The 57,671-nt window shown below is 67.0% G+C and carries 36 protein-coding genes and 3 pseudogenes (2 of these 39 running past the window's edge); 22 read left to right on the top strand and 17 right to left on the bottom strand.

The genetic code is table 11. The features are described 5' to 3' along the window. Both MSM1_RS22765 and MSM1_RS16130 read right to left on the bottom strand, forming a co-directional pair. A pseudogene (locus tag MSM1_RS22765) lies at positions 1–19,738 on the bottom strand (non-ribosomal peptide synthase/polyketide synthase) (it extends 12,069 nt beyond the left edge of the window). A gap of 669 nt (positions 19,739–20,407) precedes the next feature. Then, on the bottom strand, positions 20,408–22,408 hold the full coding sequence (locus MSM1_RS16130) for a SidA/IucD/PvdA family monooxygenase (protein ID WP_213444294.1): 2,001 nt from the start codon (positions 22,406–22,408) through the stop codon (positions 20,408–20,410). A 1,342-nt stretch (positions 22,409–23,750) separates the two neighbouring features. Between MSM1_RS16130 and MSM1_RS16125 the strand changes: the two genes are divergently transcribed. Further along, a complete protein-coding gene (locus MSM1_RS16125) occupies positions 23,751–24,665 on the top strand; it encodes a class I SAM-dependent methyltransferase (protein WP_213444547.1) in 915 nt (304 codons plus the stop codon). Between the two features lie 259 nt (positions 24,666–24,924). On the opposite strand, the gene MSM1_RS16120 is transcribed toward MSM1_RS16125, so the two are convergent. The 3 genes from MSM1_RS16120 to MSM1_RS16110 form a co-directional block, all read right to left on the bottom strand. After that, positions 24,925–25,773, bottom strand: coding sequence for a family 16 glycosylhydrolase (locus tag MSM1_RS16120; RefSeq protein ID WP_213444546.1), 849 nt, complete (start codon positions 25,771–25,773; stop codon positions 24,925–24,927). A 124-nt stretch (positions 25,774–25,897) separates the two neighbouring features. Next, positions 25,898–26,638 carry a glucose 1-dehydrogenase gene (locus tag MSM1_RS16115; RefSeq protein ID WP_213444292.1) on the bottom strand — a complete coding sequence of 247 codons (741 nt, stop codon included), beginning with the start codon at positions 26,636–26,638 and terminating at the stop codon, positions 25,898–25,900. A gap of 133 nt (positions 26,639–26,771) precedes the next feature. Further along, entirely contained in the window at positions 26,772–27,206 is a 435-nt protein-coding gene (locus MSM1_RS16110; RefSeq protein WP_213444290.1) for a hypothetical protein, read from the bottom strand. 524 nt (positions 27,207–27,730) lie between these two features. On the opposite strand from MSM1_RS16110, the gene MSM1_RS16105 reads away from it, so the two are divergent. The 5 genes from MSM1_RS16105 (at position 27,731) to MSM1_RS16085 (ending at position 31,849) form a co-directional block, all read left to right on the top strand. Further along, positions 27,731–28,744: an alcohol dehydrogenase catalytic domain-containing protein gene (locus tag MSM1_RS16105; RefSeq protein ID WP_213444288.1), complete on the top strand. Its 1,014-nt coding sequence runs from the start codon at positions 27,731–27,733 to the stop codon at positions 28,742–28,744. 59 nt (positions 28,745–28,803) lie between these two features. Then, entirely contained in the window at positions 28,804–29,355 is a 552-nt protein-coding gene (locus tag MSM1_RS16100) for a YceI family protein (RefSeq protein WP_213444286.1), read from the top strand. Between the two features lie 18 nt (positions 29,356–29,373). Beyond that, on the top strand, positions 29,374–30,273 hold the full coding sequence (locus tag MSM1_RS16095; RefSeq protein ID WP_213444284.1) for an LLM class F420-dependent oxidoreductase: 900 nt from the start codon (positions 29,374–29,376) through the stop codon (positions 30,271–30,273). Positions 30,274–30,371: 98 nt separating this feature from the next. Continuing rightward, positions 30,372–31,358 (top strand): diacylglycerol acyltransferase/mycolyltransferase Ag85B, encoded by a 987-nt coding sequence (gene ag85B, locus MSM1_RS16090; RefSeq protein WP_213444281.1) that lies wholly within the window; start codon positions 30,372–30,374, stop codon positions 31,356–31,358. Between the two features lie 224 nt (positions 31,359–31,582). Beyond that, positions 31,583–31,849 carry a DUF1918 domain-containing protein gene (locus MSM1_RS16085; RefSeq protein ID WP_213444279.1) on the top strand — a complete coding sequence of 89 codons (267 nt, stop codon included), beginning with the start codon at positions 31,583–31,585 and terminating at the stop codon, positions 31,847–31,849. A gap of 48 nt (positions 31,850–31,897) precedes the next feature. Here the strand turns inward: MSM1_RS16085 and MSM1_RS16080 are convergent, their stop codons facing one another. Next, on the bottom strand, positions 31,898–32,434 hold the full coding sequence (locus MSM1_RS16080) for a hypothetical protein (RefSeq protein WP_236056442.1): 537 nt from the start codon (positions 32,432–32,434) through the stop codon (positions 31,898–31,900). Positions 32,435–32,641: 207 nt separating this feature from the next. Continuing rightward, a complete protein-coding gene (locus MSM1_RS16075) occupies positions 32,642–33,031 on the bottom strand; it encodes a hypothetical protein (protein ID WP_213444544.1) in 390 nt (129 codons plus the stop codon). A gap of 249 nt (positions 33,032–33,280) precedes the next feature. Here MSM1_RS16075 and MSM1_RS16070 point away from each other — a divergent pair, with 249 nt between their 5' ends. Continuing rightward, the gene (locus MSM1_RS16070; protein WP_213444277.1) at positions 33,281–33,724 is read left to right on the top strand and encodes a DUF6188 family protein; all 444 of its coding nucleotides are present in this window, start codon (positions 33,281–33,283) and stop codon (positions 33,722–33,724) included. 118 nt (positions 33,725–33,842) lie between these two features. Here MSM1_RS16070 and MSM1_RS16065 read toward each other — a convergent pair whose 3' ends face one another. The 3 genes from MSM1_RS16065 to bfr all read right to left on the bottom strand — a co-directional run bounded on the left by MSM1_RS16065 (position 33,843) and on the right by bfr (position 36,874). Continuing rightward, complete coding sequence (locus MSM1_RS16065; protein ID WP_213444274.1) at positions 33,843–34,970, bottom strand: amidohydrolase family protein; 1,128 nt, start codon at positions 34,968–34,970, stop codon at positions 33,843–33,845. Between the two features lie 2 nt (positions 34,971–34,972). Continuing rightward, complete coding sequence (locus MSM1_RS16060) at positions 34,973–36,325, bottom strand: glutamine synthetase family protein (RefSeq protein WP_213444271.1); 1,353 nt, start codon at positions 36,323–36,325, stop codon at positions 34,973–34,975. A gap of 66 nt (positions 36,326–36,391) precedes the next feature. Beyond that, entirely contained in the window at positions 36,392–36,874 is a 483-nt protein-coding gene (gene bfr / locus MSM1_RS16055) for a bacterioferritin (protein ID WP_213444269.1), read from the bottom strand. A gap of 410 nt (positions 36,875–37,284) precedes the next feature. Here bfr and MSM1_RS16050 point away from each other — a divergent pair, with 410 nt between their 5' ends. After that, a complete protein-coding gene (locus MSM1_RS16050) occupies positions 37,285–37,470 on the top strand; it encodes a bacterioferritin-associated ferredoxin (RefSeq protein ID WP_213444267.1) in 186 nt (61 codons plus the stop codon). 40 nt (positions 37,471–37,510) lie between these two features. On the opposite strand, the gene MSM1_RS16045 is transcribed toward MSM1_RS16050, so the two are convergent. Beyond that, positions 37,511–38,449, bottom strand: coding sequence for a hydrogen peroxide-inducible genes activator (locus MSM1_RS16045; protein ID WP_213444543.1), 939 nt, complete (start codon positions 38,447–38,449; stop codon positions 37,511–37,513). A 107-nt stretch (positions 38,450–38,556) separates the two neighbouring features. On the opposite strand from MSM1_RS16045, the gene MSM1_RS16040 reads away from it, so the two are divergent. The 8 genes and pseudogenes from MSM1_RS16040 to MSM1_RS16005 all read left to right on the top strand — a co-directional run. Further along, on the top strand, positions 38,557–39,144 hold the full coding sequence (locus tag MSM1_RS16040) for a peroxiredoxin (RefSeq protein ID WP_213444265.1): 588 nt from the start codon (positions 38,557–38,559) through the stop codon (positions 39,142–39,144). 53 nt (positions 39,145–39,197) lie between these two features. Then, on the top strand, positions 39,198–39,710 hold the full coding sequence (locus tag MSM1_RS16035) for a nucleoside deaminase (RefSeq protein ID WP_213444263.1): 513 nt from the start codon (positions 39,198–39,200) through the stop codon (positions 39,708–39,710). A 9-nt stretch (positions 39,711–39,719) separates the two neighbouring features. Then, on the top strand, positions 39,720–40,997 hold the full coding sequence (locus MSM1_RS16030; protein ID WP_307857412.1) for an alpha-hydroxy acid oxidase: 1,278 nt from the start codon (positions 39,720–39,722) through the stop codon (positions 40,995–40,997). A 1,160-nt stretch (positions 40,998–42,157) separates the two neighbouring features. Next, entirely contained in the window at positions 42,158–42,625 is a 468-nt protein-coding gene (locus MSM1_RS16025; RefSeq protein ID WP_213444259.1) for a helix-turn-helix transcriptional regulator, read from the top strand. A 57-nt stretch (positions 42,626–42,682) separates the two neighbouring features. Continuing rightward, a complete protein-coding gene (locus MSM1_RS16020) occupies positions 42,683–42,856 on the top strand; it encodes a hypothetical protein (protein WP_213444257.1) in 174 nt (57 codons plus the stop codon). A 221-nt stretch (positions 42,857–43,077) separates the two neighbouring features. Further along, positions 43,078–43,434, top strand: coding sequence for a TfoX/Sxy family protein (locus MSM1_RS16015; protein WP_213444255.1), 357 nt, complete (start codon positions 43,078–43,080; stop codon positions 43,432–43,434). A 71-nt stretch (positions 43,435–43,505) separates the two neighbouring features. Then, positions 43,506–44,141 carry an endonuclease gene (locus MSM1_RS16010; RefSeq protein WP_213444253.1) on the top strand — a complete coding sequence of 212 codons (636 nt, stop codon included), beginning with the start codon at positions 43,506–43,508 and terminating at the stop codon, positions 44,139–44,141. A gap of 118 nt (positions 44,142–44,259) precedes the next feature. Next, a pseudogene (locus MSM1_RS16005) lies at positions 44,260–44,583 on the top strand (recombinase family protein); the annotation flags it as partial. A 2-nt stretch (positions 44,584–44,585) separates the two neighbouring features. Here MSM1_RS16005 and MSM1_RS21980 read toward each other — a convergent pair. Next, a complete protein-coding gene (locus MSM1_RS21980; protein ID WP_307857411.1) occupies positions 44,586–45,500 on the bottom strand; it encodes a transposase in 915 nt (304 codons plus the stop codon). Beyond that, the gene (locus tag MSM1_RS21975) at positions 45,431–46,138 is read right to left on the bottom strand and encodes a transposase (RefSeq protein WP_307857410.1); all 708 of its coding nucleotides are present in this window, start codon (positions 46,136–46,138) and stop codon (positions 45,431–45,433) included. The genes MSM1_RS21980 and MSM1_RS21975 overlap by 70 nt, the downstream gene beginning before the upstream one ends. Before the next feature lie 91 nt (positions 46,139–46,229). Here MSM1_RS21975 and MSM1_RS15995 point away from each other — a divergent pair. From MSM1_RS15995 to MSM1_RS15985, 3 genes and pseudogenes are all read left to right on the top strand, one after another. Beyond that, a pseudogene (locus tag MSM1_RS15995) lies at positions 46,230–46,496 on the top strand (IS607 family transposase); the annotation flags it as partial. Further along, positions 46,493–48,145 (top strand): IS607 family element RNA-guided endonuclease TnpB, encoded by a 1,653-nt coding sequence (tnpB, locus tag MSM1_RS15990; RefSeq protein WP_213444251.1) that lies wholly within the window; start codon positions 46,493–46,495, stop codon positions 48,143–48,145. The pseudogene MSM1_RS15995 and the gene tnpB, both read left to right, overlap by 4 nt. Before the next feature lie 31 nt (positions 48,146–48,176). Next, positions 48,177–48,860 carry a DUF72 domain-containing protein gene (locus tag MSM1_RS15985; protein ID WP_213444249.1) on the top strand — a complete coding sequence of 228 codons (684 nt, stop codon included), beginning with the start codon at positions 48,177–48,179 and terminating at the stop codon, positions 48,858–48,860. Between the two features lie 156 nt (positions 48,861–49,016). Here the strand turns inward: MSM1_RS15985 and MSM1_RS15980 are convergent, their stop codons facing one another. Both MSM1_RS15980 and MSM1_RS15975 read right to left on the bottom strand, forming a co-directional pair. Beyond that, complete coding sequence (locus tag MSM1_RS15980) at positions 49,017–51,155, bottom strand: NAD-dependent epimerase/dehydratase family protein (protein ID WP_213444246.1); 2,139 nt, start codon at positions 51,153–51,155, stop codon at positions 49,017–49,019. Positions 51,156–51,283: 128 nt separating this feature from the next. Then, positions 51,284–52,759, bottom strand: coding sequence for an acetyl-CoA acetyltransferase (locus tag MSM1_RS15975; protein WP_213444542.1), 1,476 nt, complete (start codon positions 52,757–52,759; stop codon positions 51,284–51,286). A 171-nt stretch (positions 52,760–52,930) separates the two neighbouring features. Here MSM1_RS15975 and MSM1_RS15970 point away from each other — a divergent pair, with 171 nt between their 5' ends. Further along, the gene (locus MSM1_RS15970; protein WP_213444244.1) at positions 52,931–53,695 is read left to right on the top strand and encodes a CPBP family intramembrane glutamic endopeptidase; all 765 of its coding nucleotides are present in this window, start codon (positions 52,931–52,933) and stop codon (positions 53,693–53,695) included. Between the two features lie 21 nt (positions 53,696–53,716). On the opposite strand, the gene MSM1_RS15965 is transcribed toward MSM1_RS15970, so the two are convergent. Beyond that, positions 53,717–54,757 carry a zinc-binding alcohol dehydrogenase family protein gene (locus MSM1_RS15965; RefSeq protein WP_213444242.1) on the bottom strand — a complete coding sequence of 347 codons (1,041 nt, stop codon included), beginning with the start codon at positions 54,755–54,757 and terminating at the stop codon, positions 53,717–53,719. A 195-nt stretch (positions 54,758–54,952) separates the two neighbouring features. Beyond that, positions 54,953–55,945 carry an APA family fibronectin-binding glycoprotein gene (locus MSM1_RS15960; RefSeq protein ID WP_213444240.1) on the bottom strand — a complete coding sequence of 331 codons (993 nt, stop codon included), beginning with the start codon at positions 55,943–55,945 and terminating at the stop codon, positions 54,953–54,955. A gap of 455 nt (positions 55,946–56,400) precedes the next feature. Between MSM1_RS15960 and MSM1_RS15955 the strand changes: the two genes are divergently transcribed. Next, positions 56,401–57,096, top strand: coding sequence for an SDR family oxidoreductase (locus MSM1_RS15955; RefSeq protein WP_213444238.1), 696 nt, complete (start codon positions 56,401–56,403; stop codon positions 57,094–57,096). Positions 57,097–57,238: 142 nt separating this feature from the next. After that, positions 57,239–57,671, top strand: partial view of an NAD(P)/FAD-dependent oxidoreductase gene (locus tag MSM1_RS15950; protein WP_213444236.1) — the 5' end (the start) only. The gene runs 947 nt beyond the window's last position; the window shows 433 of its 1,380 coding nt (coding positions 1–433); the start codon lies at positions 57,239–57,241; its stop codon lies beyond the right edge, outside the window.

Below are 57,671 nucleotides of genomic sequence, written 5' to 3'. Positions count from 1 at the left end.
CGTGTGCGACAAATCCACACCGGGGGCCAGCTCCTCATGACGCCCGTGGCCCTCCACATCGATACCCACCGGCGTGTCGGGATCACCCACAAACTCCGCCACCGCCACCGCAAACGCGATCACCAACACCTCGTGCACCCCGGCGTGAAACGCCGCCGGCACCTCCCCCAGCAGCATCCCGGTGATCTCAGCGTCTAGCCACACCGACAAATGCCCCGCGCTGGCAAACGTATCCACCGCAGGACACAGCGCCGGCAACGCGGCCGGAACCGCCGCCACCTGCCGCCACACCCCCGCCTGATCCACAACCTCCACCCGACGCGCATACTCCGCCAGCACCCCCGCCCACCGGGCAAACGACGTCCCCACCGGCGCCAACACCACCGGCCGCCCCCCACGGCGCTGGGCCCAGGCGGTGTTGAGATCCTCCAGCACAATCCCCCACGACACCGCATCAATAACCAGATGGTGAACCATCACCACCAGCTGGCTCGTCGAGGTCACCCACAACGCGCTCAGCATCACCCCCCCGGCCGGGTCAAGCCGCGAACGCGCCCCAATCAGGGCCCGCTCACAAAGCCCCTCCACCACCTGCACGCACCCGCGCGCATCCACCGCCCCCGCCTCAGGCACCCGCAACACCCAGCCCCCAGCCCCGTCATCGTCCACCCGCGCCCGCAACATGGCATGCCGATCCAGCAGCGCCTGCACCAACACCACCACATCCTCATGACTCACCCCCGCAGGCGCCTGCAGCACCAGCATCTGATTGAACTGCCCGGTGGGCCCCCCCACACCGGCCAACCAGCACATGATCGGGGTGGGCGCCACCGGCCCCACACCCTCATCACCCGGTCCGACCCCACCAACTGGCACCACCACCCGGGCCAGCCCGGCCACCGTCTGCTCCACAAAAACATCACGCGGCCGGCACAACAACCCAGCCCCCCGCGCCCGCGCCACCACCTGCATCGCCGAAATACTGTCCCCACCCAAATCGAAAAACGAGTCCTCCACCCCGACCCGCTCAAGCCCCAGCACCCCGGCGTAGATCCCGGCCAAGATCTCCTCGGTGGCAGACGAGGGGGCCCGGTAGCGCTCCACGTCCCCGTAGTCGGGGGCCGGCAGGGCGCGCCGATCCAGTTTGCCGTTGACGGTCAACGGCAGCCTGTCTAAGGCGATCACCGCCGCGGGCAGCATATAGCCCGGCAGCCGCTCGGCCAGCGCGGCGCGCGCCCCCACCGGGTCGGCCTCCCCGGTGATATAGGCCACCAGGCGCTTATCCCCGGGGCGGTCCTCACGGGCGATCACCACCGCCTGCTCCACCCCCGCCAACCCGGCCAGCACCGCCTGCACCTCACCGGGCTCGATGCGATACCCTCGGATTTTGACCTGCTCATCGGCGCGACCCACATAATCGAGCTGCCCATCGCCACGCCAGCGCACCAAATCCCCACTGCGATACATCCGCGCCCCCACCCCCCCAAACGGGCAGGCCACAAACCGCGAGGCCGTCAACCCCGCCCGGCGCACATACCCACACCCCACCCCCCCACCGGCCACATACAACTCCCCCACCACCCCCACCGGCACCGGGCGCAACCACCCATCCAGCACAAACAACGCCGCCCCCGCCACCGGCGCCCCAATCGGCGGCGCCCCCACACCAGCGGCCAACGGGGCGCTGACCGCCACACACATCGTGGTCTCGGTGGGCCCATAAGCGTTAAGCATCACCCGCCCCGGCGCCCAGCGATCCACCAGCTCCCCCGGGCAGGGCTCCCCCGCCACCACCAGCGTCGCCGACTCCAACCCCCCCGCGGCCAACACCGCCAACGCCGACGGCGTTTGGCTTAGCACACTTACCCGCTCGGCCACCAACAGCGCGTGAAACTCCTCGGGGCTGCCCACCGTCTCCTCGGGCACCACCACCAGCCGGCCCCCACCCAACAACGCGCCGAAAATCTCCCACACCGACACGTCGAACGCCAGCGAATGACACAGCGCCCACACCTGCCCTGGCGTCAGCCCCACACCGGCATCCAGGGAGTCAAACAACCCGGTGATGCCGCGGTGGGTGACCGCCACCCCCTTCGGGGCGCCGGTGGTGCCCGAGGTGTAGATGATGTAGGCGATGTCCTCGGGGCCCGGCGCCGGCGGCGCCGCGGCCGGCTGCGTGCCCACCACCGGATCGCTGACCTCAATAACCGGCACCGCGCACCCCTGCAGGCGGCCCCGCAGCCCCGCGGTGCTGATCACCACCACCGGGGCGGCGTCGGCCAGCACAAACCCCACCCGCGCATCCGGCCACGCGGGATCTATCGGCACATAGGCCGCCCCCGTCTTTAACACCGCCACGATCGCCACCACCGCCTCCCCCGAGCGCGGCACCAGCAGCCCCACACACCCACCCCGACCAGCGCCGTAACCGATCAACACCCCCGCTAGCCGGTTAGCCGCCGCATCCAGCTCCCGATAACTCCACCACCGCCCCCCACAACTAAGCGCCACCGCATCCGGGGTGCGGCCCACCTGCGCGCCAAACACCACCGGAACCGACACCCCACCCGGGGCGGGCCGGGCCAACACGGCACGGTTGCTGAACCGCTCTAACCGGGCATGCTCGACCCCATCGAGCACATCCAGCCCCGACACCCGCCGCATGGGATCCGCGGCCATCCCCACCAACACCGCCTGCAACCGCGCGATCAGCGCCTCAATGCTGGCGCGATCAAACACATCGGTGCGAAACTCCACCGTCCCCCCGATACCGGCGGGCTCGTGCGCCTCTGTCCACTGTTCGGCCAGGGAGAATGTCAGATCCATACGGGCAGAATGGGTTTCCACCGGAAGCGGGGTGACCTCTAGATCAGCCAAGCCCGGGCCGCTGGCCGCGGAGCCGTCGCGTTGCCAGGGCAGGTTTTGCCAGGCCAACGACACCTGCACCAGCGGGTGATGGGCCAGGCTGCGGGTGGGGTTAAGCCGCTCCACCAGCACCTCAAAGGGCACATCCTGGTGCTCGTAGGCGGCCAGGCTGCGCGCCCGCACCCGCCCCAGCAGCTCCCCCACGGTGGGATTTCCCCCCAAATCCACCCGCAACACCAAGGTGTTGACAAAAAACCCCACCAACTCATCGAGCGCGGGATCACCCCGCCCGGCGATCGGGAAACCCACCGCCACATCACTGCCGGCGCCCAGCTTGCCCAACAACACCGCCAGGGCGGCCTGCACCACCATAAAACCGGTGGCATTGTGCTCCCGGGCCAACCGGGCGATCTGCCGCTGCAACCCCGCCGGCCAGTCAACGGGCACACTGGCGCCGCGCTGATCGGCCACCGCCGGATAGGGCCGATCGGTGGGAAGAACCACCCGCTCGGGCAGCCCCGCCAACGCCTGCTCCCAATAGGCCAGCTGCGCGGCGATGCGACTGCCACCATCCTCAAGATCCCCCAACTGCTCCCGCTGCCATAGCGTGTAATCGGCGTACTGCACCGCCAACGGCTCCCAATCCGGGGCCCGCCCCTCGCACCGGCTGGCATAGGCCACCCCCAAATCGCGCACCAACGGGCGCAACGACCAGCCATCAGCGGCGATATGATGGATCACCACCACCAGCACATGCTCATCGGCGCCCACACGGAAAAGCCGCGCCCGCAACGGAATCTCGGCGGCCAAATCAAACCGGTGACGCCCCACCGCGCCGATGGCCTCCTCCAGGCGCGCCGACGGCCAGCCGGCGGCATCGACTACCCCCCACCCGAAATCGGCCCGCTCAACGGGAACGATCAGCTGCCGAGGCGTGCCCCCCACCGCGGGAAACAGCGTGCGCAGGCTCTCATGGCGGCCCACCACATCCCCCAGCGCCGCACCCAACGCCCCCGCATCCAGGCGCCCACACAACCGCAACGCCGCCGCAATGTTGTACACCGCCGAAGGCCCCTGCAACTGGTCGATAAACCACAACCGCTGCTGGGCAAACGACAACGGCACCACCGCCGGGCGCTCCACGGCCACCACCGGCGCCAACCGGCCCGCCCCCACCCCCACACGGCTCGCCAACTGCGCCACCGTGGGCGCCTCAAACACCACCCGCACCGTCACCGCGGCATCCAAGGCGCTGTTGACCGCCGCGACCAGGCGCATCGCCGAAATACTGTCCCCACCCAAATCGAAAAACGAGTCCTCCACCCCGACCCGCTCAAGCCCCAGCACCCCGGCGTAGATCCCGGCCAAGATCTCCTCAACCGCAGACGAGGGGGCCCGGTAGCGCTCCACGTCCCCGTAGTCGGGGGCCGGCAGGGCGCGCCGATCCAGCTTGCCGTTGACGGTCAACGGCAGCCTGTCTAAGGCGATCACCGCCGCGGGCAGCATATAGCCCGGCAGCCGCTCGGCCAGCGCGGCGCGCGCCCCCACCGGGCCGGCCTCCCCGGTGATATAGGCCACCAGGCGCTTATCCCCGGGGCGGTCCTCACGGGCGATCACCACCGCCTGCTCCACCCCCGCCAACCCGGCCAGCACCGCCTGCACCTCACCGGGCTCGATGCGATACCCCCGGATTTTGACCTGCTCATCGGCGCGGCCCACATAATCGAGCTGCCCATCGCCACGCCAGCGCACCAAATCCCCACTGCGATACATCCGCGCCCCCACCCCCCCAAACGGGCAGGCCACAAACCGCGAGGCCGTCAACCCCGCCCGGCGCACATACCCACACCCCACCCCCATGCCGGCCACATACAACTCCCCCACCACCCCCACCGGCACCGGGCGCAACCACCCATCCAGCACAAACAACGCCGCCCCCGCCACCGGCGCCCCAATCGGCGGCGCCCCCACACCAGCGGCCAACGGCGCGCTGACCGCCACACACATCGTGGTCTCGGTGGGCCCATAAGCGTTAAGCATCACCCGCCCCGGCGCCCAGCGATCCACCAGCTCCCCCGGGCAGGGCTCCCCCGCCACCACCAGCGTCGCCGACTCCAACCCCCCCGCGGCCAACACCGCCAACGCCGACGGCGTTTGGGTCAGCACACTTACCCGCTCGGCCACCAACAGCGCGTGAAACTCCTCGGGGCTGCCCACCGTCTCCTCGGGCACCACCACCAGCCGGCCCCCACCCAACAACGCGCCGAAAATCTCCCACACCGACACGTCGAACGCCAGCGAATGACACAGCGCCCACACCTGCCCTGGCGTCAGCCCCACACCGGCATCCAGGGAGTCAAACAACCCGGTGATGCCGCGGTGGGTGACCGCCACCCCCTTCGGGGCGCCGGTGGTGCCCGAGGTGTAGATGATGTAGGCGATGTCCTCGGGGCCCGGCGCCGGCGGCGCCGCGGCCGGCTGCGTGCCCACCACCGGATCGCTGACCTCAATAACCGGCACCGCGCACCCCTGCAGGCGGCCCCGCAGCCCCGCGGTGCTGATCACCACCACCGGGGCGGCATCGGCCAGCACAAACCCCACCCGCGCATCCGGCCACGCGGGATCTATCGGCACATAGGCCGCCCCCGTCTTTAACACCGCCACGATCGCCACCACCGCCTCCCCCGAGCGCGGCACCAGCAGCCCCACACACCCACCCCGACCAGCGCCGTAACCGATCAACACCCCCGCTAGCCGGTTAGCCGCCGCATCCAGCTCCCGATAACTCCACCACCGCCCCCCACAACTAAGCGCCACCGCATCCGGGGTGCGGCCCACCTGCGCGCCAAACACCACCGGAACCGACACCCCACCCGGGGCGGGCCGGGCCAACACGGCACGGTTGCTGAACCGCTCTAACCGGGCATGCTCGACCCCATCGAGCACATCCAGCCCCGCCACCCGCCGCATGGGATCCGCGGCCATCCCCACCAACACCGCCTGCAACCGCGCGATCAGCGCCTCAATGCTGGCGCGATCAAACACATCGGTGCGAAACTCCACCGTCCCCCCGATACCGGCGGGCTCGTGCGCCTCTGTCCACTGTTCGGCCAGGGAGAATGTCAGATCCATACGGGCAGAATGGGTTTCCACCGGAAGCGGGGTGACCTCTAGATCAGCCAAGCCCGGGCCGCTGGCCGCGGAGCCGTCGCGTTGCCAGGGCAGGTTTTGCCAGGCCAACGACACCTGCACCAGCGGGTGATGGGCCAGGCTGCGGGTGGGGTTAAGCCGCTCCACCAGCACCTCAAAGGGCACATCCTGGTGCTCGTAGGCGGCCAGGCTGCGCGCCCGCACCCGCCCCAGCAGCTCCCCCACGGTGGGATTTCCCCCCAAATCCACCCGCAACACCAAGGTGTTGACAAAAACCCCCACCAACTCATCGAGCGCGGGATCACCCCGCCCGGCGATCGGGAAACCCACCGCCACATCACTGCCGGCGCCCAACTTGCCCAACAACACCGCCAGGGCGGCCTGCACCACCATAAAACCGGTGGCATTGTGCTCCCGGGCCAACCGGGCGATCTGCCGCTGCAACCCCGCCGGCCAGTCAACGGGCACACTGGCGCCGCGCTGGTCGGCCACCGCCGGATAGGGCCGATCGGTGGGAAGAACCACCCGCTCGGGCAGCCCCGCCAACGCCTGCTCCCAATAGGCCAGCTGCGCGGCGATGCGACTGCCACCATCCTCAAGATCCCCCAACTGCTCCCGCTGCCATAGCGTGTAATCGGCGTACTGCACCGCCAACGGCTCCCAATCCGGGGCCCGCCCCTCGCACCGGCTGGCATAGGCCACCCCCAAATCGCGCACCAACGGGCGCAACGACCAGCCATCAGCGGCGATATGATGGATCACCACCACCAGCACATGCTCATCGGCGCCCACACGGAAAAGCCGCGCCCGCAACGGAGTCTCGGCGGCCAAATCAAACCGGTGACGCCCCACCGCGCCGATGGCCTCCTCCAGGCGCGCCGACGGCCAGCCGGCGGCATCGACTACCCCCCACCCGAAATCGGCCCGCTCAACGGGAACGATCAGCTGCCGAGGCGTGCCCCCCACCGCGGGAAACAGCGTGCGCAGGCTCTCATGGCGGCCCACCACATCCCCCAGCGCCGCACCCAACGCCCCCGCATCCAGGCGCCCACACAACCGCAACGCCGCCGCAATGTTGTACACCGCTGAAGGCCCCTGCAACTGGTCGATAAACCACAACCGCTGCTGGGCAAACGACAACGGCACCACCGCCGGGCGCTCCACGGCCACCACCGGCGCCAACCGGCCCGCCCCCACCCCCACACGGCTCGCCAACTGCGCCACCGTGGGCGCCTCAAACACCACCCGCACCGTCACCGCGGCATCCAAGGCGCTGTTGACCGCCGCGACCAGGCGCATCGCCGAAATACTGTCCCCACCCAAATCGAAAAACGAGTCCTCCACCCCGACCCGCTCAAGCCCCAGCACCCCGGCGTAGATCCCGGCCAAGATCTCCTCAACCGCAGACGAGGGGGCCCGGTAGCGCTCCACGTCCCCGTAGTCGGGGGCCGGCAGGGCGCGCCGATCCAGCTTGCCGTTGACGGTCAACGGCAGCCTGTCTAAGGCGATCACCGCCGCGGGCAGCATATAGCCCGGCAGCCGCTCGGCCAGCGCGGCGCGCGCCCCCACCGGGTCGGCCTCCCCGGTGATATAGGCCACCAGGCGCTTATCCCCGGGGCGGTCCTCACGGGCGATCACCACCGCCTGCTCCACCCCCGCCAACCCGGCCAGCACCGCCTGCACCTCACCGGGCTCGATGCGATACCCCCGGATTTTGACCTGCTCATCGGCGCGGCCCACATAATCGAGCTGCCCATCGCCACGCCAGCGCACCAAATCCCCACTGCGATACATCCGCGCCCCCACCCCCCCAAACGGGCAGGCCACAAACCGCGAGGCCGTCAACCCCGCCCGGCGCACATACCCACACCCCACCCCCCCACCGGCCACATACAACTCCCCCACCACCCCCACCGGCACCGGGCGCAACCACCCATCCAGCACAAACAACGCCGCCCCCGCCACCGGCGCCCCAATCGGCGGCGCCCCCACACCAGCGGCCAACGGCGCGCTGACCGCCACACACATCGTGGTCTCGGTGGGCCCATAAGCGTTAAGCATCACCCGCCCCGGCGCCCAGCGATCCACCAGCTCCCCCGGGCAGGGCTCCCCCGCCACCACCAGCGTCGCCGACTCCAACCCCCCCGCGGCCAACACCGCCAACGCCGACGGCGTTTGGGTCAGCACACTTACCCGCTCGGCCACCAACAGCGCGTGAAACTCCTCGGGCTGCCCACCGTCTCCTCGGGCACCACCACCAGCCGGCCCCCACCCAACAACGCGCCGAAAATCTCCCACACCGACACGTCAAACGCCAGCGAATGACACAGCGCCCACACCTGCCCTGGCGTCAGCCCCACACCGGCATCCAGGGAGTCAAACAACCCGGTGATGCCGCGGTGGGTGACCGCCACCCCCTTCGGGGCGCCGGTGGTGCCCGAGGTGTAGATGATGTAGGCGATGTCCTCGGGGCCCGGCGCCGGCGGCGCCGCGGCCGGCTGCGTGCCCACCACCGGATCGCTGACCTCAATAACCGGCACCGCGCACCCCTGCAGGCGGCCCCGCAGCCCCGCGGTGCTGATCACCACCACCGGGGCGGCATCGGCCAGCACAAACCCCACCCGCGCATCCGGCCACGCGGGATCTATCGGCACATAGGCCGCCCCCGTCTTTAACACCGCCACGATCGCCACCACCGCCTCCCCCGAGCGCGGCACCAGCAGCCCCACACACCCACCCCGACCAGCGCCGTAACCGATCAACACCCCCGCTAGCCGGTTAGCCGCCGCATCCAGCTCCCGATAACTCCACCACCGCCCCCACAACTAAGCGCCACCGCATCCGGGTGCGGCCCACCTGCGCGCCAAACACCACCGGAACCGACACCCCACCCGGGGCGGGCCGGGCCAACACGGCACGGTTGCTGAACCGCTCTAACCGGGCATGCTCGACCCCATCGAGCACATCCAGCCCCGCCACCCGCCGCATGGGATCCGCGGCCATCCCCACCAACACCGCCTGCAACCGCGCGATCAGCGCCTCAATGCTGGCGCGATCAAACACATCGGTGCGAAACTCCACCGTCCCCCCGATACCGGCGGGCTCGTGCGCCTCTGTCCACTGTTCGGCCAGGGAGAATGTCAGATCCATACGGGCAGAATGGGTTTCCACCGGAAGCGGGGTGACCTCTAGATCAGCCAAGCCCGGGCCGCTGGCCGCGGAGCCGTCGCGTTGCCAGGGCAGGTTTTGCCAGGCCAACGACACCTGCACCAGCGGGTGATGGGCCAGGCTGCGGGTGGGTTAAGCCGCTCCACCAGCACCTCAAAGGGCACATCCTGGTGCTCGTAGGCGGCCAGGCTGCGCGCCCGCACCCGCCCCAGCAGCTCCCCCACGGTGGGATTTCCCCCCAAATCCACCCGCAACACCAAGGTGTTGACAAAAACCCCCACCAACTCATCGAGCGCGGGATCACCCCGCCCGGCGATCGGGAAACCCACCGCCACATCACTGCCGGCGCCCAGCTTGCCCAACAACACCGCCAGGGCGGCCTGCACCACCATAAAACCGGTGGCATTGTGCTCCCGGGCCAACCGGGCGATCTGCCGCTGCAACCCCGCCGGCCAGTCAACGGGCACACTGGCGCCGCGCTGATCGGCCACCGCCGGATAGGGCCGATCGGTGGGAAGAACCACCCGCTCGGGCAGCCCCGCCAACGCCTGCTCCCAATAGGCCAGCTGCGCGGCGATGCGACTGCCACCATCCTCAAGATCCCCCAACTGCTCCCGCTGCCATAGCGTGTAATCGGCGTACTGCACCGCCAACGGCTCCCAATCCGGGCCCGCCCCTCGCACCGGCTGGCATAGGCCACCCCCAAATCGCGCACCAACGGGCGCAACGACCAGCCATCAGCGGCGATATGATGGATCACCACCACCAGCACATGCTCATCGGCGCCCACACGGAAAAGCCGCGCCCGCAACGGAATCTCGGCGGCCAAATCAAACCGGTGACGCCCCACCGCGCCGATGGCCTCCTCCAGGCGCGCCGACGGCCAGCCGGCGGCATCGACTACCCCCCACCCGAAATCGGCCCGCTCAACGGGAACGATCAGCTGCCGAGGCGTGCCCCCCACCGCGGGAAACAGCGTGCGCAGGCTCTCATGGCGGCCCACCACATCCCCCAGCGCCGCACCCAACGCCCCCGCATCCAGGCGCCCACACAACCGCAACGCCGCCGCAATGTTGTACACCGCCGAAGGCCCCTGCAACTGGTCGATAAACCACAACCGCTGCTGGGCAAACGACAACGGCACCACCGCCGGGCGCTCCACGGCCACCACCGGCGCCAACCGGCCCGCCCCCACCCCCACACGGCTCGCCAACTGCGCCACCGTGGGCGCCTCAAACACCACCCGCACCGTCACCGCGGCATCCAAGGCGCTGTTGACCGCCGCGACCAGGCGCATCGCCGAAATACTGTCCCCACCCAAATCGAAAAACGAGTCCTCCACCCCGACCCGCTCAAGCCCCAGCACCCCGGCGTAGATCCCGGCCAAGATCTCCTCGGTGGCAGACGAGGGGGCCCGGTAGCGCTCCACGTCCCCGTAGTCGGGGGCCGGCAGGGCGCGCCGATCCAGCTTGCCGTTGACGGTCAACGGCAGCCTGTCTAAGGCGATCACCGCCGCGGGCAGCATATAGCCCGGCAGCCGCTCGGCCAGCGCGGCGCGCGCCCCCACCGGGTCGGCCTCCCCGGTGATATAGGCCACCAGGCGCTTATCCCCGGGGCGGTCCTCACGGGCGATCACCACCGCCTGCTCCACCCCCGCCAACCCGGCCAGCACCGCCTGCACCTCACCAAGCTCGATGCGATACCCCCGGATTTTGACCTGCTCATCGGCGCGGCCCACATAATCGAGCTGCCCATCGCCACGCCAGCGCACCAAATCCCCACTGCGATACATCCGCGCCCCCACCCCCCCAAACGGGCAGGCCACAAACCGCGAGGCCGTCAACCCCGCCCGGCGCACATACCCACACCCCACCCCCATGCCGGCCACATACAACTCCCCCACCACCCCCACCGGCACCGGGCGCAACCACCCATCCAGCACAAACAACGCCGCCCCCGCCACCGGCGCCCCAATCGGCGGCGCCCCCACACCAGCGGCCAACGGCGCGCTGACCGTCGCATACACCGTGGTCTCGGTGGGCCCATAAGCGTTAAGCATCACCCGCCCCGGCGCCCAGCGATCCACCAGCTCCCCCGGGCAGGGCTCCCCGCCCACCACCAGCGTCGCCGACTCCAACCCCCCCGCGGCCAACACCGCCAACGCCGACGGCGTTTGGGTCAGCACACTTACCCGCTCGGCCACCAACAGCGCGTGAAACTCCTCGGGGCTGCCCACCGTCTCCTCGGGCACCACCACCAGCCGGCCCCCACCCAACAACGCGCCGAAAATCTCCCACACCGAAAAGTCGAACGCCAGCGAATGACACAGCGCCCACGTTCCCCCCGCCGGCAAGACCGCCTCCACGCCCCCCAGCACCCCGGTGATGCCGCGGTGGGTGACCGCCACCCCCTTCGGGGCGCCGGTGGTGCCCGAGGTGTAGATGATGTAGGCGATGTCCTCGGGGCCCGGCGCCGGCGGCGCCGCGGCCGGCTGCGTGCCCACCACGGGATCGCTGACCTCAATAACCGGCACCGCGCACCCCTGCAGGCGGCCCCGCAGCCCCGCAGTGCTGATCACCACCACCGGGGCGGCATCGGCCAGCACAAACCCCACCCGCGCATCCGGCCACGCGGGATCTATCGGCACATAGGCCGCCCCCGTCTTTAACACCGCCACGATCGCCACCACCGCCTCCCCCGAGCGCGGCACCAGCAGCCCCACACACCCACCCCGACCAGCGCCGTAACCGATCAACACCCCCGCTAGCCGGTTAGCCGCCGCATCCAGCTCCCGATAACTCCACCACCGCCCCCCACAACTAAGCGCCACCGCATCCGGGGTGCGGCCCACCTGCGCGCCAAACACCACCGGAACCGACACCCCACCCGGGGCGGGCCGGGCCAACACGGCACGGTTGCTGAACCGCTCTAACCGGGCATGCTCAACCCCATCGAGCACATCCAGCCCCGACACCCGCCGCATGGGATCCGCGGCCATCCCCACCAACACCGCCTGCAACCGCGCGATCAGCGCCTCAATGCTGGCGCGATCAAACACATCGGTGCGAAACTCCACCGTCCCCCCGATACCGGCGGGCTCACCGCCCTCACCCCAGCGCTCCGCCACGTTAAACACCAAATCCATGCGCGCGGTACCGGTGTCCACCCCCAGCGGGGTGACCTGCACATCGCCCAAAGCCGGCAGCGGGGGCTGGCTGTCTTGCCAGGCCAGCATCACCTGCACCAGCGGGTGATGGGCCAGGCTGCGGGTGGGGTTAAGCCGCTCCACCAGCACCTCAAAGGGCACATCCTGGTGCTCGTAGGCGGCCAGGCTGCGCGCCCGCACCCGCCCCAGCAGCTCCCCCACGGTGGGATTTCCCCCCAAATCCACCCGCAACACCAAGGTGTTGACGAAAAACCCCACCAACTCATCGAGCGCGGGATCACCCCGCCCGGCGATCGGGAAACCCACCGCCACATCACTGCCGGCGCCCAGCTTGCCCAACAACACCGCCAGGGCGGCCTGCACCACCATAAAACCGGTGGCATTGTGCTCCCGGGCCAACCGGGCGATCTGCCGCTGCAACCCCGCCGGCCAGTCAACGGGCACACTGGCGCCGCGCTGATCGGCCACCGCCGGATAGGGCCGATCGGTGGGAAGAACCACCCGCTCGGGCAGCCCCGCCAACGCCTGCTCCCAATAGGCCAGCTGCGCGGCGATGCGACTGCCACCATCCTCAAGATCCCCCAACTGCTCCCGCTGCCATAGCGTGTAATCGGCGTACTGCACCGCCAACGGCTCCCAATCCGGGGCCCGCCCCTCGCACCGGCTGGCATAGGCCACCCCCAAATCGCGCACCAACGGGCGCAACGACCAGCCATCAGCGGCGATATGATGGATCACCACCACCAGCACATGCTCATCGGCGCCCACACGGAAAAGCCGCGCCCGCAACGGAATCTCGGCGGCCAAATCAAACCGGTGACGCCCCACCGCGCCGATGGCCTCCTCCAGGCGCGCCGACGGCCAGCCGGCGGCATCGACTACCCCCCACCCGAAATCGGCCCGCTCAACGGGAACGATCAGCTGCCGAGGCGTGCCCCCCACCGCGGGAAACAGCGTGCGCAGGCTCTCATGGCGGCCCACCACATCCCCCAGCGCCGCACCCAACGCCCCCGCATCCAGGCGCCCACACAACCGCAACGCCGCCGCAATGTTGTACACCGCTGAAGGCCCCTGCAACTGGTCGATAAACCACAACCGCTGCTGGGCAAACGACAACGGCACCACCGCCGGGCGCTCCACGGCCACCACCGGCGCCAACCGGCCCGCCCCCACCCCCACACGGCTCGCCAACTGCGCCACCGTGGGCGCCTCAAACACCACCCGCACCGTCACCGCGGCATCCAAGGCGCTGTTAACCGCCGCGACCAGGCGCATCGCCGACAGCGAATCCCCACCCAAATCGAAAAACGAGTCCTCCACCCCGACCCGCTCAAGCCCCAGCACCCCGGCGTAGATCCCGGCCAAGATCTCCTCGGTGGCAGACGAGGGGGCCCGGTAGCGCTCCACGTCCCCGTAGTCGGGGGCCGGCAGGGCGCGCCGATCCAGCTTGCCGTTGACGGTCAACGGCAGCCTGTCTAAGGCGATCACCGCCGCGGGCAGCATATAGCCCGGCAGCCGCTCGGCCAGCGCGGCGCGCGCCCCCACCGGGTCGGCCTCCCCGGTGATATAGGCCACCAGGCGCTTATCCCCGGGGCGGTCCTCACGGGCGATCACCACCGCCTGCTCCACCCCCGCCAACCCGGCCAGCACCGCCTGCACCTCACCGGGCTCGATGCGATACCCCCGGATTTTGACCTGCTCATCGGCGCGGCCCACATAGCGCAGCTGCCCATCAGCGCCCCACCGCACCACATCCCCGGTGCGATACATCCGCGCCCCCACCCCGCCAAACGGGCAGGCCACAAACCGCGAGGCCGTCAACCCCGCCCGGCGCACATACCCACACCCCAACCCCATGCCGGCCACATACAACTCCCCCACCACCCCCACCGGCACCGGGCGCAACCACCCATCCAGCACAAACAACGCCGCCCCCGCCACCGGCGCCCCAATCGGCGGCGCCCCCACACCAGCGGCCAACGGCGCGCTGATCGCCGCATAAAACGTTTCGGTCTCGCCGTAGGCGTTAAGCATCACCCGCCCCGGCGCCCAGCGATCCACCAGCTCCCCCGGGCAGGGCTCCCCCGCCACCACCAGCGTCGTCGACTCCAACCCCCCCGCGGCCAACACCGCCAACGCCGACGGCGTTTGGCTTAGCACACTTACCCGCTCGGCCACCAACAGCGCGTGAAACTCCTCGGGGCTGCCCACCGTCTCCTCGGGCACCACCACCAGCCGGCCCCCACCCAACAACGCGCCGAAAATCTCCCACACCGACACGTCGAACGCCAGTGAATGCCACTGCGACCACGTTCCCCCCGCCGGCAAGACCGCCTCCACGCCCCCCAGCACCCCGGTGATGCCGCGGTGGGTGACCGCCACCCCCTTCGGGGCGCCGGTGGTGCCCGAGGTGTAGATGATGTAGGCGATGTCCTCGGGGCCCGGCGCCGGCGGCGCCGCGGCCGGCTGCGTGCCCACCACCGGATCGCTGACCTCAATAACCGGCGCCGCGCACCCCTGCAGGCGGCCCCGCAGCCCCGCGGTGCTGATCACCACCACCGGGGCGGCATCGGCCAGCACAAACCCCACCCGCGCATCCGGCCACGCGGGATCTATCGGCACATAGGCCGCCCCCGTCTTTAACACCGCCACGATCGCCACCACCGCCTCCCCCGAGCGCGGCACCAGCAGCCCCACACACCCACCCCGACCAGCGCCGTAACCGATCAACACCCCCGCTAGCCGGTTAGCCGCCGCATCCAGCTCCCGATAACTCCACCACCGCCCCCCACAACTAAGCGCCACCGCATCCGGGGTGCGGCCCACCTGCGCGCCAAACACCACCGGAACCGACACCCCACCCGGGGCGGGCCGGGCCAACACGGCACGGTTGCTGAACCGCTCTAACCGGGCATGCTCGACCCCATCGAGCACATCCAGCCCCGACACCCGCCGCATGGGATCCGCGGCCATCCCCACCAACACCGCCTGCAACCGCGCGATCAGCGCCTCAATGCTGGCGCGATCAAACACATCGGTGCGAAACTCCACCGTCCCCCCGATACCGGCGGGCTCACCGCCCTCACCCCAGCGCTCCGCCACGTTAAACACCAAATCCATGCGCGCGGTACCGGTGTCCACCCCCAGCGGGGTGACCTGCACATCACCCAAAGCCGGCAGCGGGGGCTGGCTGTCTTGCCAGGCCAGCATCACCTGCACCAGCGGGTGATGGGCCAGGCTGCGGGTGGGGTTAAGCCGCTCCACCAGCACCTCAAAGGGCACATCCTGGTGCTCGTAGGCGGCCAGGCTGCGCGCCCGCACCCGCCCCAGCAGCTCCCCCACGGTGGGATTGCCCCCCAAATCCACCCGCAACACCAAGGTGTTGACAAAAAACCCCACCAACTCATCGAGCGCGGGATCACCCCGCCCGGCGATCGGGAAACCCACCGCCACATCACTGCCGGCGCCCAGCTTGCCCAACAACACCGCCAGGGCGGCCTGCACCACCATAAAACCGGTGGCATTGTGCTCCCGGGCCAACCGGGCGATCTGCCGCTGCAACCCCGCCGGCCAGTCAACGGGCACACTGGCGCCGCGCTGATCGGCCACCGCCGGATAGGGCCGATCGGTGGGAAGAACCACCCGCTCGGGCAGCCCCGCCAACGCCTGCTCCCAATAGGCCAGCTGCGCGGCGATGCGACTGCCACCATCCTCAAGATCCCCCAACTGCTCCCGCTGCCATAGCGTGTAATCGGCGTACTGCACCGCCAACGGCTCCCAATCCGGGGCCCGCCCCTCGCACCGGCTGGCATAGGCCACCCCCAAATCGCGCACCAACGGGCGCAACGACCAGCCATCAGCGGCGATATGATGGATCACCACCACCAGCACATGCTCATCGGCGCCCACACGGAAAAGCCGCGCCCGCAACGGAATCTCGGCGGCCAAATCAAACCGGTGACGCCCCACCGCGCCGATGGCCTCCTCCAGGCGCGTCGACGGCCAGCCGGCGGCATCGACTACCCCCCACCCGAAATCGGCCCGCTCAACGGGAACGATCAGCTGCCGAGGCGTGCCCCCCACCGCGGGAAACAGCGTGCGCAGGCTCTCATGGCGGCCCACCACATCCCCCAGCGCCGCACCCAACGCCCCCGCATCCAGGCGCCCACACAACCGCAACGCCGCCGCAATGTTGTACACCGCTGAAGGCCCCTGCAACTGGTCGATAAACCACAACCGCTGCTGGGCAAACGACAACGGCACCACCGCCGGGCGCTCCACGGCCACCACCGGCGCCAACCGGCCCGCCCCCACCCCCACACGGCTCGCCAACTGCGCCACCGTGGGCGCCTCAAACACCACCCGCACCGTCACCGCGGCATCCAAGGCGCTGTTAACCGCCGCGACCAGGCGCATCGCCGACAGCGAATCCCCACCCAAATCGAAAAACGAGTCCTCCACCCCGACCCGCTCAAGCCCCAGCACCCCGGCGTAGATCCCGGCCAAGATCTCCTCGGTGGCAGACGAGGGGGCCCGGTAGCGCTCCACGTCCCCGTAGTCGGGGGCCGGCAGGGCGCGCCGATCCAGCTTGCCGTTGACGGTCAACGGCAGCCTGTCTAAGGCGATCACCGCCGCGGGCAGCATATAGCCCGGCAGCCGCTCGGCCAGCGCGGCGCGCGCCCCCACCGGGTCGGCCTCCCCGGTGATATAGGCCACCAGGCGCTTATCCCCGGGGCGGTCCTCACGGGCGATCACCACCGCCTGCTCCACCCCCGCCAACCCGGCCAGCACCGCCTGCACCTCACCGGGCTCGATGCGATACCCCCGGATTTTGACCTGCTCATCGGCGCGGCCCACATAATCGAGCTGCCCATCGCCACGCCAGCGCACCAAATCCCCACTGCGATACATCCGCGCCCCCACCCCCCCAAACGGGCAGGCCACAAACCGCGAGGCCGTCAACCCCGCCCGGCGCACATACCCACACCCCACCCCCATGCCGGCCACATACAACTCCCCCACCACCCCCACCGGCACCGGGCGCAACCACCCATCCAGCACAAACAACGCCGCCCCCGCCACCGGCGCCCCAATCGGCGGCGCCCCCACACCAGCGGCCAACGGGGCGCTGACCGTCGCATACACCGTGGTCTCGGTGGGCCCATAAGCGTTAAGCATCACCCGCCCCGGCGCCCAGCGATCCACCAGCTCCCCCGGGCAGGGCTCCCCCGCCACCACCAGCGTCGTCGACTCCAACCCCCCCGCGGCCAACACCGCCAACGCCGACGGCGTTTGGCTTAGCACACTTACCCGCTCGGCCACCAACAGCGCGTGAAACTCCTCGGGGCTGCCCACCGTCTCCTCGGGCACCACCACCAGCCGGCCCCCACCCAACAACGCGCCGAAAATCTCCCACACCGAAAAGTCGAACGCCAGCGAATGACACTGCGACCACACCTGCCCTGGTGTCAGCCCCACACCGGCATCCAGGGAGTCAAACAACCCGGTGATGCCGCGGTGGGTGACCGCCACCCCCTTCGGGGCGCCGGTGGTGCCCGAGGTGTAGATGATGTAGGCGATGTCCTCGGGGCCCGGCGCCGGCGGCGCCGCGGCCGGCTGCGTGCCCACCACCGGATCGCTGACCTCAATAACCGGCACCGCGCACCCCTGCAGGCGGCCCCGCAGCCCCGCGGTGCTGATCACCACCACCGGGGCGGCATCGGCCAGCACAAACCCCACCCGCGCATCCGGCCACGCGGGATCTATCGGCACATAGGCCGCCCCCGTCTTTAACACCGCCACGATCGCCACCACCGCCTCCCCCGAGCGCGGCACCAGCAGCCCCACACACCCACCCCGACCAGCGCCGTAACCGATCAACACCCCCGCTAGCCGGTTAGCCGCCGCATCCAGCTCCCGATAACTCCACCACCGCCCCCCACAACTAAGCGCCACCGCATCCGGGGTGCGGCCCACCTGTGCGCCAAACACCACCGGAACCGACACCCCACCCGGGGCGGGGCGGGCCAACACGGCACGGTTGCTGAACCGCTCTAACCGGGCATGCTCAACCCCATCGAGCACATCCAGCCCCGCCACCCGCCGCATGGGATCCGCGGCCATCCCCACCAACACCGCCTGCAACCGCGCGGCCAACTCGAGTACATCGGCATTCGAAAAGAAATGACCCGAGCCCTGCGTGCTGAGGAAAAGCCGATCGTTGTCCCTGAAAAACACCAGCCCAAATTGATCTACCAAACCAGAATGAGTGAGGGTTCCCGATGCAGCAGCACCACCAAAATTATCCATATGAGTGGTCGGCAGGAAATTAACAACGACCCGGTTCGAGGTCCACACCAGTTCGCTGAGTCGTGCCTTCCTTTCAATAGCTTGCACCGGGAACCGCTGGTGTATAAGCGTCTCTCGTATCCGTGCGTCAACATATTTGCAAAAACTACCTACTGTTTGTTCCGGCTCAGCCTTCAACATTAGAGGCACGACCCCGGAAATCATTCCAGGTATCGTCTTCACCTCTGGGCGCACACGCCTATTTACCGGAAAATCAAGCACCACTTCCGGGGTCGCGACGTCGTACTGGCGCACCAACAGCGCGCACGCCGCAGTAATCACCGACGACCGGCGTACTCCAAGCGCTTGGGATAACTCGAATATCCCGTCAACGACAGCCCTGTCCAGTTCTATCGGCGGAGAAGACTGACCATCGCCCTGACCAATACCCCCGCCGCTAGTGCGGTCCACCAGATAGGCGGTGTCACAGTCGGCTGGAATGTTTTTGGCCCAATAGGATTGATCCTCAAGGTAGTCACTTGACGCTTCATATTCTGATTCGTATTCAATCAGATCGCTCAACGATCCGAAAAAAACTGGAGGAATCGATGACTGGGAAATAATCGCAGAATACACGTCTGCGATCCGATGGCAAACGAGAGCAAGGCCGATGCCGTCCACCACAATATGATGGCAACACACGAACAGATAAAATTCATCAGCCCGTGTCTGCATCAACGCGAATTTGAAGAGTGGACCACTAAGCGGCATCGGCGTGCGTTGAATCGACGATGCTACCCGGTAGGCTTCCTGCGCAGGATCCTGCGTGCCTAGAAGGTCATAGCCGGCAAGCTCAACGTCAGGATGATCAATCACCCGTTGGAACACCCTGCCGTCGACCTCGAAAAAGGTGGCACGAAGCGGCTCGGCCTCGTGCACCACCTGTTGGATGGCCGAATGAAGCACGCCAGGATCTACCGTGCCATCGATGCGCAAGAGCACGCCCAGTTGCCATTTCGCACCGAAGCGGCCCGTTTTCTCTGCAAGCCAGATATCCAGCTGCCCCCGTGTCAGCGGAAACACACGATCAGCAACCTTCATCGCGCTCCTCCAATGATTCCCGCCAAAGTGCTTCCCCCAGAGCAATAACCGGCTTACGCGTCAGAAGCCCCGACCCGCACAACTTCCCCTAAGTCGCACACGTCGGACCGATCTTGTTGGACATCATCCAGGTACCCGCCGTCACCGCATCGTTCAGCTACCCGCCGCCGGCTCGCCTGAACGTGCACAAGCCGACCACAAGCCGTATCGCAGCTTCTCGTTGACCACCACAACACCCAGAACTGCAGCCTACTACCAGCAAATAGGTTGTGTCGCTTCCGAAGTTGTACGCAGAACTTAACACGAACGGTCGCGCCCACAGGCTGCCAATGGTATACGCGGAGCCTTTGGCGCCGAGCTCCCCCGGCCGCCAGATGCGTGTCGCACCCCGGGGAGACGCACCGCCAGACTTTCGATCGCGGCGCAGTAACCGCCACATCGGCTTACCTGGATCCCGCGTCTCAATCTTCGAGCACAGTCGGCGATCGATCTGAGACCACCCGCTTGGTCGCCGGTAATCCTCGAGAACCCGCCCATGACTTTCCAGGTAACTTTCCATGGCAGGTTGTACCGCAGTCACCGGCGCTAGGCGCGATTGCGGACAGTTGCGCGCGTGAGCCAACCGAGCAGGTCGTCGATCCCCGGTCGGTTTCCTGCGTGTTGCGATATTCACGTACTTCGCTCCTGCGGTAGTGGAATCGGGCCATCATCGACATCGAGGCGGAATCCGACGATCGATGATATGAGATCCCTGTCATCCTGCTGCATGCCTTGCGCCAGGGCACGGGCGGCGAGCCAACGATCCTTGTCGTCGCGATCCTGCGAAAGCTTGAAACGTCCAGTCATCTCCTCGATGTCAATCTCGAATCCGACGATGAACGGGAAAAGCCTGTCATCGCTAGCCGCTTCGCGAGTTAGCCGATAGCCGCCCGGCGATGGGTCCGCGGCCACGGCTATGCCGCACAGGCCATTGACAACCGCATCTTTGTCTCGCAAAATCCGTGCGCGCCCACGTACTTCCACCGCGATGGAGTTCCATGTGGGCAGTTGGGGCGATTCATATACGTGCGGGGAGATGTATCCATTCGGCCCGTGGAACAAGACGAGCACCCGGTGCCCGTCAAGTAGTTCGGTGTGTGGATTCGCCACATCCATATGACCGAAAAGAACGCCCAGCGGCCCGCGCGATGTGTCGAGGGTTAAGGGAAGCTGTGTGACAACCGGCTCATCTACTCCCCGAGCGGAGATGAGGGTGGCAAATCGGTACCTGTTGATGACAGCCCGCAAACGATCGAGATCGGTTTCCACATACCTCTTCGGTGGATATTCGCCGTGAGTATTTCGCCGGCGACAGGTCGGGGCGCCGCGGCGATTGGTCGCAATTTCCTCGATGATCGCCTGCGCCCGGAAAGGCAACAGCGACAGCAAGGTGTCACCGATCCCGAACGATGCTTCACCGTACCCCTGCACGAACAGCCCGGCCGTTACCGCGGGCGCGGTGTTGACTCGGCAGCTGCGCGACAGCGAGATCGCCCCGGACTCGTCGCGCAAGATGTACGGCAGCACTTCCCGGAAAATCTCGGCGTCCAGCCTCCTGTCGTAACCCGTGGCCAGTACCGCGCCGTCGAAGTGGAATTCGCTGGATTCTCCGCTAAAGCGGTCCGCAAATCTGGCCACGACGCGATTATCGACTTCCCTGACTTGCGTTAATCGCGACTCACAGTGGAGGTGCAGTCGACGGCATCCCTTCACCTGGTCAAGGTAGGCGGTTTCGTATAGCTTCTGCAACAAATCCGGGTCGACGACACCGTAATTTGTCGGCCGTAATTCCTCGCGCACCGCAGACCTTTTGGCAAGCGAATAGTCATAAAATTCGGCGGCGCTGGCCGAAAAGAAATGCTCGTTAATGAATGGAGAGCTATCGGCAGCTCGCAGAGTATGATCCGGTATAAACAAGTGAAGGGTTGCCAGTGGATAATGGTTTAGCAGATACTCGACGATCTCTGCTGCGCTTTGGCCATTTCCAACGACCGCAAAGCGGTAGGCCTTTTGTGATTCGTTGAAGCGGTTCGCGAAGTGCGGCCAGAATTCGCTAGAGTGCAGCACTGCCGATGTAGCCGCGTGTTGGCCGCTTAGGCGAGGAACACCGCCACCGCTATACACCACGTTGCGCGTGAGGAAGCAGGATTCGGCCCCCGTTGTTACCTCACGGGCATAGACTTTAAACAGCGTCATCGGCGCCGTGGTGGACGCCGACTCGCGGACCGGTGCCACCGCCGTTACGACCGTGCCATAACGGACTCGGTCGGCGAAGAATGCGGCAACCCATTGAAGATAGTCGTGGTATTCGAGTCGGCTGGGACGGAATTCATTGAGGTTGACGAACTGCTCCAGACGGCCTTTGGCTTTAGTGTATTGAAGAAACGTGTATTGACTTGCCGGATTACGCAGTGTAGCAAGGTCTTTCAGGAACGAAATCTGCATTTTTGCGCCATCGAGCATCATTCCCGGATGCCATTGAAAGCTTGGACTGCGCTCCAGAAATAAGCCACGACAGCTCGGTACGATCTCATCAGCGGCCACGGCCAGTGCGAGATTCGACGGACCGAAACCGATGCCGATGAAGTCGATGCCGGAATCGGTTTGTGCACTGGCTGGCACAGGCGTCATCGGATCCTCCCCAATGTCATGTCCGCCCTAACTTCTCACATGAAGGTCTCCCGCGTATACCGCTCGCAGTCCGTTCAATATAACCCGGCCGCTCTGCACGCGCCCATTCACGGTGAACTTCCCGCCAACGTCGCAAAACGTCAACGAAAGCGGGCCGTAACGTGTGCCGTTTCCCATCGTTAACGAGGGAGCTTCGGCAGCTACCGTCTGCGCGCGGATTAGGTATCGGATCATTGACAGGATCGAGTGGCGGGTCTCGCAGGATTATAACTGAACCGTTACCTTCGGGCCGACACGGCCCCCTGGAGGGCGACACCACGCGCCACACCGCTGCAGTCGCCGCAGAATGACACGAACATCGGTGTGGCACTTGCCTTCTCCCGGTACCACCGAGCATGAGGGGTGCACGGTCGCCACCACCCACGCCGGCGGAGTGGGCGATCATGCGCTGGCGCCGCACGACGAATTCATTTCGCTAATGATCGGCATGCTACCAAATTTGTAGGCGAGCATTCACCAATGGAATCCCGATAAACGTCACATGTAAAATAGCGAAAAATACGTACATTGGTCTGTATCCTCATATTAATGAGTAAATAATCGCGTTCTGCGGCGCCATCGTCAAATGCGGCATCGCGCGTAGTTTAGACGCTGTGCGGCCCGATGGGAAGGCGCGTGGGCCCCAATGATCGCGGATCCGGCTTTCCAAGTAGTTTGCCATGTGTCTGACATGAGCTAATTTAACGCATGTGCGAGACCCGAACGGAGTCCCGAAGAACCGGTTGGCCTGGGCTTTTGCCGATCGCCAGTGCGCGGGCTAATCCAGGGCTGCTCGTCGGCGGGATGTCGAACGGCCCGCATCCGCCCCCAATGAGGTGCCCAATGAGGTACTGGCGGTCAGACGCGCGATCGCGGTTACCGGCGGCGCGGTGGGGCGGGCACGGATGCGCCGGTGTATTGGCTTCGATTTTTCAAAATCCGCTGCGCATTCACCTAAAACCCCCAGCAGCCTTGCCCCGGCGAGACGACCGACCCCACCGGCCTTAGGAGAGCCCGCCCCAGCGGAGCGACACCGGACAACGTGTCACACCCGCATGCCAGAATCGCCATCACCGGCCAGCCAGAACCGGCTTCGTCCGACCAGCCAAGCCCGCACAAAAAATCGAGGGCGGCAGTAATCGGTGCTACCGGACCCTTGAGCCGTCCGGCGTGATGGTGGACCTGGGCGCCGAAGGTGCGATTCGGCGACGGTGTCCCGGTGCGGATAGGTTGGTTCCTGACGGAGGAACTAGCGAGGAACTAGCATGGCGGACCGGTGATGCGCGCGGAAAGGCGGTTCATGATGACCACACCCGAATCGAAATGGGCTCGCTCGGATAACGACCAGTGGGACATCATCAGCAGCGTGGGCTATACGGCGTTGCTGGTCGCGGGGTGGCGCGCCGTGCACGCTATGGACCGGCAGCCCCTGGTGCGAGACGAGTTCGCAAAATATTTCATCACCGCCTCGGGCGACCCATACCTTACCGGGTTGCTGGCAAACCCAGTGAAGTCTGAGAACGCGACCGCTTTCCCACGTCTCTACGGTGTGCAGACACGATTTTTTGACGAGTTCTTTCATGCTGCTGCCGACGCCGGCCTACGGCAGGCGGTAATCGTGGCGGCCGGACTTGACTGTCGAGCGTATCGGCTCGAGTGGCCCGGCGGAACTGTCGTTTTCGAACTCGACCAGCCAAAGGTGCTGGAATTCAAGGCGCGTGTGCTCGCCGAATGCGGGGCTCAGCCCGCTGCTCACCGCGAAGCAGTGGCAGCAGATCTGCGTGCGGACTGGCCCGCGGCGCTGACAGCGGCCGGATTCGATCCGCAAAGGCCCACCGCCTGGTCGGTGGAGGGCGTGCTGCCCTACCTGACCGCCGCCGCTCAAGACACCCTCTTTGCCCGCATCGACCGGTTGTCAGCGTCAGGCAGCCGTGTGGCGATCGGCGCCCTTGGCTCGTTTCATGATTGGGACCAGTTCGCTGCCCTGGAGGCGGCCTTCCCGGGAGTCAATATGTCGGGTGAGGTCGATTTTTCCGCTTTGACCTACGACCACGAAAACAAAACCAGCCCCGCGGCATGGCTGGCCGCCCATGGGTGGGCCGTCGATCCCATCCGCACAAATCCTGAGCTGCAGGCCAGTTACGGAAGAACTCCCGCAGACGTCGACATGCGGATCGACTCCATCATGCACTCCCAGTACATAACCGCCACGCGGTGAACTCCACGCAGTACGGCAGTGCGCGGCGGGGAGCCATTTCGCCCGGGCCGATCAGGAGCGTCCGGGAATGATGGTGACGCGTGTAAGGCCGTGAGCTGTCGAGCGTCACCGCCAATAGCCGACGGCGAACGATGAGAGCGGCGGAGCTGGGACTTTGGGCCGGGGACCTTGCACTCCTCCCGGCTGTTGAGATACTCCCGGTGAATAAGATTGGCGGCCAAGCATTGCCACCGCACCAGGGCGAGCATACGCCATTGCCCTACCACACGCGCACCCAGTCGACGAGCATCTCCGCCGGGTAGGAACCCGACGCCGGATCGCCCCCACCCGAACCACCGACCGCAAGATTGAGAACCGGAAACATCGTGTACCCCGGCTCGTCCCACGGCCACTCGCGAATGGGCACGTCCAGATTCTCGATACCGATCGCCGGAACGGTGAAGTACGGCTCTGCGCCGTCGACGTAGTCTTCCCAGAAGTAGAAGCCGTTCCGGTCCCATCGGACCCGCCATCGGTGCCAGGCTCCGTCCACGGCGATCGGGTGGGTTTCAAACGCTGTGCCGATGGCGTTGGCGTGGACCGTGGTACCAGGAGGCCACGAGCCGTTGCCGTACCACTCCAGCACGTCGACTTCGCTACTGCGATCGGGATCATCATTGGACAACCACCAGGCGGGCCAGCAGCCCGCGGTGAGGCAGTTCAGTTTTATCCGGGCTTCCCAGGTGGTGCCGACACCGCCACGCCAAGTGCCGCTCACCAGACCGCCGAAGTAGGTGGCCGAATCTTTTGTGGCGCGCAAGACAAGATTGGACTTGCCGTCGAGGAACACGTTTTGGCGGCTGTCGCGGTATTGATACCAAAACTCCGGCCGGTCAAATCCGACCGGGTTCTTAATAGGCGTCCGGTGGGTCGCCACCGTCCACCTCGCCGGGCTGGGTGCCGAACCGGCGGGCCCGTCGAACTCGTCGTGAAAAAGATAGCCTCCGGTCGCGGCACCGGGCGGCGCCGCCGGTGCCGGCATCCGTTTCACCGGAGCGTCCCGTGGGAAGGAATACGCCTGGGCCTGTGGGATTGGGGCGGTGGCCGCCATCACACTGGCCGCCATCATCAACAGGGCGCCGCGCCGACTCACCTCAGGCACAGTGACACTATAAAGCCGCCGAGTTACATTGGAGCAAACGACGTCTCACGAACGCTCCCCAGGGGCGCCGGCGGGTCGACGGGCCTGGGGTCTATAGGGCTTTGCGGGGAACGTCGGCAATCAGGCCGCCATCGATGACGAACTCGGCACCGGTCGCATACGAGGACTCATCGCTGGCCAGGAACACCACGAACGTCGAGACTTCCGTTGGGGCGCCTGGGCGCCCGAGCGGGACAGTCACCGTGTTGTCGGGCAGGTACTTGGTCATCGGCGTGCGGATGAAGCCCGGATGAATCGAGTTGACCCGGATTTTTTGCGGCGCCAGTTCCAGCGCCACCGATTTAGTGAGACCCCGAACCGCCCACTTGGAGGCCACATAGCCGTGCACCCATGGGGCACCGCGCAGGCCTTCGATCGATGAGACGTTGATAATCGATCCGCCACCCGCGATGGTCATGGGGTCGATCACGGCCTGCATGCCCAGCAGCGTGCCGGTGAGGTTGACATCGAGAACCTGCCGCCACTTGGTCAAATTGATCGTCTTCAGTGGGCCCAGGTTCACGATGCCGGCGTTGTTGACCAGCACATTGAGCTTTCCGAACTCATCCACCGCCGTGGACACCGCGGTTTTCCACTGATCGGGGTCGGTCACGTCGAGATGGACGTAGCGTGACGCGGTTCCCAGCTCATCGGCCAGCGCCTCACCCTCGGCGTCAAGAATGTCACCGATCACCGTCTTCGCGCCCTCGGCCACGAGCAACCGTGCATGAGCGGCGCCCATCCCCCGGGCGCCGCCGCTGATGAGTGCGACTTTACCGTCCACGCGTCCCATGCCGGGTCAGGCTACCGCAGGGCCGCAGCCGGACGAGAACACCGGCGGGGCCAACCCGGCGGCGCAGCAACACCGCTCGGGTGGCGCAGGATGGTGTCGGTGGTGAGTTGCGAGCGCCGCCTCGCGCCGGTAGCTAGCCGGTGATCCCGGTGTCAGAGGGGAAGCCCCCGCCGACGATGGGGAATCCCCCGCCGGTCAATTGCCCAACCTGCCACCCGTGCTCGGTGCACATCATGGGCAACCCGTCGGGGGTCTGTGCCACCGATCCACGCGGATTCGCGCAGGGTGCGCCCACCTGCTGGACCCCATATATCGGGTAGGAGATCACCCAGTAGCCCGACTGTGCGGGCGGGAACTGATTGATGATGAAATGGCACGCCTCGACCTGGCCACCGGGGCCCCGGCCGAAGATAAACCGCTGGTAATTATCGCACGGCGCGCCGAGCGAGGCGTCATAGCTCATGCCCGGCACATCGCCGTCGTAATGCTGAGGGTCGGCGGCGCTAACCGGCGCGATGCCGATGGCCGCACCCGCCGTGGCAGCGGCGACGAGCAGTTCGCGAATCATGATCCACCCTTGGTGTTATGTCACCCGGTCCGTCCGATACTCCGGTGGCCTGGACCACAGCATAGCCGGTCCGGGCCTGCCCACAACGCGGTTTGCTCAACCCCCATCGGGCAGTGATCCGCGCGGCGAGGTCGCGCCGCACGCCATCGCGGGGCCGCATGGCAATTCCGGGCCGCACAACACCACAACACTTCGCGCCGCAGAGTTTCGGTGCGGCGCAGCACCACGGCGACGAACTGCCGGTACGACGGCGTGGCGACGAATTGCCGACACAACGCCGCACCGCGGCAATCCGGTGGAAACGAACAGCCGTTCGGAGCGCATGGCGTCGAAGAAGGCGGTCCCGCGTGCTCGCATCGGCCCACGGCCATCGCCCGGCTCGCCCAGACGGCCGTGGCCCGCAGTGCTCAACGGCACACACAGCGCCCCCACCCCCCATTACCATGAACGCGCGGCAGGAAGGAGCACGAAAGCCCACCGTCTTTACCAGAACCGTGTCTTTGCGGTAACCCTAAGGAAGGCCGATGACGACTTATCGAGCCGTGCAGGTAAGGTCCCCCGGTGGGCCGCTGGAGCTTACCGACGCCCACACCGCTTCACCGGGTCGTGGCGAGGTACGCCTCGCGGTCGCCGCGTGCGGCATCTGCGGGACCGACCGGGCCTTTGTTCGCGGCCAGTTCCCGAACATGTCCTGGCCGTTGACCCCTGGGCATGAGATCGCTGGGACAATCACCGAGGTGGGCGATGGTGTGGCCGAGTTCGCCGTCGGCGATCGCGTCGCCGTGGGGTGGTTCGGGGGCAATTGCAGCTACTGCACCCCGTGCCGAAAGGGCGACTTTATCCACTGCGCGAATTTGCAAGTTCCAAGCTGGCATTACCCCGGCGGCTACGCGGAGTCGGCGGTGGTGCCGGCCACCGCGCTGGCGCGGATTCCAGACGCGTTATCGTTCGCCGACGCCGCCCCAATGGGCTGCGCCGGGGTGACGACCTACAACGCGTTGCGCCGCACGAACGCGGTAGCGGGTGACCGGGTTGCGGTGCTGGGCATTGGCGGTCTGGGACACCTCGGAGTGCAGTTTTGCCGGGCCATGGGCTTTGAAACCATCGCGATCGCCCGCGGTCCCGAAAAAGAGCACGATGCGTACCGCCTCGGTGCCCACCACTATATCGACTCCACTAAAACCAATGTCGCGCAGGCTATTCGGCAACTTGGCGGTGCAGCTGTCGTGCTTGCCACCGCCGGGAGCTCGTCGGCGATGGCGCAAACGGTGGACGGGCTGCTTCCCCGCGGTGAGCTCGTCGCCCTCGGTGTCAGCGCCGACCCGCTGCCGGTCAGTCCGATTCAGCTGATAACCGCCGGGCTCAGCATCACCGGCCATCCTTCCGGTACTGCCCGCGATGTCGAAGAGACCATGAATTTCGCGGTGCTCGCCGGGGTGCGCCCCTGGGTGGAGCGACGACCGCTAGCCGAGGCCGCGGCGGCGTACGCGACGATGGAGCTCGGCCGGGCCCGCTACCGTATGGTGCTGACCACGTGAGGGCACCGTCTCCGGCCACCGTCTCCGGCCCGCACGCCCGCAGCCGATACAGTCGGGGTGTGGCCGACGACCGCTGGATCCTGGACGCATCCGACGGGGAATTGCTTATCCGCACGGGGGTCACGGGCAGAGCTGCGAGAATGGGGCATCGGCTCACCATCGCAATGCAGCGGTGGCAGGTCACGGTGATCTGGGCCGATGGCGAACCTACCAGCGCGAAGCTGACCGTCGAGGTAGATTCGCTCGAGGTGCTGCAGGCAGAGGGCGGGGTCAAGGCCCTGTCCGCACCGGAGAAGGCCTTGGTCCGGTCGAATGCGTTGCGGACGCTCGATGCCGACCACTTCCCCTGGATCTGCTTTGCCGCCGAGAGCATTCAAAAGACCGGCAGGGGATATCGCCTTATCGGCAAGCTGCAGATCCACGGCAAGACACGTGACCGCGAAATCGACCTTCGAACAGATGACCTCGATGATTGGTGGCGAATGTCCACCCAGGCCACCGTTCGCCAGTCTGATTTTGGCGTCAAGCCCTATTCACTGCTGATGGGCTCGGTGAAGGTGGCCGACGAGGTCATCGTGTCCTTTTCCGCCACCCGGCCCAAAGCGGCCTGACTGATAGCAGGAGACGAGATGCGAGTGGGAGTCGTGTTCCCGCAAACGGAGATCGGCGCCGACGCAGGTGCCGTGCGCGCCTACGCCGAGCACGTCGAAGGGCTGGGTTTCACGCACTTGCTGGCCTACGATCACGTCGTCGGCGCGGACCCCGCAGTCCATGTCGGCTGGAATGGGCCTTATGACATCCACAGCACCTTTCACGAGCCTTTGGTGATGTTCGGCTATCTGGCGGCCATAACCACGTCACTGGAATTCGCAACCGCTATCGTGATTCTGCCTCAGCGGCAAGCTGTTCTGGTCGCAAAACAGGCCGCTGAGGTGGATCTGCTCAGCGGCGGCAGGCTGCGGCTCGGCGTGGGGATCGGATGGAATGCCGTGGAGTATGAAGCGCTGGGCGAGGATTTCTCGACTCGCGGCAGACGCTGCGAAGAGCAAGTCGACCTCATGCGGCGGCTGTGGACCGAGGAAACCGTCACCTATCACGGCACCTTTCACCACGTGACCGGGGCCGGACTCGCACCCCTACCGCTGCAGCGCCCGATTCCGGTGTGGTTCGGGGGCTCTTCCCCCCGCGCTTATCGGCGAATCGGCCGCCTGGCCGACGGTTGGTTTCCCATGATGGGGCCCGGCCCGCGGCTCGATGAAGCACTCCAGTCGATTCGCCGCGCCGCCGCGGACGCGGGCCGCGACCCCGCCGGCATCGCCATGGAGGGCCGAGTGTCCTGGCGGGACAATGCGGGGGAACTCGCCGATGCGCTGCGCGCATGGGCCGATGCCGGAGCGTCACACGTGGCGATCAACACCATGGGTGCCGGTCTGGAGTCGGTTGACGACCATATCGCCGCGTTGACAACCGCGGCCGACGTCGCCAAGGCATTCGAGACTGGAAATGGTTTTCCCCGATCCCGATATTGAATCGAGATGTATTTGCGTCCTGATCGACATCCGGGCTATCGACAAGGTAAGTTTTGCCCATGGCCGTGGCGGCATACGACCGAACAAGGGGCACAAACATGATCCAGGTGAGCAAGAAGATGCGGGGTTGGACGCGCCGGCTGCTGGTGGCCGCGGTTGCGGCCGTGGCGTTGCCGGGCCTGATCAGCCTCGCCGGCGGTGCGGCGACCGCGGGGGCCTTCTCCAGGCCGGGGCTGCCCGTCGAATACCTGATGGTGCCCTCGCCGGCGATGGGCCGCGACATCAAGGTCCAGTTCCAAAGCGGCGGGCCCAACTCGCCGGCGCTGTATCTCCTCGACGGACTGCGCGCGCAGGACGACTACAACGGTTGGGACATCAACACGGCCGCATTCGAGTGGTACTACCAGTCGGGCCTGTCGGTGATCATGCCCGTCGGCGGGCAGTCCAGTTTCTACACCAACTGGTACCAGCCGGCCTGCGGCAAAGCCGGTTGCCAGACGTACAAATGGGAAACCTTCCTGACCAGTGAGCTGCCGGGGTGGCTGTCATCCAACCGCGGGGTCAAGCCCACGGGCAGCGCCGCGATCGGTCTGTCCATGGCGGGTGCGTCCGCGCTGATACTGGCCGCCTACCACCCCCAGCAGTTCGTCTACGCGGGCTCGATGTCGGCGCTGATGGATCCCTCCTCGGGGATGGGCCCCTCCCTGATCAACCTCGCGATGGGTGACGCCGGCGGGTACCATGCCGTGGACATGTGGGGCCCGCCGAGCGATCCGGCGTGGCAGGCCAATGACCCGACGGTGCAGATCCCCAAGCTGGTTGCCAACAACACCCGGCTGTGGGTCTATTGCGGCAACGGCACCCCGTCGGAGTTGGGTGGCGCCAATGTTCCCGCCGAGTTCCTCGAGAACTTTGTGCGGAGCAGCAACCTCAAGTTTCAGGACGCCTACTACGCCGCCGGCGGTCACAACGCGGTGTTCAACTTCCCGGACAGCGGCACGCATAGCTGGGAGTATTGGGGCGCGCAGCTGCAGGCGATGAAGCCCGACCTGCAGCGCTCGCTGGGTGCCAGCGGCGCGGCCTAGCCGGCGAGCCGCGCCCGTGGCCGATGGACCGCGACCGGTAAACCCGCAACGGCGGCAGCGCCACAGCCGCTATCCCGATGCGGCAGTGCTGGGGGCCGCCGACGCGGGACGAGTGGCCGTGCCCCGCGGTTGGTGCGCGCATTTCCGGTCGGTCACCGCGGTCCCCTTTCCCAAGCGCTGCTCGACGAGCACAATCGGTAGGGAAGTGATGGAAAGGAGGGGCGATGAAGGCTCATGTTGGCGATTGGCTGGTGATCAAGGGTACGACGGTTGAGCGGCCGGAGCAGCGCGGAGTGATCACCGAGGTGCGGTCCGCCGACGGGTCGCCACCCTATGTCGTGCGATGGACCTCCAGCGGCCATGAAACGACGGTGTTTCCCGGACCGGACGCGCTCGTGCTCACCCCCGCGGAATTGGAGGAATTCGACCAGCGAGCGCGGTCTCGGGTGGCCGCGGAGCACGCAACCGCTCAGCACAGCCACAGCGGATAGCGATCGAGCGCCGCGTGCGGACCGGCGGCTAAACCGCCGAGCCCGGGCTCATCCCAGGTTTTGATTGAGCCTCTCGGTGATGTCAACCCAGCCGGTGGTGTCGTCGCGGTGGTTGCCGGTGTTCCGGCATTGGCCATAAAGACGGAGAATCCCCAGGGTGGCGTCATCGCTGCTGCGGTAGATGATGGCGGTGACGCCGTCCTTGTAGAGGGTGTTGCCGTGCAGATGCTGGTTGGGCGGGAGACCTTCGCGCCACCCGTGCGTAAGCATCGTCGCCGTGACGTTGTGAAAATAGGTGTCCACGCTGGTGCCGGCGGGCAGCCAGAAGTTCAGGTAAAGGGCACCCTGATACGGAGGCTCGTCGTGGTTCTTGCAGGACATCAGCAGATAGCTAGCTGTCGGCTTCTGTAGCCGAGCCAAGGTGACTATTTCTCTGGCCGGCTCGACGACTTGAGCCTCACTAACAGCGTCGCTGACTGGGTTGGTGGGGTGATCGAGAAAGTCCGACGGCGACGAATGCAGCCGCCCGATCGAGACAAAAGCGCCCCCCAACACCAGCGACACCAGGAGCGTTGCGGCGGTCATCGCCCGGACCCCCGGCGAGCGGAGCCATTCCCCTCGTCGGTGGGTCGGCGCGGATACGCGCAACGCGGACATCAGCGTCTCGAACATGGCGACCTCACCGCCGACACCAAGTTAGCTCTAGCCTAACTCCGAATCCTGATCGCAACGATCCTGGCCGGTGACGGCCGGTGTGGGCCTGGGTGCGGACGCGCCGGCGCCAGGCCGCGGTTAGCCGCCCAGGGCTGCGATGAGTTCCTTGATGCGGGCCGCCTCGTCCGCGGTCGGGATTTCGTCGGCTTCGATGGCGTCGAGCAGATCCGCACGCAGACCGGCACCGTTGGCGGTTTCCTGGGCGGAAAGCTTGGCGCGCCGGCGCGCGACATAGAGTTGCTGGCCCAAGGTCGCACCGGGTGCCGAGGCGACCATGCTCATCAGATCGTCATAGCGGGTTCGAACCCCGCTGAGCGCCACGATCACCGACGGCGTCGCCCGTTCCCGCGACGCCGCGCGCGTCAACGCGGCTTGAAGCTTCCGCAAACCGGACAGGATGACGGCCGCGCGTGCGGAAAACTCGGGATCGCTGGCGTCTGGCAGAGCGTCGATCGCGGCGTTAAACATCTGCATAGCCGCGTCGACCAAGCTGACTATGACCGGTGCCTCACCGTCATCCACTGTTTGGTCGGCGGTGGTCCGTTTCGCGTCGTGCACGGTGGCACTGATCTGCGTGTCGATGGCGATCACTCCGTCTTGATCGATCGTGGTGGCGGACGTCGAAACGCTAACGCGTATCGACCGTCCGTACAAGGGCGCCGCCCCCGGTGGCACCCGCTCTTGTGCATATGGCTTATTGCGGTCACAGTTAAAGACATGGCTGAACAGACGGTGAAGCAGTGGCTGGAGGGCTGCACGGTCCAGCGGATCATGTTCCGCGACGGCCTCGTGCTGTACTTCGATGACTACAACGAGCTGGTCATCTCGGTGCCGCTGCGCCTCACCCTGCCCGCGACCGAAACGTCACCCGTCGAGGTGGTCTCGATCGACCCGCGGGACATCGCCGTGGAGGAGCGCCCCCTTTTTGACTTCGCCGGGACGACATGCACCAGTGTTGTCTGGTATGACAGCGGTGATCTGCATCTGGAGTTCTCCGACGGACACCGGATCGACGTGCCGCCGGACCGCCGGGTCACCGCCTGGGAGCTGTACGGCAAGTACCACGGCTACGCTGCCTGCCTGGCGCGCGGCAAGGTGCGGGTCGTGCGCCACGACATACCGGACAGCGAGAACGGCCCGGCCAGCAACCTTGCCGACTGAACCGACGGCCCGCCCGCCGCGCAAGCCCCGGGCGCTGCGCGTCATCGCCACCGCATCGGTCGGGAAACCGGGGCGACCAATGCGCTCTCACCCGTCATTCCCGTCATTCATTGCGTCATCAGCCGGCCGTATCGAGGCGGTATATCCGCGCCGCGTTGTCACGGGCGATGAGATTTGCCACCCGCACGGCGTCGGACTCGCTCCAGTCGCCGTGATCGACAAACCCGCGCAACACCTGATAAAGACCTTTGCGCCACAACGTCGCGCCCAGGAAGTGCAGTTCGGCGGGCCCGAAGCCATCGGATGAGTACACGATCTTGCGAAAGGGCGCCATCTCTAACATTCTGGCGAGGAACGCCGGCCCGCGTGCTCCCAGATAGCTCAGCGACAGGCCACCGTCAAGGTAGACGTTGTTGAAGGCCTGCGCCAGATAGCCGGCCTCGCGCTCGTAGGGGTAGCAGTGCAGCAACACGATCGGGGTGTTGCCCGACCCGCGCAGAAAATCCAGCAGGTACAGCGGATTGGCTTTACGCAAGTCAGCGTCCCGGTCGCCAAAGCCGACATGCAATTGCAGTGGCTTGCCCAGCCGCAGCGCCTGATGCAAGCCGAACCGCAGCAGAACCCGGTCTCGTAGTCGCACACCGCCGGCGGCGCGCCACCGGTCGGCGGCGTCGGCCACCTGCGCGGCAGGCGGTTCGCTCAGATCGCCCTCGAATCCCCCCCGATACGCCAGGACGGATTTGGTGGCGACGGCGGTGGCGCTGCGCCGGTGCAGGATTTCCGCGAACGCCGACGCGTAGTCCCCCGACGCCCGCGCGGCCTGCTCGGCCACCTGCTCGAGGCGAACCACCTCGTAACCGCGACCCCCAGACAACTCGCTGAGCTCGGCAACTCCGGCCACCCCCTCGATCCCGGTATCTATCAGCCAGGCAGAGACCCCGGCGCCGCGCAGGAATCGGCGGGCCAGCTCGGTCTCGGCGAGCTGGCAGCGGCGTTCCCAGTATGCCTGGGGGTCAGCATGTTTAGGCAATCCCAGGATCGGGGCACAGTGAGCTCGCACGGCGAAGCCAAGCTGCGAATCGAATCCGGTGTCGAACTCGGCGAGCGGTTCGGTGTTGGCCTCGTTCAGAGCATTCTCGAAGCGCTTCCGGTCCCCCGCCGTCAGCCAGCAGCCATGCGCATGCTGATCGATCAGCTGCACGTCGGCGAGGTGCTGCGCCAGAGCGGAACCGGCGGGACCGAGCATGCTCACACGCTCCAGGCCATGCGAAATTTCTCAATCAGTTGCTCGGGACTGAGGTCACCATACTGTTCGTGCTCCAGACGTCGGACCGCCACCAGAGCGTCGATCGCAGGATCACCTAAAATAGCCCGCATTACGCGCGAATTATCCAGTGCTGCAATCATTGCCGTCTGACTAGTCGTCAGTGGCACAATCTTGGCACGGTCGCGATCCCGATCGGAAAGCCCAGCCGGGTCCACCGTCGTTTCCGGTGGAAGCCTAGCCTTGTGTTTAATTCCGTCGAGTGCCAGCCCGAGGATTGCGGCCGATGCGAAATAGGGATTGGCCGACGGATCGACTACTTTCACCTCAACATTGCCGCCATAGGGACTTGCGGGGCCGCCGCTGACGAATCGCAGTGCTGCCTCACGATTTTCAGCTCCCCAGCACACATAGGCCCCAGCCCAATTGTGGGGGCGCATCCGCAGGCCCGACACAATCGATCCGCATAAGATGCCCTGCGCCTCGGGTAAGCCGGCAAGCACGCCCGCCACCGCACTCTCACCCTCCGACGTCATGCCTCGTGCGCCTGCTCCGCCGGAGAACAGTGGCCCTTCCGAAGTTGTTAGCGAAAAGTGTTGATGGGCACCGGATCCGACGCTGTCGACAAAGGGAGCAGGTGAGAGGCTGACGCGCAGCCCATGACGGCGGGCAACGCGGCCGATGATGAGCCGGGCCAGCACCAGCTGGTCGGCGGCGGCGACCGGCGACTGCGGCGTTAACGAAATCTCGAACTGGTTAGCGCCGTATTCGGGATGAAGCTGCTCGATACCGACACCCGCGGCCGTGGCCGAGGCGGTGACATCACGAACGAACCCCTCATGCTCGAGCACACCGGCGAGACCGTACTGCGCCCACAGCGTCGACGGTAGCCGACTGCCGTCGGGATTGACCAGGAGGAACTCGATCTCATGTCCGATGACGGCATGCAGGCCGGCCTCGGCCAGCGCGACCTCGATCCGGCTGAGGGTCCCGCGGCTGCACACCGGAAGCGGGCTACCGTCCTGGTCGAAGAAGGCAGCCGGCGCCCAGGCCAATCCGTCGCCGATGATCCGCAGCGCCGACAGATCGATGCGGACACGATAATCGCCGACGACACCGATATCGTCTGTGAAGGCGATGCCGCTTTGATCAATGGCGAAGGCATTCCAGACAGGGCTGACACCTAACCCCGGATTGGCAAATGTGTTGGTCCGGCGTATCGGCACGGTCTTGGCCTGCATGAGACCCGCGGGGTTCACGACGGTGCCGATGACGGCGTCCACCCCCTCGACCTCCAATTGGGCGATCGCTGCGGCGGCCAGCGGCGCGACGGTCATGACACCCATTGTGCAGGGCCGGGTATGCCGGGACGCGGATGCCGGGCTACTCCGACCGGGCCGGGCTTATGTCGTCGGCGGGCGGGCAACGCACTGGGCCGCGTAGAGTTGCTCGCCCAGCTTGTCCATCAATTCCAGCTGTGTTTGCAGATAATCGATGTGGCCCTCCTCGTCGGCGACAATTTTTTCCAAGAGCTGCGCGCTGGTGCTGTCTTGTCTTTCCCGGCACAGGATGATCCCCGGTTTCAGGCGGTTCATCACGTCGAATTCGATCGCGAGATCGCTCTCGAATTGCTCGCGCAGCGTCTGGCCGACGCGCAGCGACCCGAGGCGCTGATAGTTCGGCAACCCGTCAAGCAAAAGTATTCGGTCGGTAACCATTTCGGCGTGCCGCATCTCGTCGAAAGCCTCCGCGCGGGTGCGGGACGCCAGCTCGGTAAAACCCCAGTTCTCCTGCATCTTGGAGTGCAAGAAGTATTGGTTGATGGCGGTGAGCTCACTGGTCAATTGCTCGTTGAGCAGGCGCAAAACATCCGGGTCGCCTTGCATGGTCACTCCTTGGGTGATTAACGCTGTCGAACGTGTAACGCGATGCTAGCCAGCCCGGCGCGGCCCGATTGGCGGAACCACCCAGCCTGCCCGGATCAATCTAACCGACGGCGACAAAAGCCGGGTGCCGGCCCGCGGCAAGCCGGGCGGGCCGGTCGTGGCCGGGCGTGATGGATGGGCGTGCCGTGCGGCTCGGGCGCGGCGTTGCGCGCCGCCGAGTCGCGCAACTCGGCAGCTCTACCGCACACCCACCGCGATGCTTCTGCGGCCATCGCGTCATCCGGCGAGGTTAGACTCCCCTGACTAACTTAGGTTAGACTGCTCTAAGGTGCCTCGCTCAGACATCCCCGATGGCGTGGCTGCGGTGGGCGCAACCGAGGCGATCCGGATCCGGCAGAGGGACGGTGCTGATGTACGTGTGTCTGTGTGTCGGTGCGACGACTCAGACGGTGTCTGAGGTCGTCGCTCGCGGTGCATCGACATCTAAGGAGATCGCCGAGGCATGCGGTGCCGGCGCCGACTGCGGGCGGTGCCGGCACACCCTGCGGGCAATCATCGCCTCCGGTTCGCCGCTGCACGCGAGCCCGTCGCGCTGAGCTTCGGTGCGCGCCAGCATGAGTGAGCGTCGAACTCCTATCACGGACTGACCGGGCGAACGTCACGGTCCCGGCTGACCAACTCGCCGATCAGCCGGGCGAGTTTTCGGTAAGGCGCCTCGCGGCCGCTGGAAGACCGGAATACCAGCCCAATGCGTCGTCCCGGCCGCGGCGCGGCGAAGCAGGCCAGGCCCAGGCGGCTGCGCGCGGCCTCGACGGGCACCGCGCTCTGCGGGATCAGTGTCACTCCCAGCCCGCCGGCGACGCATTGCACCGCCGTCGCCAAGGACGCCGCCCGGGTGTTGGCCACCGTGGCGCGTACGCCCGCCTGGCGGCAGACGTCCAGGGCCTGGTCACGCAGGCAGTGGCCCTCGTCGAGCAGCAGCAGCGGCAATTGGGCCAGCGCTGCCGGCGGGACCCGCCGTTTGCCCGATAGCGCGTGCCCGGGAGGCAGCACCAATACGAAATCTTCGTCGTAGATCGGGATCTCGCTGATTCCACTGATGCCGGCCGGCAGGGCGATCAGCGCGGCATCGAGTGCTCCATCGCGGAGCGCGGTGAGCAGGCGATCGGTCTGGTCCTCGATGACCCGCACCGTCAGCGCGGGCAGCTGATCGGCCAATCCCGCCAGGACCGTCGGCAGCACGTAGGGGGCCACCGTCGGGATCAGCCCCAGACGGATGCCGCCGCGCAGCGGGTCGGCTGTCCCAGCCGCTGCGGCGGTGAAGCCCGCCATCGCTTCCACCACTGCTTGTGCGTGCGGCAGCAGCCGTCTGCCCTCCGCCGTCAAGAACACCCGTCGCGTCGATCGCTCGATCAGCCGGACGCCGAGGCCCGTTTCCAGCGCGCTCAATGCCTGCGACAACGTCGACTGACTCACTCCCAAAGCGGTTGCGGCGCTGCTGAAGTTATGTTTTTCCGCGACCGCCGCGAACGCTCGCAGGCCCGCGATCGTGGGTTGATAAGCTCTGTCGGACACTCTATCGGACATACCTATTATTATAGTGGGAAATATCACTTTTACTTTTGGGTGATTTCTGTGCAGGATGATTCTTGGCGCAGGTACATCGGAACCAAAGGAGCAACATGCCACTACTGACCATTGGTGATCAGTTCCCAACCTATCGGCTCGTTGCGCTGCGACCCGGCGACCTGTCGGAGATCGGCGCCACGCAGCCCGGAGACTACTTCACCACCATCAGCAGTGACGATTACCCGGGTAAGTGGCGGGTAATTTTCTTTTGGCCGAAGGACTTCACCTTCGTGTGCCCGACCGAGATCGCCACGTTCGGCAAGCTCAACGACGAATTCGCTGACCGAGACGCACAGGTCCTGGGCGTTTCCGTGGACAGCGAATTCGTGCACTTCCACTGGCGGGCGCAGCACCCGGACCTCAAGAACCTGCCGTTCCCGATGCTCTCGGACATCAAGCGTGAGCTGGTCACGGCTACCGGCGTGCTGAACAACCAGGGCGTTGCCGACCGGGTGACCTTCATCGTGGACCCCGACAACGTGATCCAATTCGTTTCGGCGACCCCCGAGTCGGTGGGTCGCAACGTCGATGAGGTGCTGCGGGTGCTCGACGCGCTGCAGTCCGGTGAGCTGTGTGCCTGTAACTGGCGTCAGGGTGAGCCGACCATCGACGCCGGCGAGGAGCTCAAGAAGTCGGCCTGACGAAACCGTACCGAGCAGCGACAGCTGGCCGAAACGCGCTACATTTTTGGGCTGTGGCTCTCAATGAGGTCGACCTCGGGCATTTGCGCCGCTGTGTTGAACTTGCGCGCATCGCACTGGACCACGGGGATGCGCCGTTCGGTTCGATTCTGGTGGGCGGCGACGCCCGGATCCTCTACGAGGATCGCAACCGGTCCGGGAGCGGTGACCACACCCAGCACCCCGAGTTGGCTATAGCCCGCTGGGCAGCAGCGCATTTGGCCCCGCCCGATCGTGTTCGCGCGACCGTTTACACCTCCTGCGAGCACTGCCCGATGTGCGCCGCCGCCCATGCGTGGGTCGGCCTCGGGCGCATCGTGTACGCGACATCGGCGGCCCAGCTCCATCGCTGGCTCGCGGAATGGCAGGCGCCACCGCCGCCGGTGGCGCCACTACCGATCCCTACCGTCGCGCCCGGGGCCCTGGTCGACGGCCCGGCCCCGGCCCTTCAGGATGAGCTGAAGGCCCTCTATGAGGCCAGGTTCAGGCGAGAAGCACCGTCAGCACCGTCGCAGATCACTGGTTAAATGGCCGGCGTGGCTGACAAGCGCGCACCGCTCACGGGGGCGGCCAAGCGGCGGGTGCCGAAGGTCCGCGACCTCGCGCCGCTGATCCGGTTCCGCAGGCCCCGACTGAACCGGACCAGGCAGCGCCTGGAGGCCGCGCTGACCATCCAGGATCTGCGGCGCATCGCCCAGCGCAGGACGCCGAAGGCCGCATTCGACTACGCTGACGGCGCCGCCGAGGACGAGCTGACCTTGCAGCGCGCCCGGCAAGCCTTCTGCGACATCGAGTTTCACCCGATGATCCTGCGCGATGTCACCGACGTACACACCGGCTGGGAGGTCCTCGGACAACCGGTCGCGTTGCCGTTCGGAATCGCGCCGACCGGGTTTACCCGGCTGATGCACACCGAGGGCGAGGTCGCCGGTGCCCGGGCCGCCGCCGCGGCGGGGATTCCGTTTTCGCTGTCCACCTTGGGCACCGCCGCCATCGAAGACGTGGCATCAGCCATTCCCACGGGCCGCAAATGGTTTCAGCTCTACATGTGGCGCGATCGGGAGCGGTCGATGGCGTTGGTGCGCCGGGCCGCCGGCGCGGGGTTCGACACCCTGCTGGTCACCGTCGACGTTCCGGTCGCTGGCGCACGGTTGCGCGACGCCCGCAACGGGATGACGATCCCGCCCGCGTTGACGCTGCGCACCGCGCTGGACGCGCTGGCCCATCCGCGCTGGTGGTTTGACTTGCTGACAACCGAGCCCCTGGCCTTCGCCTCGCTGGATCGCTGGCCGGGCACCGTGGCCGAATATTTGGACACCATGTTCGACCCCAGTCTCACATTCGCGGATCTGGCCTGGATCAAATCCCAGTGGCCCGGCAAGCTCGTCGTCAAGGGCATCCAGACGCTCGACGACGCCCGTGCAGCCGTGGCCGCCGGCGCCGACGGCATCGTGTTGTCCAATCACGGCGGCCGTCAACTCGACCGGGCGCCGGTGCCGTTTCACTTGTTGCCTTCGGTGGCCGCCGAGCTGGGTAAGGACACCGAGATCCTGCTCGACACCGGCATCATGTCCGGTGCCGATATCGTCGCCGCAATCGCGCTGGGGGCGCGATTTACCCTCGTCGGGCGCGCGTACTTGTATGGATTGATGGCCGGTGGTGAGGCCGGCGCGCGCCGTGCCATTGAGATCCTCTCGGGTCAGCTTAGCCGGACCATGCGGCTGCTCGGCGTCACCCGCCTGCAGGAGCTGACGCCCAAGCATGTGACCCAGCTGCGGCGGCTGATCCCGGTTGAGCCGTGCCCACGCGGGTGACGTCTGACGGTGGTTATTCTGGTTATTCCATGTGCTGGTCATCCACCGGTGATATCCGGCACCCGCGCGGATCGCGCTCGTTACGTGCGCTCGCACACTTCGGCGTTGGGCGTTGATCCCCTAGTTGGACTGGCGTATCAACGCGAACGTGCTCGCTGGCGCGGTGCCCGACAACGGCCTATCAGCGGGTGTCGCCATGGTGATCGCGCGGTGTCGGGGCGCCTCCACGTCAACTCCGCTCCGATGTCAGCATGACCGGCGAGGAGCGTTCCGTGCCCGCGGTCAGGTAAGGCGAGATCAACTCGAGATGCTGGAAAGCCTTAACCGCCCTGGGTTGACAGCGACGTAGGGTCGGGCCCGGTGTGATGACGGGATCACTGGCCCGGGACCACCGAATTGCGTGGCGGCTAGCTGCCGTTGGAAACACGATTTGCCGGCTTCCGCGGCTGTGCCCGCTGCGACCTCGGCGGGCCTCCCAGCTCACCGGCACAGGCCGGACCCGGTCGCCCGGCCGTTTCAGCCCTCCCCGAGGGCCCACCGGCCACGGGGGGATGCGGGAATCGGTTCTGTAGCGCCCGAAGGAGGCGCTGGATTTCCTCGATGCGGGCCTCCACCTCGGTGAGCAGCGCCGTATGCGACTGCCTTCGACGAGTCTCTCCCCATTTCCCTCGGGGCAGCACGGATACTGCAAGATCTCGCAAATGGACGAGTTCGGCTAGGAGAATGGCTTCGAAAAGCCTCGCCTGGGTGGCGTCGGCGGACACCGCCGCCCACCCCGCGGTGCCCCCGGCCGAGCTGACCCAGCGGGCGTGCGCGGGTAGTGACTGGGCGTTTTGATGGCCAGACGAGTGTGCGCCTGAGAGAGCGAACCCTCCCGAGTCCGAGCGGTACATGATGTCCACCTCCCAGGGGCCGTGGTAGTTGAAGTTGGCGCGTGGATAGTCAGGGACGACATTGACCCGGCCGCATCCAACTCGCCCCGAGAAACACCCGGGCGGACACCGACACCCTCGGAGTTTCGGCTAGCCGCCACCACCGGCTGCCTGACCGCCACCACGCCCTAAAGACTAGAAACAACAGGAAGCGATGTCAATGTTTTGCAAGTCATTTGCAAACATATCGACATGCGTCCACTTGCAACCGCTAATTTAGTGTTGAAAATGGTTGAGAATAGCAAGCAATTAGCGGTGTCCGGGGTTGATGGTGGCATCATGATCACCATGCCGGACGATGGGCTAGCCCGGGTGGGCCGCTACGTGGTGAACCGTCGTGTCGCGTTGGGCTATAAGTACCGTATCGACTTGGCCAAGGACTTACCGATAACGGATCGGACACTGGCCGACATCGAAAACGGCGTCCGCGAGGCCAGCCTGGGGACCTATGCCGTCGTGGAAAACAAACTGGGATGGATGCCCGGCGGTATCGAGGCCATCCGCGGAGGGAGCGAACCCGTAGCGGTACAGGCGAACTCGCCGACCACACCATCCAACCCCTTGAGGCCGGTGCCTACCGAGGCGCTGTTACTGGAGTTGCGCCGCCGTATCGTTTGGGGCCACGTGCGTTTCGATCGTGACGACAGGGGCTGGGGCGCCCTGGCTGCGCGCGGCGACGGGAGTGAGTACGGCTAGCAGCGCCAGGATTTCTGTCAATCTCAGATCCTGTGGTGTGGTCTGTTCTAGCAGCGCGTGCAATTCGTCGAGCAAGGCGCGGCGGCTGTCCTCGCTCAGCTTTGCTCGGTCGAGCATGTGGCCAATCGTCGCCCCGCTCCCGGCGAGCGCAACGAAAAGCACTCCACTTCAGCTGCCGAAACGAAGAAGTTCACCAAGCGTTTACGTTGGCCGACTGGATTCAGGCCATGACGCGTCGTGAAGAGGTGGGCCGCGGGCGCTCGCGGCGCGGCTGCGCGCGCACGGGCGAAGGCGTAGCGAAACCGCGCAGCTGCCGCCCGCCGACGACCCGCAGGAGCGGCTGCGGAGCCTACCCGGACTCAACGGCGTGGCGGTGCTGGGCACCCTGACCATTCGGGTGGATCTGGATTGACACCACCACCGGCGTCGGTGACTGGCGTTACCGTCTGTCTATGGCCTATGACACCGAACTCGCAAACCGGATCCGCGAGCTGCTGGCACCGCTGGGCGGCGTCGAGGTGGGCGCACCCCCCGCTGTCGAGGAGAAGCCGATGTTCGGCGGGCTCGCCTTTCTCATCGCAGGAAACATGGCGGTCGCGGCCAGCGGCCAGGGCGGCCTGCTGGTGCGGGTGCCGCCCCAAGACACCGACAAGCTGCTGGGACGCGCGCACGTCAGTGCCATGGTGATGGCGGGCCGTGAAGTCCGGGGCTGGTTGCGGGTGGCCGGTGCCGGTGTGAAAACCAAACGCCAGCTGCGCAGTTGGGTGGCTCGGGGCGCAGATTACGCGCGCAGCCTGCCCCCGAGGTGACCGGGACGGGGTGTCGCGGGCCTGACGAGACGGCCTTGACGAGATGGACCCGGTGATAGGGGCTCGACGATATGGATTCGTGTGAGCGCCTGGTGCAACGCCTGCTCGACGTCGCCGGCACCACGCATGCGGCAGAGGCCGGAATCCGCCTGGGCGACAAGCCGATGCCGCTGTTCCAGCTGCTTATGCTGTGCATGCTGGCCAGCAAGCCGATCAGCGCCACGGTTGCCGTGCGCGCCGCCCGGGAACTGTTCAAAGCGGGGTTGCGCACTCCGAAATCGGTGCTGGCCGCCGATCGTCACACCGTGATCAGCGCGTTCGCCCGCGCCCACTACGTGCGCTATGACGAAAGCTCGGCCACCCGTCTCACCGGCATGGCTCAGCGAGTCTGTGACGAGTACTCCGGTGATCTGCGGGAAATCGCCCGGCGCAGCGGGCACGATGTGCGGGCGGCGACCCGCATGCTCAAGCAGTTCAACGGAATCGGCGATGTTGGGGCGGCGATCTTCCTGCGAGAAGTCCAAGACGTTTGGACCTGGGTGCGGCCCTACTTTGACAAACGCGCCATCGCCGCGGCCGAGGCACTTGGTCTGCCTACCGATCCGGCAGCGCTGGGATCCCTTGCTCCGCAGGCTAACGCGCGTCTCGCGGCCGCATTGGTGAGATTCTCCCTAGAGGACAAGGTGCGCAGCCAGGTGACCGGCTGACCGGCCGTGAGCGTGCACATCGGCACCTCTGGCTGGTCCTACGACCACTGGACGGGGGTTGCGAACTGTTGCGTGTTGAGTGTAGTTAAGTGTGCGTAAGTGTGTTTGAATTGGTGTTGTGAATCTGGCGGATTGGGCCGGATCGGTTGGGGTGAACCGGCATACGGCTTATCGCTGGTTTCGGGAGGGAACGCTGCCGGTGCCCGCGGGGCGGGTGGGCCGGCTGGTTCTGGTGCGCGCGACGCCGGCCGGCGGGGGCGCGGCGGACAGTGTGGTGATCTATGCCCGGGTGTCCAGCCATGATCAGCGCGCCGATTTGGATCGCCAGGTGGCCCGGTTGACGGCGTGGGTGACCGAGCGGGATCTGGCGGTGGGGCAGGTCGTTACCGAGGTCGGGTCGGGGCTGAACGGCAAACGCCCGAAGCTGCACCGGGTTTTGAGTTCCTAACTGAAGTCAAGCCACTTGGGGGTTCGTAGGCTTGCGTTTAGCGGGCTGGGATGTTGGAGCGCGTGGCGACTCCTGTGACTCCTGGCCCGCCTTTTTGCGGCGCTGGCGCATGAGTTTGTGGCGGACGTGGTCGCGGCGGCGGGGATCGAGTTGGTAGCGTCTTTGACGATGGCTCGGCCTTCCGATTCGGTGATCGCGGTGCCATCGACGTCGCGCAGTTGGTAGGGCTGCCCGTTGCGCATGCAGGTGGCGATGCGGGTGATCAGCATGGTGGCCAGGTGGCAGATCGCCGAGTCATGGTGGCGGTCCCCGGCCATTAGACGGTGGTACTTCGCGGCAAATTGGGGATCGACTTTGCGCGCCTGATCGGCTGCGGTGTAAAGCATTTCGCGTAGCAGCGGGTCGCCGGCCTTGGTGATCGACGACTCGGTCTTGGCCACCCCCGATTGGCTGACTTTCGAAACCAGTCCGGTGTAGGCGCGGATCGCCGCGAGCGAGGTGAACCGGTGCGGATCACCGATCCGGCCGGCGATGACCGCGCTGATGGTGGCTCCGAGGCCGGGCGCGGACGCGACAATCCCCTGCGGGTCGGCCTGGGCGTAGAGGTTTGCGATCCGTTCGTCGATCTCTTTGATCTGACGGGTCAAAAACAGCGCTTGTTCGGCCTCGTGGGCGATGTCGGCGGCCAGTTCGGCGAAGCTCATCCCATCGGTGCCGTCGACATTCCACAGGGCGAGGGTTTCTTTGGCCGCGACGATCAGGCCGGCGGCATGCTCGTCACGCCAGGCGCCACGGGACCGCGTGGCGAGAAACCTGGCCAGCCTGGCCTGGCCGAGCCGGATCACTGCGTGGGGATTGGCGTAGTGCGCCAGAAACTGCAGCGCGGCGTTGCCGTAGTTCGACCCGAGCACCGCATACCAGGACGGTCCCAGCAGCTCGATGAGGGAGTCGAGGCGGGCATAGACCGCGGTGTGCGGCGCTTGACCATCGTGGAACGCTGCTTGGTGAGCCGCCGCAACGGATCAGCTGGGCCTTGCCCGGTGTAGGGACGCAATCCCTCAGGGCGCAGCAGCGCCAGCCGGGCCAACGGCTCTGAGTCGATCCGGTCGTTCTTGGCGTGCTTGGAGTAGTACTTGCGCAGGTCCGCTGACTGAGTCGTCGGCACCATCACCACCTTCGCGCCGCGCCGGCGAAACCACTCCGCCACCACAATCCAGGCGTTTCTGGTGGGCTCGAGCACCACCGTCAGCTCGCCTGGATCCTCGGCACCCACATCGGCCCACACCCGCTCCAGCTCGTCGGGGCGGGTCAAGAACTTACGGCCCCGCCACACCGTCTTGCCGTCACGGGCCAGCGTCGCCTGATGCGCCGCCCGGACCGCGACGTCGATCCCCAACGTCAATGCCACTGCACAACCCTCCTGCCACAAGCTCTTCCAGATCACCAGGTGACTGAGCGCCACGGCCACGGTCCAGACATTCTCTAAGCAGGAGTCCACACCACGGGCTGGCTCCAAGTTCCCGAACAACAACACCGCACGACCAGACACCAAAGTCCACGGGAGGCCGCTCAAATCTCAGGGATCACCAAATGTCCCAGTCGGACCCTCGGACCTGCCCGTGGACTCACACCGAGGCTAAATGTCAGACCCGGATGCGAAGGTCATTGTTGTGGAGCATCGCGACCGGTTGGCCCGCTTGGGGGTGAAGCATCTGGAGGCGGCGTTGACTGCGCAGGGGCGGCGGATCGTGGTGGCCGACCCCGGGGAGACGACCGATGATCTGGTGCGCGACATGATCGAGGTCCTCACGTCGATGTGCGCCCGGCTGTATGGGCGGCGCGGGGCACGGAACCGGGCGATGCGCGCGCTGACGGCCACCAAACAGGGACCGGGCCGGGCGGCATGATCGTCGGGATGCGCACCCGGGCGCAGGCCGCGAAGGTGGCCGCGGCCACCGGCGGGGCGCATCTGGCGGGCAAGCCGAAACCCGATGGGACGCCGACGTGGTCCCGGTATGTCGATATCGGCGCAGACTTTCAGGCGCACCGGGCGGCGGTGGAGTCGGTGTCAGTACTGTTCGAGCTGTTCGATGGCGACGCCGAGGGCTGCGCCCAGACGGGTTCGCCCGGTGCGCTGTTGCCCACCGGGTGGACGGTGACAGCGGCCAAGTTTGAGGTCGAATGGCCCATAGAGCCGGATCGGGCCGGGTTGGTGCGCTCGCATTTCGGCGCGCGGCGCAAGGCGTTCAACTGGGGCCTGGCCCAAGTGAAGGCCGACCTGGACGCCAAAGCTGCCGATCCAGGCCATGAGCCGGTGGGCTGGGACCTGGGTTCGTTGCGGTGGGCGTGGAACCGCGCCAAAGACATGGTCGCGCCGTGGTGGGCCGACAATTCCAAAGAGGCCTACTCCTCAGGGCTGGCCGATCTGGCGCGGGCGCTGCAGAACTGGTCGGCCAGCCGCAACGGCACACGGCGAGGTCGCCGTGTGGGCTTTCCGCGTTTCAAATCCGCGCGCCGCGATCCCGGTCGGGTGCGTTTCACCACCGGAACCATGCGAGTCGAGGACGATCGGCGCACCATCACCGTGCCCGTGATCGGGCCGCTGCGATCCAAGGAGAACACCCGCCGGGTGCAACGGCATGTCGCTTCCGGGCGGGCCCGCATTCTGAGCGTGACGCTGTCGCAGCGTTGGGGCCGGTTGTTCGTCTCGATCGGCTACGCGCTGCGCACACCGGCCACCGCGACCACGGTGGCCTCGCCGACCGTGGTCGCCGGCATCGACCTCGGGGTGCGCGCTTTGGCCACCGTCGCCACCCTCGACACCGCCACCGGCGAGCAGACCATTACCGAGTACCCAAATCCGGTCCCGCTGAAAGCCACCCTGGCGGCGCGGCGGCGGGCCGGGCGTGAACTTTCCCGCCGCATCCCCGGATCGCGCGGCCACCGGGCAGCGAAAGCCAAGCTGACCCGGCTGGATCGCCGGTGCGTGCACCTGCGGCGGCAAGCCGCCCATCGGCTCACCACCGAGCTGGCCGGCGGCTATGGCCACATCGTGATCGAAGACCTCGACGTGGCCGCCATGAAACGCAGCATGGGACGACGCGCCTACCGGCGCGCCGTCTGCGATGCGGCGATGGGTTCGATCAGGCCGATGCTGGCCTACAAAACCGCCCGCCACGGCGCGGTGCTCACGGTGGCGGATCGCTGGTTCCCATCCAGCCAGATCCATCACGGCTGCGCCCAACCCGACGGCACCGCGTGCCGGCTGATCGGCAAAGGGCGCATCGACAAGCTGCTGGTGTGTCCGCGCACCGGCGACGTCGTCGACCGTGATCGCAACGCCGCGCTTAATCTCCGTGACTGGCCGGATCACGCCAGTTGTGGTCCAGTCGGGACCACGGCCCCACCGGTACCCGGGCCAACCGCATCGGTTGGCACAGGCCATGGCGCGGACACCGGAACATCCGGTGCCGGCGGAGCATCCGTAAGACCCCGCCCGCGCGGGGCCGGATGCGGAGAGGCCAAAACCCAAACCCCGCAAGGGGACGCCGCATGAGCGTGCAACTCAAACACACTCAACGGCAACGGTGCTCTACCCACCGGGGCTGCCGCCGGCGCGGCGGTTGGCCCGGTATGCCGAGGTGTTCGACACCGTGGAACTCAACTCCAGTTTCTATCGCTGGCCCGCGGATGCGACCTTCGCCGGGTGGCGTGAGCAACTGCCGGCACGGTTCACCATGTCGGTCAAGGCGCATCGCGGGCTGACGCACTACCGCCGGCTGGCCTCGCCCGAACCGTGGATAGAGCGGTTTCAGCGCTGTTGGCGGGCATTGGGCGATCACCACGGGGTGCTGCTGGTCCAGCTGCATCCCGACCAGCACCGCGACAGTGTGTCGCAGGCTCGCCTGACCGCCTTTCTGGCCGTCCTGCCGGCCCAGATCTGGGTCGCCGTGGAGTTGCGGCATCCCTCATGGAACGATCCCGCGGTGTACCGGTTGCTGGAACGCCACCGCGCCGCCTATGTGGTGATGAGCGGTGCCGGCCTGGCATGCACCCCGCGCGCTACCACCGACCTGGTGTATGTCCGGATGCATGGGGCGGACCCAGACACGAGGTACGCGGGGTCGTATTCGGCGGACGAGCTGCGGTCCTGGGCCGATCGGATCGCCGGATGGGGTGACAAGGGCCGGGATGTTTGGGTGTATTTCAACAACGATGTACGCGGGCACGCCGTCCGCAACGCGTTGGCGTTGCGCCAGCTGGTGAGCTGACCAGGCCGCGGCCCCACCGCGGCCTCCGTTTCGGCCAGAGAATTCGTGGGCAACAGCCCGTCGTCGGCTGCGGCCGGTACCGCGACGACGTGTCCGGTGGAGCGCACTCGATGACCCGGGAAAAGAAAAAGCAGACGCGAGAAAGAAGGCCCGTGTCTACCCCGCCATTTCAACCGGCAAGCCCGCAGGGCTTAGGTGGATGGGCAGCCAGGCGCCATTGATGACGTCGGGCAGCCGCAGCGCCTGCAAGCGTTCCCGCTCGGCCCGCCGGCGTTTGACTCGCAGCCGGGCGTCGGACGGCATCGTCACCAGCTCGTCGCTGGTCAGGTAGTAGACGTCATCGACGGTATCGATGAGGTCCGCACGGACCCGTCGAGATCCCAGCTCACGCAACGCCATCCGCAGTTCGTGGGTAAATCGCATGGTGGCGTCGTAGACCTGCTCCCGGGAAGACCGGGCATTGGCGGCCCACCGCTCCGACCGCCTCGACCTGCTCATGGGCGGCCCCGCGGCGGGTGGGACGGCGGCGGCGGTTTTGAGAAGCATCGCCGGGTTGTCACCGAATGTCGGGTTGGCCAGCTCCGCTTCGCCCGGGCCGCGATGCGCGAGCCCGGCGACGGCTGACCGCAAAGCCGCAGCAGCCGTGTCAGACGACGCGCAGAATCGTTCGACGTCACCGTCACGCGCCGCGTCCGCCAGTCGCGGATCGCCCCGCAGCATCTCCACGAGGGGCGCGATTTCGGCCGCGATGCGGTCGCTTTCCAGAATCGCGCCAATCCCGGCTACGCCGCCGATATCACCCGCGCGGGTGTGCTCCAGCATCGCCGCGGTGACACCGGTGTCGATCAGCCACAGCGCCATCAGACTCCAGCCCTGATGGATCCGATCGCGCAGTAACCCGATGCGCACCTCCAGGCCGGCGTCTGACAGCTCGGCCAGCTGCGCGGGCTCGACGTGCTCGCCCATCGCGGCCGCGCTGTAGGCCTGAGTGTCGGCCTTGAGGTGACGGGCCATCGCCAGTGACCGTGCCAGGGCGAGCGACTTGGCGGCCGACCCGAGCAGCCCGCCTGCCAGCCGTGGCTGACCTAGCGGCAGCAGGTTGGGCCCGCGCGGCTTGCCATCAGCGGCCTGCGCGGCGACGGCGTACTGATCCCAGCCGGGCAACTGGGCTGCGGCGAGCACGTTGGCCGACACCCCCACGTACGGTCGATGTCCGAACACCGCAATGGCCCGGCTTTCCCACTCACCGGCCACCACACCCCCGAGTGTCATCGCCTGACCTATCACCCGGGCGGCTGCCCGCAGGCCGGCCAGCTGGACGTCGAGCGTCAGCGGGGTCAGCGGCCCGGGCAACGCCCCGGTGAGGCACGTCGCGCTGAACACCGGAAACCGCGGATCGATTCGGTCGTCGAACTCGCCCTCCAAGCCCTCCGGCGCGGCGCACTGCAGGGGTGTGCCGTCGGCGGGCTGCAACCGCGGCCGGGGTTCGACCGGCAGCGGCACCCGGCCGGGCAGGTCCGTGGCGCCGGTTGCCTGGAGCCGGCGCCCAGCCAGCCCGCGCGCGGTGTCGGCAACCGCCTCGGTTGCCGACCAACCGAACTCGAACGTCCACTCCTCTTGCGCCGCGGCGACATCCATCTCGGGTGTCAACTGGGTCCAGGTGGCAATCCCATGCACCCGCCGCGGGCCGACCCGTTGCAGCAGCCGCCACGCGGTTATCGTGTTGGTGGCATCCGGGCTCGCGAGGTCGACACTGCCCGTGCGATCGGTGGCCACCGCGAGCACCAGGAAGCGCGCCAGGTCGTCAAGGTGCACGAGCCGCACCGGCTGCGGCGACATCTTGGATCGCAGCAAGCTCGCCACCGTGCGGGCCACCATCCAGTCGGATTGGCGGCCCACCGGCGGCGCGATCCGCACGATCAGGCTGGGCCCCCAGCTGGTGGACACCAGCGACTCGGCCTGCCGGTACAGCTGGGGCTCCCCCGCGGCGTGGGACACGAATAGCAGCCGGGCGCCCGCGCGGGCCGCCGCGTCGGTGACGCGCACAACACCGGTGATGCCGGCACAGCCGGGCGCGTTGGCCTCGATCGGGGCAAGGTGAATCACCGCGTCGGCCTCGTCGGCCAGCTGCTGCAATACCGGATCACTCAGGGACGCGCACACGAAAGAGACCTCCGGATTAAGGCGATCATCCGGGCGCGTCGCGATCCCGGTGACCACATGGCCGGCGGCCACCAGCTGTCGCGCGACGAAGCGCCCGACCGCTCCGCTGACCCCCGTCACTAGGATCCGCACAGCGTCACCTGCCTCACCCGGTGCCTATATCGACAATAGGCATGGCGGCGTGGTTTGTCTGGAAGTTTTGACACGCCTGTAAAACACCGCCGGCCCGCGGAATGTTCTCCGCTCACCGTGTGGCGGAGCTAACACCGCAAATTCGCGGTGCCGTCCGCGTGCACCGCGACCTTGGCACCGGCGATATCCTCATGCACCGTCACCTCGGCCGCTGCGGGGTCGGCGATTGTGGCCAGGGTGCGCGCGCCACCGGGCGTGCGGATCGCCAGAAACGCCTTTTCCGGCCGGCCCTCCCGATCAAACGGTGTGGTCCACGCCTCGACGGTGCCGACGCCCTCCCATTCGGTCACCGCCTCCCGCGCGGGCACTCGGTCGATCACCGGCTGCGGGTTTTCCCAACGGAATTCCCGCGGTGGCTCGGTGGCATACACACCAAAGCTGTGTTTGGTCAGGTAACCGCCGTTGGCGGTGACCAGCCCGCGCCGACCGGGGTTGGCCACCAGCAGCTCGGCCATGGTGGCGATGGCATGCGTGACGTAGTTGCTCCACGGACCACCGGCAAAGGTCAGTCCGCCGGTCACCGTCAGCGGGCGGGCGGGATCATCAATCGGCAGCCCGAGCTCGGCGGCGGCCACCTGGACGGCGGAGGGAAAGCACGAGTAGAGGTCGACATAGTCAATGTCGTCGATGCTCAGGCCCGCCAGTTCCAGCGCCCGCGCACCGGCGACGCGGATCGCGGGCGAGCGGTGTAGCTCGGCACGCTCGGCGATGGCGTAGGTGTCGTGCCCGTCGGTGCCCGCTTGCGGATAGACCCAGCGCTCGCTGGGCACCTGGAGGCGAGCCGCTTCCTCAACGGAGGTCAGGATCAGCGCGGCGGCCTGGTCGACCATGTTGTTGGAGTTCATCAACTTGGTGTAGGGCCAGCTGATCATCCGGTTCTGCCAGCTGGGCCGCCAGATATCGTCAGCGCTGACGGGCCGGCGGATCCACGCGTGCGGATTGTGCACCGCCACGGCGTTAAACCGTGCCCACAGCTCACCGATGCGTCTGCGGTGATCCTCCATCGGCTCACCGGCGGCGATGCGCAGCGCTTGCTCAACCATGGGGTAGACGTACGCCGGCCGGTCCAGCCGGATCCGCAGCTCGGCCGGGCCGGCCAGCGGAACATTGTCCTCGACAACCCGGGCCATCGGAACGGACTCGTCCTGACGCGTCCATCTCAGCTCGCCGCCCCGGGCACGCAGGTGTGTTTTGGTGCGCCAGGTTTCACCACCGGCTATGAGCACCACGCCGGCCCGCCCGTGCCGGATGTCCAGGCACGCCTGGTTGACCAGTGACTGCGGCACGTTGCCGCCGATACCGCTGTAGGTCGTGGCGGGATTGTCGGCGCCGATGCGCTCAGCGAGCAGCAGTCCAGGGTCGCGGTAGTGCGCCGAGAGCAGGTTGACCACCCGGATGCTGTCGACGGCCCGCAGCACCCGGGAAGCGGCGGCCTCCCGCGCGGCCGCCGCCATCAGGTCGACGGGCTCGATTCCAGCCGTTTCGTCGCGCTGGTTGACTTGGCCGTAGCCAATCAACACCGGGGTCTTGGGGTCGACGGGCATTGCGATGGGCACTGCGAAACCTTTCGCGATCATGTCGCGGCGCCGGGGGCGTCGCGACACGTTCCCGAACCTAACACCCCTCGAATCGCCCTGTGGGGGCCGGCGTCCGGGAATCCCGGCGCTGGGCGACGCCACCCGGTGATGGCAGGAGCGTGGGTATACTCGCGGCAAATGCTCAGCGACGTGACCGGGCTGGGCGGGGCACACCCGCTGGCCTCGCAGCTATCGGTGCTGCACCGATTCCGGATTCGCCTTGACGTCGCCGTTGTCGTGACGGTGCTGGTGCTAACGAACCTGGTCGCCCACTTCACCGTCCGGTGGGCAGGCATCGTGGCGGTACCGCTGGCGGCCGTTGGCTTGGTGATTCTGTTGCGGCGCACCGGCCTTGGGTGGGCCGACCTCGGCCTTGACCGGGATCACTGGAAATCCGGGGTAGCCTACGCGCTGGCCGCGGTGGGGATCGTCGCGTCGGCGATTGCCGTGGGCGCGCTGGTGCCGCTGACCCGACCGATGTTCATGAACAGTCATTACGTCACGATTTCCGGGGCGCTGATCGCGTCGATGATCGTCATCCCGCTGCAAACCGTCATCCCGGAGGAGCTGGTATTCCGCGGCGTGCTGCAGGGCGCGCTGCAGCGGGCCTGGGGATTTCGTGGTGTCGCGCTGGGGGGCTCGCTGCTGTTCGGCCTCTGGCACATCGCGACGTCGTTGCGGCTGACCAGCGGCAATGTCGGCTTCACTCGGCTGTTCGGCGGTGGCGTTGCCGGCACGCTGGCCGGTGTGCTGCTGGCCGTGTTGGCCACCGGGGCGGCCGGATTCGTGTTCAGCTGGCTGCGCCGGCGCAGCGGCAGCCTGCTCGCGCCGATTGCGCTGCACTGGTCGTGCAACGGGTTGGGCGCTCTGGCGGCCGCTGTGGTGTGGCAGTTATCCACGTGACGAGTCCATGTGAGTCGTGGCTCAGCCCGCCCCTGGCATCAGCAGCACGGCAGCGCCGGCGATGCGACCGGCGGAAAGGTCGGACAGCGCCCGATCAGCTTGCTCAAGTGGGTACTCCACAGTGGTGACCCGGATGCGATGCCGGCCCGCGAAGTCGAGGAAAGCGCGGGCGTCGGCGCGGGTGTTCGACGTCACCGAACGAACCTGGCGCTCCTGGAACAAGTGTCGTTGGTAATTGAGCCTTGGGATGTCGGTGAGGTGGATGCCGGCAATCGACAACGTGCCACCACGGTCTAACGCCTCCAGCGCGGGCAACACCAGATCGCCGACCGGGGCGAAGAGAATAGCCGAGTCCAGCGGCACCGGAGGCGGGTCGGCTGCCTCCTGCGCCGACGCAGCACCCAGCTCCAACGCCAATTCGCGGGCTTTCGCCCCCCGGGTCATCACGTGGACCTCGGCGCCCTGCGCCAATGCGACCTGCGCGGTGATGTGCGCGCTGCCGCCGAATCCGTAGATCCCCAACCGGCCGCCGGGCGGTAGCTCAGCGCGCAGCAGTGAGCGGTATCCGATGATGCCGGCACACAGCAACGGCGCCAGCTCGCTGTCACTGTATCCGTTTGGCAGATGGTGAGCGTAAGCGGCTGGGACGGTGGCGAATTCGGCATAGCCACCGTCAGCATCCCAGCCGGTGTAGCGCGACTGCGGGCACAGGTTCTCGCTGCCGCGCCGACAGTATGGGCACACCCCGCAGGTGTATCGCAGCCAGGCGATGCCCACCCGGTCCCCCACCGCGAAGCCGTCGCCGGCGTCAGCACCAACTTCGACAACCTCCCCCACCACCTCGTGCCCGGGTATCACCCCCGGGCGGCGCACCGGCAGGTCCCCCTCGGTCACGTGCAGGTCGGTGCGACACACCCCACACGCGTGCACGGCTACCAGCAGCTCCGCGGGGCCGGGGCGCGGCAGCTCGGTGCTCACCCGCTCGAGCGGATGGCTGTCCAAAGGGCCGGGCCGGCGAACCCGCCACGCACTCATCGTCGCTTTAGTCGACCCCATGACCATGCCCCAATACTGCCCCGCCCGCTGGCGGCGCACAGCCGATCGCCAAGATCGCTCATGCCCGGCCGAAAGATCCGCGGTCCCAATAGCATTCCCCACAGCACTGGGGAAGGTGCCCAATAGGGCGTGCCCGGGGCTCAGCCCAGGCAACGCCGTAGCCGTGGGCCCCTGCCCCGGTGCCAACCGTATCGCTAACGCTTAGGTCGCGCGGGTCGTCTGCGACGCGGGCGCGGCCGTGGGGCCGCTTGCAGGCCCTTGGCCCGCGGGTGCCGACGGCGGCACACCGGCGGCGGGCGCCGCGGGCGCCGGTGCGGGGGGTGCCGGTGGCGGAGCGCCAGGGGCGGGTGCGGGGGGCGCCGGCGGCGGGGGCGGTGGAGGTGGCGCCCAGGGCCGCACCGACTGGGCCAGTGTTACCGCCGCAGGCTTGTCCACGGGGTCGTTCGCGGTGCCAAGCCATACGACAAACCAGCGCTGCGGCGGCGAGGCGCTGGCCGCGTTGGGGGCGGTGGTGCCGATGACGCCGGCCCAGATCTGACCGTTCGGCTTGCTGGTGTCACTGAACTTGACCTCGTAGTAGGACGCACTGCCGGTCATCCCGTTGGCCTTCAGCGGCGTGCTTTCCTGATTGATTCGAGTGCCCGGGTAGGGCATGAAGAACTCGCCCATGTCCGAGGCCAGCCGCGTCGCCGCCTTCGCGTTGTCGGCTTCGGCGCTGGCGTAGAGCTTCTGATCCAACCTGCCGAGCACGATCCGGGTGTCGTTGGCGACCGGCGGCGGCTGCCCGGGTTGGGCGGGGCCGATTTGCTTGCTCAACAGCGCCGAGCCGTAGTCGAGGTGGGTAGCGTCTGACTCCACCCAGCCGGCGGGGATGACGAAGCTGAATCCACCGGGGGGATTGTCGACCCGGCCGGCATCCGGCGCGTTCGCTTCGATTGGCGGCTGGACGGCGTTCGGGTCGGTCGCAGGCGGGGGCGCGTTGGGATCGGCAGGCCCCGGCGCGGCATCCGGCGCCGCATTGGGGGCCGGCGAGGGCGACGCCGTCGTGGTGCCCGGCGCCGGGGGTGTGGGATCCGCGATCGCCGACGGCGCCGGTACGGCGATGGCCACAGCGGCCGCGCTGGCCGCCGCCGTGACCGCCAGCGCTACCCACGGGCCGTCGCGGCGCGTCGAGTTCGGATCCGCGTGCTTCATGCCGAAAAACCTACCGTGTTACCTCCGTGACGCAAGTGCGGCTTGCTGACGATGTGATTGCTGCCCCGCTGGTGCGCACCCGAGCAGCCACACGTATCCCGCTCCGGTCCCCGCTTCGGCGGGCGGGCGCGGGGCCGACACGGACCCGCCACCGCCACCGGGTAGCCACGGGGCAACCTCAAAGCTGTCTCGAAACGGTCTCGAAACGGTCCCGAAGCAGACCCGAAGCACAGGACTCCGCCGCCCCGCTAAGGGCTAGTTAGGGCCACGCTAAAGCCAAGTTAGGGCCGAATATTTATCCAAATGGTGCGCGCGTCGTGCCGGCCCGGAGTTCCCTGGCTAGCTACCGTCCAGTAACATCATGGCGATTGATGCCACCACGCGTCCGAACCCGGGCGCCGAGTCTCGGCAGGTGCGGGACGGCCCGGTGAAGCGGTGTCGAGGACAGGGAGGTCATGGCCATGGAGGTGCTGGTCACCGGCGGAGATACCGAGCTGGGGCGCACCGTCGCCGAAGGTTTTCGCGACGCCGGCCACACGGTGACGCTGACAGGTGCGCGCCGCGACGATCTCGAAGTCGCCGCCAAGGAACTCGACGTGGAGGCCATCGTCTGCGACAACACCGACCCTGCCAGCCTCACCGAAGCCCACGGGCTATTTCCACGCCACTTGGACACCCTTGTCAATGTGCCCGCACCGCGCTGGGATCCCGGCGGGCCGCACGGCTATTCCGTTGCGTCCCGGGCGTCCCTTGCGGACCTGGCTGGCGCCTGGCGCCACGCGCTGGACGACACGGCGCTGTCAGCGGTGCTGACCACCCAACTCGTGGCCGATCACCTGCGCTCCGGCGGCTCGATCCTCGCGGTGGTGCCCGAGAATGCGCGCGCGGGCAGCGCCCAGGCGGCGGCCAAGGCTGCGCTGGCGAACTGGGTCGCCGGGCAGGCGGGCGTGTTCGGCGCTCGCGGCATCACCGTCAACGCGATCGCGTGTGGGCGCGGCGCCGCGCCGGGGTATGCGGGTCTGTCCAGGGTCCCGCCGACGGTTGCGGCAGAGATCGCCCGGTTGGCGCTGTTTGTGACCTCCCCCGCGGCTCGCCATGTCACCGGGCAGATGTTGCATGTCAGCAGCGGTGCGCTGACTCGTTGCGGCTAGCGGACCGCTGCCGGTCAAACCCCGAGAGCGTCGGCCGTGGCAGCGGAGTGCCGCAGCTCGCCACGGCGGCTAGGCTGTGCACGGGACCGCCGTCACCGTCAAGGAGCAACCCCGCCTATGAGCCTATGACGCCTATGAGCCTATGAGTAGCCATCCCGGCGCAACTGCCAATCGTCGGCATCAAGTCGTCATCATCGGCTCCGGATTCGGCGGGCTGAACGCGGCCAAGACGCTCGCCCGGGCCGATGTCGACATCAAGCTGATCGCGCGCACCACCCACCACCTGTTCCAGCCGCTGTTGTACCAGGTGGCGACGGGCATCATCTCCGAAGGCGAAATCGCCCCGCCGACCCGGGTGGTGTTGCGCAGGCAGCGCAACGTCCAAGTGCTGCTCGGGGACGTCACCCGGATCGACCTCAGCCGCAAGGTCGTTATCTCGGATTTGCTGGGCCACAGCTACGAAACCGCCTATGACAGCCTGATCGTCGCCGCCGGGGCCGGTCAGTCCTACTTCGGCAACGACCACTTCGCCGAGTTCGCGCCCGGCATGAAATCCATCGACGACGCGCTGGAAC

Source organism: Mycobacterium sp. SM1 (genome assembly GCF_018361265.1).
Taxonomy (GTDB): Bacteria; Actinomycetota; Actinomycetes; order Mycobacteriales; family Mycobacteriaceae; genus Mycobacterium.
The sequence above is the reverse complement of the archived record's forward strand: the minus strand, read 5'-3'. Positions and strand labels throughout refer to the sequence as shown.

Excerpts from the sequence above, each read along its gene's own strand:
- MSM1_RS16040 (WP_213444265.1), top strand. The coding sequence starts at position 38,557 with ATGCCACTACTGACCATTGGTGATCAGTTCCCAACCTATCGGCTCGTT.
- MSM1_RS16065 (WP_213444274.1), bottom strand. The coding sequence starts at position 34,970 with ATGCTCGGTCCCGCCGGTTCCGCTCTGGCGCAGCACCTCGCCGACGTG.
- ag85B (WP_213444281.1), top strand. The coding sequence starts at position 30,372 with ATGATCCAGGTGAGCAAGAAGATGCGGGGTTGGACGCGCCGGCTGCTG.
- MSM1_RS16095 (WP_213444284.1), top strand. The coding sequence starts at position 29,374 with ATGCGAGTGGGAGTCGTGTTCCCGCAAACGGAGATCGGCGCCGACGCA.
- MSM1_RS15965 (WP_213444242.1), bottom strand. The coding sequence starts at position 54,757 with ATGGTCATGGGGTCGACTAAAGCGACGATGAGTGCGTGGCGGGTTCGC.
- MSM1_RS16120 (WP_213444546.1), bottom strand. The coding sequence starts at position 25,773 with ATGATGGCGGCCAGTGTGATGGCGGCCACCGCCCCAATCCCACAGGCC.
- MSM1_RS16110 (WP_213444290.1), bottom strand. The coding sequence starts at position 27,206 with ATGATTCGCGAACTGCTCGTCGCCGCTGCCACGGCGGGTGCGGCCATC.
- MSM1_RS16115 (WP_213444292.1), bottom strand. The coding sequence starts at position 26,638 with ATGGGACGCGTGGACGGTAAAGTCGCACTCATCAGCGGCGGCGCCCGG.
- MSM1_RS16075 (WP_213444544.1), bottom strand. The coding sequence starts at position 33,031 with ATGTTTAACGCCGCGATCGACGCTCTGCCAGACGCCAGCGATCCCGAG.
- MSM1_RS16060 (WP_213444271.1), bottom strand. The coding sequence starts at position 36,325 with ATGACCGTCGCGCCGCTGGCCGCCGCAGCGATCGCCCAATTGGAGGTC.
- MSM1_RS16125 (WP_213444547.1), top strand. The coding sequence starts at position 23,751 with ATGACCACACCCGAATCGAAATGGGCTCGCTCGGATAACGACCAGTGG.
- MSM1_RS16010 (WP_213444253.1), top strand. The coding sequence starts at position 43,506 with ATGGATTCGTGTGAGCGCCTGGTGCAACGCCTGCTCGACGTCGCCGGC.
- MSM1_RS15955 (WP_213444238.1), top strand. The coding sequence starts at position 56,401 with ATGGCCATGGAGGTGCTGGTCACCGGCGGAGATACCGAGCTGGGGCGC.
- MSM1_RS15960 (WP_213444240.1), bottom strand. The coding sequence starts at position 55,945 with ATGAAGCACGCGGATCCGAACTCGACGCGCCGCGACGGCCCGTGGGTA.
- bfr (WP_213444269.1), bottom strand. The coding sequence starts at position 36,874 with ATGCAAGGCGACCCGGATGTTTTGCGCCTGCTCAACGAGCAATTGACC.
- MSM1_RS16050 (WP_213444267.1), top strand. The coding sequence starts at position 37,285 with ATGTACGTGTGTCTGTGTGTCGGTGCGACGACTCAGACGGTGTCTGAG.
- MSM1_RS15975 (WP_213444542.1), bottom strand. The coding sequence starts at position 52,759 with ATGCCCGTCGACCCCAAGACCCCGGTGTTGATTGGCTACGGCCAAGTC.
- MSM1_RS16070 (WP_213444277.1), top strand. The coding sequence starts at position 33,281 with ATGGCTGAACAGACGGTGAAGCAGTGGCTGGAGGGCTGCACGGTCCAG.
- MSM1_RS16105 (WP_213444288.1), top strand. The coding sequence starts at position 27,731 with ATGACGACTTATCGAGCCGTGCAGGTAAGGTCCCCCGGTGGGCCGCTG.
- MSM1_RS16025 (WP_213444259.1), top strand. The coding sequence starts at position 42,158 with ATGGTTGAGAATAGCAAGCAATTAGCGGTGTCCGGGGTTGATGGTGGC.
- tnpB (WP_213444251.1), top strand. The coding sequence starts at position 46,493 with ATGATCGTCGGGATGCGCACCCGGGCGCAGGCCGCGAAGGTGGCCGCG.
- MSM1_RS15970 (WP_213444244.1), top strand. The coding sequence starts at position 52,931 with ATGCTCAGCGACGTGACCGGGCTGGGCGGGGCACACCCGCTGGCCTCG.
- MSM1_RS16015 (WP_213444255.1), top strand. The coding sequence starts at position 43,078 with ATGGCCTATGACACCGAACTCGCAAACCGGATCCGCGAGCTGCTGGCA.
- MSM1_RS16085 (WP_213444279.1), top strand. The coding sequence starts at position 31,583 with ATGAAGGCTCATGTTGGCGATTGGCTGGTGATCAAGGGTACGACGGTT.
- MSM1_RS16080 (WP_236056442.1), bottom strand. The coding sequence starts at position 32,434 with ATGACCGCCGCAACGCTCCTGGTGTCGCTGGTGTTGGGGGGCGCTTTT.
- MSM1_RS16130 (WP_213444294.1), bottom strand. The coding sequence starts at position 22,408 with ATGACGCCTGTGCCAGCCAGTGCACAAACCGATTCCGGCATCGACTTC.